The organism is Streptomyces sp. NPDC017056, from assembly GCF_044332485.1.
Classification (GTDB): Bacteria; Actinomycetota; Actinomycetes; order Streptomycetales; family Streptomycetaceae; genus Streptomyces.
Genome location: NZ_JBIRPD010000006.1, coordinates 331346 through 386367, shown reverse-complemented (window position 1 = coordinate 386367; position 55022 = coordinate 331346). Strand labels below are relative to the sequence as shown.

52 protein-coding genes, 2 tRNA genes and 1 riboswitch (1 of these 55 cut by a window edge) are annotated in these 55022 nt (G+C 72.9%); of the genes, 38 read left to right on the top strand and 16 right to left on the bottom strand.

Translation table 11 applies throughout. From position 1 onward, the window contains the following. The 4 genes from rph to rdgB all read left to right on the top strand — a co-directional run. Window positions 1–600: the 3' portion of a ribonuclease PH gene (gene rph, locus ACH4OW_RS14145; RefSeq protein ID WP_360123177.1), read on the top strand. 132 nt of this gene lie to the left of the window's left edge; only the last 600 of its 732 coding nucleotides appear in the window; its start codon lies beyond the left edge, outside the window; it ends in the stop codon at window positions 598–600. A gap of 167 nt (window positions 601–767) precedes the next feature. After that, window positions 768–932: an SCO1431 family membrane protein gene (locus ACH4OW_RS14140; RefSeq protein ID WP_360123174.1), complete on the top strand. Its 165-nt coding sequence runs from the start codon at window positions 768–770 to the stop codon at window positions 930–932. Window positions 933–1196: 264 nt separating this feature from the next. After that, a complete protein-coding gene (locus ACH4OW_RS14135; protein WP_398027613.1) occupies window positions 1197–1610 on the top strand; it encodes a hypothetical protein in 414 nt (137 codons plus the stop codon). A gap of 23 nt (window positions 1611–1633) precedes the next feature. Next, window positions 1634–2236: an RdgB/HAM1 family non-canonical purine NTP pyrophosphatase gene (gene rdgB, locus ACH4OW_RS14130; protein ID WP_360123168.1), complete on the top strand. Its 603-nt coding sequence runs from the start codon at window positions 1634–1636 to the stop codon at window positions 2234–2236. Window positions 2237–2300: 64 nt separating this feature from the next. On the opposite strand, the gene ACH4OW_RS14125 is transcribed toward rdgB, so the two are convergent. From ACH4OW_RS14125 to ACH4OW_RS14110, 4 genes are all read right to left on the bottom strand, one after another. Then, a tRNA-Leu gene (locus ACH4OW_RS14125) sits at window positions 2301–2378 on the bottom strand. A gap of 7 nt (window positions 2379–2385) precedes the next feature. Beyond that, complete coding sequence (locus ACH4OW_RS14120; RefSeq protein ID WP_398027611.1) at window positions 2386–3258, bottom strand: HNH endonuclease; 873 nt, start codon at window positions 3256–3258, stop codon at window positions 2386–2388. Next, window positions 3255–3767, bottom strand: coding sequence for an HNH endonuclease (locus tag ACH4OW_RS14115; protein ID WP_398027609.1), 513 nt, complete (start codon window positions 3765–3767; stop codon window positions 3255–3257). The genes ACH4OW_RS14120 and ACH4OW_RS14115 overlap by 4 nt, the downstream gene beginning before the upstream one ends. 293 nt (window positions 3768–4060) lie before the next feature. After that, a complete protein-coding gene (locus ACH4OW_RS14110; RefSeq protein WP_360123159.1) occupies window positions 4061–5599 on the bottom strand; it encodes an MFS transporter in 1539 nt (512 codons plus the stop codon). 515 nt (window positions 5600–6114) lie between these two features. On the opposite strand from ACH4OW_RS14110, the gene ACH4OW_RS14105 reads away from it, so the two are divergent. Together ACH4OW_RS14105 and ACH4OW_RS14100 are read left to right on the top strand one after the other, a co-directional pair. Beyond that, the gene (locus ACH4OW_RS14105; protein WP_360123156.1) at window positions 6115–6621 is read left to right on the top strand and encodes a hypothetical protein; all 507 of its coding nucleotides are present in this window, start codon (window positions 6115–6117) and stop codon (window positions 6619–6621) included. Continuing rightward, window positions 6621–7907, top strand: coding sequence for a sensor histidine kinase (locus ACH4OW_RS14100; RefSeq protein WP_398027606.1), 1287 nt, complete (start codon window positions 6621–6623; stop codon window positions 7905–7907). Before ACH4OW_RS14105 ends, ACH4OW_RS14100 begins: the two co-directional genes overlap by 1 nt. Before the next feature lie 64 nt (window positions 7908–7971). Here ACH4OW_RS14100 and bcp read toward each other — a convergent pair whose 3' ends face one another. Next, on the bottom strand, window positions 7972–8439 hold the full coding sequence (gene bcp / locus ACH4OW_RS14095) for a thioredoxin-dependent thiol peroxidase (protein WP_206502561.1): 468 nt from the start codon (window positions 8437–8439) through the stop codon (window positions 7972–7974). A gap of 212 nt (window positions 8440–8651) precedes the next feature. Between bcp and ACH4OW_RS14090 the strand changes: the two genes are divergently transcribed. From ACH4OW_RS14090 to ACH4OW_RS14080, 3 genes are all read left to right on the top strand, one after another. Beyond that, window positions 8652–8969, top strand: coding sequence for a DUF3618 domain-containing protein (locus ACH4OW_RS14090; protein WP_360123150.1), 318 nt, complete (start codon window positions 8652–8654; stop codon window positions 8967–8969). Window positions 8970–9075: 106 nt separating this feature from the next. Beyond that, window positions 9076–9378: a co-chaperone GroES gene (locus tag ACH4OW_RS14085; protein WP_176564603.1), complete on the top strand. Its 303-nt coding sequence runs from the start codon at window positions 9076–9078 to the stop codon at window positions 9376–9378. Window positions 9379–9464: 86 nt separating this feature from the next. After that, window positions 9465–9530: riboswitch (guanidine-III (ykkC-III) riboswitch) on the top strand. 34 nt (window positions 9531–9564) lie between these two features. Further along, window positions 9565–9885 carry a multidrug efflux SMR transporter gene (locus ACH4OW_RS14080; RefSeq protein WP_073761238.1) on the top strand — a complete coding sequence of 107 codons (321 nt, stop codon included), beginning with the start codon at window positions 9565–9567 and terminating at the stop codon, window positions 9883–9885. 128 nt (window positions 9886–10013) lie between these two features. Here the strand turns inward: ACH4OW_RS14080 and ACH4OW_RS14075 are convergent, their stop codons facing one another. Next, window positions 10014–12419: a transglycosylase domain-containing protein gene (locus tag ACH4OW_RS14075; protein ID WP_398027603.1), complete on the bottom strand. Its 2406-nt coding sequence runs from the start codon at window positions 12417–12419 to the stop codon at window positions 10014–10016. 364 nt (window positions 12420–12783) lie between these two features. On the opposite strand from ACH4OW_RS14075, the gene ACH4OW_RS14070 reads away from it, so the two are divergent. After that, window positions 12784–13491 (top strand): DUF1707 domain-containing protein, encoded by a 708-nt coding sequence (locus ACH4OW_RS14070; RefSeq protein ID WP_360123143.1) that lies wholly within the window; start codon window positions 12784–12786, stop codon window positions 13489–13491. Between the two features lie 39 nt (window positions 13492–13530). On the opposite strand, the gene ACH4OW_RS14065 is transcribed toward ACH4OW_RS14070, so the two are convergent. Further along, window positions 13531–14820, bottom strand: a complete 1290-nt coding sequence (locus ACH4OW_RS14065) for an SGNH/GDSL hydrolase family protein (RefSeq protein WP_398027601.1) — start codon at window positions 14818–14820, stop codon at window positions 13531–13533. Between the two features lie 260 nt (window positions 14821–15080). On the opposite strand from ACH4OW_RS14065, the gene ACH4OW_RS14060 reads away from it, so the two are divergent. From ACH4OW_RS14060 to ACH4OW_RS14045, 4 genes are read left to right on the top strand one after another with little or no spacing between them, the layout of a single operon-like run. Then, window positions 15081–16460 (top strand): DUF445 domain-containing protein, encoded by a 1380-nt coding sequence (locus ACH4OW_RS14060; RefSeq protein ID WP_398027599.1) that lies wholly within the window; start codon window positions 15081–15083, stop codon window positions 16458–16460. A gap of 57 nt (window positions 16461–16517) precedes the next feature. Next, entirely contained in the window at window positions 16518–17336 is an 819-nt protein-coding gene (locus ACH4OW_RS14055) for a class E sortase (protein ID WP_398027597.1), read from the top strand. A gap of 11 nt (window positions 17337–17347) precedes the next feature. Beyond that, complete coding sequence (locus ACH4OW_RS14050; RefSeq protein ID WP_360123131.1) at window positions 17348–17569, top strand: DUF3311 domain-containing protein; 222 nt, start codon at window positions 17348–17350, stop codon at window positions 17567–17569. Beyond that, the gene (locus ACH4OW_RS14045; RefSeq protein WP_398027595.1) at window positions 17566–19086 is read left to right on the top strand and encodes a sodium:solute symporter; all 1521 of its coding nucleotides are present in this window, start codon (window positions 17566–17568) and stop codon (window positions 19084–19086) included. The genes ACH4OW_RS14050 and ACH4OW_RS14045 overlap by 4 nt, the downstream gene beginning before the upstream one ends. Here ACH4OW_RS14045 and ACH4OW_RS14040 read toward each other — a convergent pair. The 3 genes from ACH4OW_RS14040 to ACH4OW_RS14030 all read right to left on the bottom strand — a co-directional run bounded on the left by ACH4OW_RS14040 (window position 19064) and on the right by ACH4OW_RS14030 (window position 22439). Further along, window positions 19064–20020 carry an SCO0930 family lipoprotein gene (locus tag ACH4OW_RS14040; protein WP_360123125.1) on the bottom strand — a complete coding sequence of 319 codons (957 nt, stop codon included), beginning with the start codon at window positions 20018–20020 and terminating at the stop codon, window positions 19064–19066. The two genes, ACH4OW_RS14045 and ACH4OW_RS14040, sit on opposite strands and share 23 nt — an antisense overlap. 149 nt (window positions 20021–20169) lie before the next feature. Then, window positions 20170–21732 (bottom strand): NADH-ubiquinone oxidoreductase-F iron-sulfur binding region domain-containing protein, encoded by a 1563-nt coding sequence (locus tag ACH4OW_RS14035; protein ID WP_398027593.1) that lies wholly within the window; start codon window positions 21730–21732, stop codon window positions 20170–20172. Then, window positions 21729–22439, bottom strand: coding sequence for a hypothetical protein (locus tag ACH4OW_RS14030; RefSeq protein WP_398027591.1), 711 nt, complete (start codon window positions 22437–22439; stop codon window positions 21729–21731). The genes ACH4OW_RS14035 and ACH4OW_RS14030 overlap by 4 nt, the downstream gene beginning before the upstream one ends. A 498-nt stretch (window positions 22440–22937) precedes the next feature. Between ACH4OW_RS14030 and ACH4OW_RS14025 the strand changes: the two genes are divergently transcribed. The 5 genes from ACH4OW_RS14025 (at window position 22938) to ACH4OW_RS14005 (ending at window position 28157) form a co-directional block, all read left to right on the top strand. Continuing rightward, window positions 22938–23939 (top strand): helix-turn-helix domain-containing protein, encoded by a 1002-nt coding sequence (locus ACH4OW_RS14025; protein ID WP_360123116.1) that lies wholly within the window; start codon window positions 22938–22940, stop codon window positions 23937–23939. Between the two features lie 115 nt (window positions 23940–24054). Continuing rightward, entirely contained in the window at window positions 24055–24360 is a 306-nt protein-coding gene (locus ACH4OW_RS14020; RefSeq protein ID WP_360123113.1) for a DUF6412 domain-containing protein, read from the top strand. 97 nt (window positions 24361–24457) lie between these two features. Continuing rightward, entirely contained in the window at window positions 24458–25219 is a 762-nt protein-coding gene (locus tag ACH4OW_RS14015) for a membrane protein insertase YidC (protein ID WP_360123111.1), read from the top strand. Window positions 25220–25356: 137 nt separating this feature from the next. Further along, a complete protein-coding gene (locus tag ACH4OW_RS14010) occupies window positions 25357–26214 on the top strand; it encodes a fumarylacetoacetate hydrolase family protein (RefSeq protein WP_398027588.1) in 858 nt (285 codons plus the stop codon). A 158-nt stretch (window positions 26215–26372) separates the two neighbouring features. Further along, a complete protein-coding gene (locus ACH4OW_RS14005) occupies window positions 26373–28157 on the top strand; it encodes a choice-of-anchor A family protein (RefSeq protein ID WP_398027586.1) in 1785 nt (594 codons plus the stop codon). Between the two features lie 43 nt (window positions 28158–28200). Here ACH4OW_RS14005 and ACH4OW_RS14000 read toward each other — a convergent pair whose 3' ends face one another. Next, window positions 28201–28737 carry a heme-degrading domain-containing protein gene (locus tag ACH4OW_RS14000; RefSeq protein ID WP_360123102.1) on the bottom strand — a complete coding sequence of 179 codons (537 nt, stop codon included), beginning with the start codon at window positions 28735–28737 and terminating at the stop codon, window positions 28201–28203. After that, entirely contained in the window at window positions 28734–29831 is a 1098-nt protein-coding gene (locus tag ACH4OW_RS13995; RefSeq protein ID WP_398027584.1) for a Gfo/Idh/MocA family oxidoreductase, read from the bottom strand. The genes ACH4OW_RS14000 and ACH4OW_RS13995 overlap by 4 nt, the downstream gene beginning before the upstream one ends. Window positions 29832–29887: 56 nt before the next feature. On the opposite strand from ACH4OW_RS13995, the gene ACH4OW_RS13990 reads away from it, so the two are divergent. The 13 genes from ACH4OW_RS13990 (at window position 29888) to ACH4OW_RS13930 (ending at window position 42287) form a co-directional block, all read left to right on the top strand. Beyond that, complete coding sequence (locus ACH4OW_RS13990) at window positions 29888–31111, top strand: ROK family protein (RefSeq protein ID WP_398027582.1); 1224 nt, start codon at window positions 29888–29890, stop codon at window positions 31109–31111. A 93-nt stretch (window positions 31112–31204) separates the two neighbouring features. Continuing rightward, the gene (locus ACH4OW_RS13985; protein ID WP_398027580.1) at window positions 31205–31513 is read left to right on the top strand and encodes a hypothetical protein; all 309 of its coding nucleotides are present in this window, start codon (window positions 31205–31207) and stop codon (window positions 31511–31513) included. Window positions 31514–31589: 76 nt separating this feature from the next. Further along, window positions 31590–32348 (top strand): GntR family transcriptional regulator, encoded by a 759-nt coding sequence (locus tag ACH4OW_RS13980; RefSeq protein ID WP_360123093.1) that lies wholly within the window; start codon window positions 31590–31592, stop codon window positions 32346–32348. Window positions 32349–32511: 163 nt separating this feature from the next. Continuing rightward, window positions 32512–33633, top strand: coding sequence for a TIGR03364 family FAD-dependent oxidoreductase (locus ACH4OW_RS13975; RefSeq protein WP_398027577.1), 1122 nt, complete (start codon window positions 32512–32514; stop codon window positions 33631–33633). Continuing rightward, window positions 33630–34379: a phosphonatase-like hydrolase gene (locus ACH4OW_RS13970; protein WP_360123087.1), complete on the top strand. Its 750-nt coding sequence runs from the start codon at window positions 33630–33632 to the stop codon at window positions 34377–34379. The genes ACH4OW_RS13975 and ACH4OW_RS13970 overlap by 4 nt, the downstream gene beginning before the upstream one ends. Continuing rightward, entirely contained in the window at window positions 34376–35503 is a 1128-nt protein-coding gene (locus ACH4OW_RS13965) for an ABC transporter ATP-binding protein (RefSeq protein WP_398027575.1), read from the top strand. The genes ACH4OW_RS13970 and ACH4OW_RS13965 overlap by 4 nt, the downstream gene beginning before the upstream one ends. Further along, window positions 35496–36431 carry a 2-aminoethylphosphonate ABC transporter permease subunit gene (locus tag ACH4OW_RS13960; protein ID WP_398027573.1) on the top strand — a complete coding sequence of 312 codons (936 nt, stop codon included), beginning with the start codon at window positions 35496–35498 and terminating at the stop codon, window positions 36429–36431. Before ACH4OW_RS13965 ends, ACH4OW_RS13960 begins: the two co-directional genes overlap by 8 nt. Next, window positions 36418–37215, top strand: a complete 798-nt coding sequence (locus ACH4OW_RS13955) for an ABC transporter permease (protein ID WP_398027571.1) — start codon at window positions 36418–36420, stop codon at window positions 37213–37215. Before ACH4OW_RS13960 ends, ACH4OW_RS13955 begins: the two co-directional genes overlap by 14 nt. Window positions 37216–37257: 42 nt before the next feature. Continuing rightward, window positions 37258–38316, top strand: coding sequence for a 2-aminoethylphosphonate ABC transporter substrate-binding protein (locus ACH4OW_RS13950; protein WP_398027569.1), 1059 nt, complete (start codon window positions 37258–37260; stop codon window positions 38314–38316). Window positions 38317–38529: 213 nt separating this feature from the next. Then, window positions 38530–39309 carry an HAD-IIA family hydrolase gene (locus ACH4OW_RS13945; protein ID WP_360123072.1) on the top strand — a complete coding sequence of 260 codons (780 nt, stop codon included), beginning with the start codon at window positions 38530–38532 and terminating at the stop codon, window positions 39307–39309. Between the two features lie 126 nt (window positions 39310–39435). Then, the gene (locus ACH4OW_RS13940; protein WP_398027567.1) at window positions 39436–40107 is read left to right on the top strand and encodes a hypothetical protein; all 672 of its coding nucleotides are present in this window, start codon (window positions 39436–39438) and stop codon (window positions 40105–40107) included. After that, a complete protein-coding gene (locus tag ACH4OW_RS13935; RefSeq protein ID WP_398027673.1) occupies window positions 40097–40810 on the top strand; it encodes a class F sortase in 714 nt (237 codons plus the stop codon). Before ACH4OW_RS13940 ends, ACH4OW_RS13935 begins: the two co-directional genes overlap by 11 nt. 409 nt (window positions 40811–41219) lie before the next feature. Then, the gene (locus ACH4OW_RS13930; protein ID WP_398027565.1) at window positions 41220–42287 is read left to right on the top strand and encodes a glycoside hydrolase family 6 protein; all 1068 of its coding nucleotides are present in this window, start codon (window positions 41220–41222) and stop codon (window positions 42285–42287) included. Window positions 42288–42385: 98 nt separating this feature from the next. Here ACH4OW_RS13930 and ACH4OW_RS13925 read toward each other — a convergent pair whose 3' ends face one another. From ACH4OW_RS13925 to ACH4OW_RS13910, 4 genes are all read right to left on the bottom strand, one after another. Then, window positions 42386–44359, bottom strand: a complete 1974-nt coding sequence (locus ACH4OW_RS13925) for a galactose oxidase-like domain-containing protein (protein ID WP_398027563.1) — start codon at window positions 44357–44359, stop codon at window positions 42386–42388. Beyond that, window positions 44356–46323 (bottom strand): glycosyltransferase family 2 protein, encoded by a 1968-nt coding sequence (locus tag ACH4OW_RS13920; RefSeq protein ID WP_398027561.1) that lies wholly within the window; start codon window positions 46321–46323, stop codon window positions 44356–44358. The genes ACH4OW_RS13925 and ACH4OW_RS13920 overlap by 4 nt, the downstream gene beginning before the upstream one ends. Window positions 46324–46675: 352 nt before the next feature. Then, window positions 46676–47356, bottom strand: coding sequence for a FadR/GntR family transcriptional regulator (locus ACH4OW_RS13915; RefSeq protein ID WP_398027559.1), 681 nt, complete (start codon window positions 47354–47356; stop codon window positions 46676–46678). 157 nt (window positions 47357–47513) lie between these two features. Further along, window positions 47514–47587 (bottom strand) — tRNA-Lys (locus tag ACH4OW_RS13910). Between the two features lie 330 nt (window positions 47588–47917). Between ACH4OW_RS13910 and ACH4OW_RS13905 the strand changes: the two genes are divergently transcribed. From ACH4OW_RS13905 to ACH4OW_RS13880, 6 genes are all read left to right on the top strand, one after another. After that, on the top strand, window positions 47918–49300 hold the full coding sequence (locus tag ACH4OW_RS13905; RefSeq protein WP_398027557.1) for a peptidoglycan-binding protein: 1383 nt from the start codon (window positions 47918–47920) through the stop codon (window positions 49298–49300). 11 nt (window positions 49301–49311) lie between these two features. Next, the gene (locus ACH4OW_RS13900; RefSeq protein ID WP_398027555.1) at window positions 49312–51087 is read left to right on the top strand and encodes an SPFH domain-containing protein; all 1776 of its coding nucleotides are present in this window, start codon (window positions 49312–49314) and stop codon (window positions 51085–51087) included. 22 nt (window positions 51088–51109) lie between these two features. Then, window positions 51110–52054: a C40 family peptidase gene (locus ACH4OW_RS13895; RefSeq protein ID WP_398027553.1), complete on the top strand. Its 945-nt coding sequence runs from the start codon at window positions 51110–51112 to the stop codon at window positions 52052–52054. Between the two features lie 61 nt (window positions 52055–52115). After that, window positions 52116–53234, top strand: coding sequence for a hypothetical protein (locus ACH4OW_RS13890; protein WP_398027551.1), 1119 nt, complete (start codon window positions 52116–52118; stop codon window positions 53232–53234). A 306-nt stretch (window positions 53235–53540) separates the two neighbouring features. Then, window positions 53541–54134 carry a lytic polysaccharide monooxygenase auxiliary activity family 9 protein gene (locus tag ACH4OW_RS13885; protein ID WP_360123043.1) on the top strand — a complete coding sequence of 198 codons (594 nt, stop codon included), beginning with the start codon at window positions 53541–53543 and terminating at the stop codon, window positions 54132–54134. A gap of 173 nt (window positions 54135–54307) precedes the next feature. Beyond that, the gene (locus ACH4OW_RS13880) at window positions 54308–54895 is read left to right on the top strand and encodes a lytic polysaccharide monooxygenase (protein WP_360123040.1); all 588 of its coding nucleotides are present in this window, start codon (window positions 54308–54310) and stop codon (window positions 54893–54895) included. Window positions 54896–55022 lie beyond the last annotated feature (127 nt).

Genomic DNA, 55022 nt, shown 5'->3' with positions numbered 1-55022 from the left:
ACCGAGGGCGTCCCGCGCTGGCGCAAGGGCAGCGGCGAAGGCTGGGTCACCGCCGAATACTCGATGCTGCCGCGCTCCACCAACACCCGCGGCGACCGCGAATCCGTCCGCGGCAAGATCGGCGGCCGTACGCACGAGATCTCCCGCCTCATCGGCCGCTCGCTGCGCGCCGTCATCGACTTCAAGGCCCTCGGCGAGAACACCGTCGTCCTGGACTGCGACGTCCTCCAGGCCGACGGCGGCACCCGCACCGCCGCCATCACCGGCGCCTACGTCGCCCTCGCCGACGCCATCTCCTGGGCCCAGGCCAAGAAGAGCATCAAGGCCGGCCGCCAGCCGCTGGTCGGCACCGTCTCCGCCGTCAGCGTCGGCATCGTCGGCGGCGTACCGATGCTCGACCTCTGCTACGAGGAGGATGTGCGCGCCGAGACCGACATGAACGTCGTCTGCACCGGCGACGGCCGCTTCGTCGAGGTCCAGGGCACCGCTGAGGCCGAGCCCTTCGCCCGCGACGAGCTCAACTCGCTCCTCGACCTCGCCGTCGCCGGCTGCGCGACCCTGGACGCCGCCCAGCGCGAGGCCCTCGCCCGCACGCTGTGACGTGCGCCGCGGCGCCCACCACCCGCCGCGGGAACCGTGCCGTGCCGGCCCCCGCAACGGCGGGCCGGCACGCCGCCTGCCGGGCCTGCCGGGCCTGCCCTGTGACCTTTCCCTCGTGGGATCTGCGTCTCTAGGAATACGGCAGCCGGCCGCGCACCGTGGAACCCATGTCCACTACCGCTGCCACGGCTGCCACAGCCGACGCACCCGTCACCGCCTTCCGGGCCCGCACCGGCGGCCCCAAGGACGACCGCAACCTGCTGGAACACCTCGCCGGCTGGACCTTCGTCGTCGTCCTGGCCATGCTGCTCACCCAGACCGGCCTGGTGTGACCCTCACGCCACCTGAGGCACGCCCCCCGAGGCACCCCGGCTGAGGCGCTCCGGCGCGCACCCACCCCACAACGCGTCCGGGATGCCTCCGGGGCGCCTCCGGAACGGCCCCCGGGCAACCAAATCCGCCCGCCCGGCGTTCTCCCTGGTACCGACGCACCGACGTACCGACGTACCGACGCACCGACGCACCGCCGCGAACCGGTGCGGCGTTCCGTACCGATGCACACCCGTGCACGGCACGCCCAGGGGAGGAACCGTTCCATGGCTCTACGCCGCAGCACCGCGCGCCGCCGCTCCACGACCACCACCGCCGTCGCCGTCCTGGCGGCAGCCGCCGTGGCCGTACCCCTCCTCACCGCCTGCGGAGCGGTCGACAAGGCCGTCGGCTGCGCCACGGCCGCCACGACGTTCGCCAACGACCTGTCCTCCCTCAAAGACGACCTGAGCAACGCCGCCGACAGCCCCCAGGACGCCGAGCGCGCCATCGACCGGCTGAACAAGGACCTCGGCAAGATCCAGAAAGCGACGGACGACCCCGAGGTCAAAAAGGCGCTCAGCGGCCTGACCGACGCCCTGGACAAGGCCGACGACGCCGTACGCGACGGCAAGACCCCCGACCTCACCGCGCTGCGGAACGCGGCCGGCGCACTCACCAGGACCTGCGCCCCCGGCTGACCCGGCCCGGGATAATCGGCCCCATGAACCGCCTGATCCTCGCCACCCGCAACGCCGGCAAAATCACCGAACTCCGCGCCATCCTGGCCGCCGCCGACCTCGACGTCGAACTCGTCGGCGCCGACGCCTACCCGGACGTCCCCGACGTCAAGGAAACCGGCGTCACCTTCGCCGAGAACGCCCTGCTCAAGGCCCACGCCCTCGCCCAGGCCACCGGCCACCCGGCCGTCGCCGACGACTCGGGCCTGTGCGTCGACGTCCTCGGCGGCGCGCCCGGCATCTTCTCCGCCCGCTGGTCGGGCCGGCACGGCGACGACCAGGCCAACCTCGACCTGCTCCTCGCCCAGCTCTCCGACATCGCCGACGGCCACCGCGCGGCCCACTTCGCCTGCGCCGCGGCCCTGGCCCTCCCCGACGGCACCGAACGCGTCGTCGAAGGCCGCCTCGAAGGCACCCTCCGCCACACCCCCGCCGGCACCGGCGGCTTCGGCTACGACCCGATCCTCCAGCCCCTCGGCGACACCCGCACCTGCGCCGAACTGACCGCCGACGAGAAGAACGCCATCAGCCACCGAGGCAAGGCGTTCCGGGGGCTGGTGCCGGTGGTACGGGAGCTGGTGGGCTGAGGGACTGTCCTGAAAATGACGAAGTGGCCGTCACCTTCCACGGAAGGTGACGGCCACTTCGTCATGGTGGGCCCGGTGGGACTCGAACCCACGACACACCGGACCTAAACCGGCGCCCTCTAGCCAGCTGGGGCACGGGCCCGCGGCGCCTACTGTACTGTGCCCGGCCGCGTGACCGTCAGGCGATCTTCGGTTCGGGCGGTACGCCGTCCGAACGTGCGCGTCTGGCTATGGCACGAAGGGCACAAATAGCGCAGATTGCCGATGCGGTCGTCGAGCCGGTCCCCGTTGATGTGGTCGATCTCCAGGACCAGCCGCTTGTCCTGCCACGTGTCGCCGAGGCCGCAGGCGCTGCACTGCCGCGGGACCGCCTTGTCGTCCAAGGCACGGCGCAGCAGCGACGTCTTCGTCCGGCGGGAGCCCGGTGCGCGGCGCCGGAGGATGTCGTCGGCAGGCCGGCGGGCAGGGGAGGGGCAGCCGCGGCCGTGGCCCTGTCCGGTGAAGTGCGCGGTCGACAGGCCGTAGGCCGTGAGGCTCCGGTCCAGGAGCCGCCGGGAGGCGGTGGTGACGGGGCGGCCGAGCAGCCGGAGCGTCGCGGCCCGGCTTTTCGAGCCGGCCACTGCAGCGGTGAGTTCGTCGCGGGGCAGCAGTTCCCCGCGGGCGCCGCGACCGGTGAGGTGGGCCGTGCTGATGCCGAACCGTGCCAGCTTCTTGCGGATGTGACTGTAGGCACTGTCGTACGGAGGGACGCCCAGGTGCTCCATGACCTCGCGCATGCTTCGCGCCCGTACGGCGGCCTCCTCCAGGCGCTCTTTGGCATACGTCTGCCTCGGTCGCCGAGGCAGTTCTTCCGGGGCGAAGTGCGCGGTGTCGATGCCGTAGTGCGCCAGGCGGCGGCGCAGGTAGCGAAGGGTGCCGCTGCCCAATGGCGTGCCCAGACGGCGGAGCATGTCCACCGGGCCGGTGGACATCGCGGCCGTACGGGCAAGCATGTCGTGGGTGTACCGTCGGCGGGCCGTCACGGCCGCTTCCTACGGGGCTCGCGCCGTTTGCGACCGCGGTAGGTGTCCGTGACGGCGTGGCAGTTGGGGCACAGGAGGCGGAGATTGGCCGGGCGGTTGTCCCACCACTCGCCGTTGCGGTGATCGACCTCCAGCCGCAGGGGCTTGCCATTCCACTCCGGGCCCGTGCCGCATACCGCGCACTGTTCCCGTACTCCCTGCCGCAGTAGCGCCCTGCGCAGCCGGTCGCCGGGCAGTCGGCCTTCGGACGGCACTCCCAGCACCAGCCGGTCGGCCAACGGACGTTGTGGTCGTCTGGGGCGCGCGGACGTGAAGTGGGACGTGTCCAGGCCGAGTCCGGCGATTCGACGGGCGATGTGGGCTTGATTGCCGCCCACGGGGTGGATGCCGAGTCGGCGTACGACCTCGGCGGTGCTGCGGGACAGAGCCACCGTTTCGCGAAGCGTCGTTTCGGAGTGGCGGACGGCCTTGGACGTGAAGTGAGAGGTGTCGATGCGCTCTTCGGCCATCCTGCGGCTGATGTGGCACCGGACGCTCCGTGTCGGAACGCTTCCGCAGTGGCGTGCGACTTCCTCGTACGACGTCGATGCGAGCGCAGCCTCGGCGAGCAACTCGCGCGTGTACTTCGTCCCCATGGTCCCTGCTGCCCCTCGTCATCGCTCTTCGAGCGTAAGTAGCACCCTCGAACTGCCCAACGCCCCCACCCCCACCCGGTTACGCCGAACAGCCCAAAAACCTCAAAAAACGACCGCGGCCCCCGCCCAACCAGGGCGAGGGCCGCGACGCGGAGTCCGGAGAGGGGTCAGAACCGCGGGTCCGGGGACTGGGACGTGACCATTTCCACGGCTTCTTCCTTGGTGGCCACCGCCGGCGGGGAGCCTTCCAGGGGCTGTTGGGCGGTTTCCTTCATGCAGGCGACGGCGATGACGCCGACCAGGGCCGCGCCCATCGCGTAGTAGGCGGGGATCATGTCGTTGCCGCCGAAGCCGTCCATGAGGGCGGTGATGACGAGGGGAGTCGTGCCGCCGAAGAGGGAGACCGCGAGGTTGTAGCCGATGGAGAGGGAGCCGTAGCGGACGCTGGTGGGGAAGAGGGCGGGCAGCGCCGCGGACATGGTGCCCAGGAGGCAGACCAGGGAGAGGCCGAGGATCAGCATGCCGGGGATGATCGCGGCCAGGCTGCCCTGCTTGACCAGCAGGAAGGCGGGGACGGAGAGGAGGAAGAAGCCCAGCATGCCGGTCATCAGGAGGGGCTTGCGGCCGTAGCGGTCGTTGAGCTTGCCGACGGAGCTGATGATGCACATCAGGACGACCATGGTGCCGATGACGATCAGCAGGCCGTGCGCCTCGTCGTAGTGGAGGGTGTCGGTCAGGTAGGTCGGCATGTAGGAGAGCAGCATGTAGTGGCAGATGTTGTATGCGCCGACGAGGGCGATACACAGGATCAGCATGGGCCACTGCTGCGAGAAGATCTCGCCGAGCTTCTTCTTGGGGGCGTTCTCCGAGAGGTGGGAGAAGTCGGCCTCGGTCTCGGTGACGGAGGTGTCGCCGTTGTGGGTCTGGGCCGCTTCGAGCTTCTGGAAGGCGGGGGTCTCGTCGAGCTTCATCCGGAGGTAGAGGCCGACGAGGCCGAGCGGTCCGGCGACCAGGAACGGGATGCGCCAGCCCCAGTCGTGCATGGTCTCGGAGCCGAGCCAGGTATTGAGGATCAGGACCAGGCCGGCGGCGCCGGTGTAGCCGGCGAGGGTGCCCATTTCGAGGAAGCTGCCGAAGAAGCCGCGCTTCTTGTCAGGCGCGTACTCGGCGATGAAGGTCGAGGCGCCGCCGTACTCGCCGCCGGTGGAGAAGCCCTGGATCATGCGGAAGACGATCAGCAGGATCGGGGCCCACAGGCCGATGCTGGCGTACGAGGGGATCAGGCCGATGCACAGGGTGCCGGCGGCCATCATGATCATGGTGAGGGCGAGGACCTTCTTGCGGCCGACGCGGTCGCCGAGGGGGCCGAAGAACGCGCCGCCGATGGGCCGTACGAGGAACGCGACGGCGAAGGTGGCGAAGGAGGACAGCAGGCTGGTGGTGTCGCTGCCGCCCGGGAAGAACACCTTTCCGATGGTGACCGCGAGGTAGCTGTAGATGCCGAAGTCGAACCATTCCATGGCGTTGCCGAGCGCGGCGGCCTTCACGGCGCGTTTGACGATGCGCTCGTCGGTCACCGTGATGTCGGTGCGCCGCAGCCGGGGGTTGCGGCGGCGGGCGACGGCCCGGAACAGGTTTCTGTGGCGTTTGAACGCCTCCGGGTCCCGGTCGGTCGGTGGTTCAACTTCGGTGCTGCCGGTCGGCACGAGTCGAGTCCTCTCGGTCGGTCAGCGCGCTCGATGCGCGGCAGGTGGGTCGCAGCGGTCGTCGGCGTCGTTGCGGTCGGTGCCCGTCGGCGGTCGGCGTGACGGCCGGCGGTCGGAGATCACAAAGGTGGTCGTACGACAGGAGCGCCTGCGCAGCAGAGCGCGGCTCAAACCACTCTGACCCCACAACGCGATGTACGTCACGTGACATGCGCCGTCCGGAGCAGCGGTTTCTCCCGGTTTCGGGGTGGTTTTCGCCAGGGGGGTGACGGCCGCTGTTACAGAACTGGTACAAAGCCGCGTGGTCACCGCAGCGTCCGGGCAATCAGCCCGTGTGGCGGGCGGGGGAGAGTTGTGGGTATCGAATCCGCCCTTATGCTCCGAACCGTTCGCTCTGCTGGGACCCCGTGCACCCGGTGCATCCGGTGCGCCTCGTTTCGCGCGCGCGTGACGTGTTCGGCTGTGGTGTCCCGTCCCGCGTCGGCACGGGGCCGCCGCCCCGGAAGGAGAAGTTCATGACCGACCGCGAAGGCTCCCGCCGGTTCGGCGGGCGCACCGCGCTGGCGGCCTTCGCCGCGGTCACCGCGCTCGCGGGCGGCGGCGTGTGGTTCAGCCAGGCGGCGGACCGCGCGTCGGCGGTGGACGCGGCGCCGAAGACGTCGGCGGTGCGGGACATGAAGTCCTCGGCGAAGGCGGTCGGCGGGCTGCCGGGGGTGCGCGACTGCGGCTTCGGCGAGCCGGAGATCAAGCCGAAGGTCATTACGCTGACGTGTGCCGACGCGGGCATGGTGGCGACCGGGATCACCTGGGAGCGGTACGGCGCGGCGGAGGCCGAGGGCGAGGGCGTGGTGCAGGTGGAGAAGGCTGCCGCGGGGGCGGGTGCGGACGCCGGGTTCCCGGCGACGTTCCGGCTGTACGGGGCCAGGACGGTGGACGGGGCGCGGGCTTTCACGGGGCTGGAGGTCACGTACGAGGGTTCGACGCCGCTCGGTGACTCGACGGAGATGTACAACCTCGCGTGATGGGCATCCGAGGCCGGATCGCCCTGGCCATTTCGAGTGTGACGGCGTTGGCGGTGGTGGTGCTCGGGTTCGCGGTGCACCACATCGCGGACGCGGAGCGGGAGCGCTCGGCGCGCGCCTACCAGGACGACCGGCTCAGTTCGGCGCTGCAGATCTACGAGCGGGACGGCACGCTGGCGCTGGGCGCCCAGCTGGACGACGCGACGCTGCCGGGTCCGCTGCGGGCCGCGGTGTTCGACGGGAAGTCCGGTACGTACCTGAGCCAGGGTGAGGATCCGCGGGTGTGGGCCGCCACCGGGGTGGGTGGTGGTTCGGGTGCCACCGGGCGGACGCTGTCGGTGTCGGCGGCGTACCCGGACGACGATCCGGCCCAGGTGGCGCTGGACCGTGCGCTGCTGGTCGCGGGGGTCGGCACGGTGGTGCTGATGGCGGTGGTGTCGTGGTTCGTGGCGCAGCGGCTGTCCCGGCGGCTGCGGCACAGTGCGGCCGCGGCGCGCCGGATCGCGGCGGGCGAGCCGCCGGACGCGGACGCGCTGGCGGCCGGCGGCCGGGACGAGGTGGCCGAGCTGGGGCGTTCGGTGCACCACATGGCGGCGTCGCTGGCGGCGCGGGTGGAGGCGGAGCGGAAGTTCACCGCCGATGTGGCGCACGAGCTGCGTACGCCGGTGGCGGGGCTGGTCGCGGCGTCCGAGTTGCTGCCGCACGAGCGGGCCGTCGAGCTGGTGCGGGACCGGGCGCAGACGATGCGCAGTCTGGTGGAGGACCTGCTGGAGGTGTCCCGGCTGGACGCGGGCGTGGAGTCCGCGCAGCTCGACGCGGTGGACCTGCCGTCGCTGGTGCGCGGCATCGTGGGGCGGGCGGAGCGGGTGCGCGGCATCACGGACGTCGAGGTCGTCGTGGCGGGTCCGGCGCGGGTGGTGGAGACCGACCGGCGCCGGGTGGAGCGGGTGCTGGTCAACCTGCTGGCGAACGCGGCCAAGCACGGCAGGCCGCCGGTGGAGGTACGGGTCGAGGGCACGCGGATCGTGGTGCGGGACCACGGGCCCGGGTATCCGCCGGAGCTGTGTGCGGAGGGGCCGCGGCGGTTCCGTACGGCGGCGCCGGAGCGCGGTACCGGGCACGGTCTGGGGCTGACGATCGCGGCCGGGCAGGCGGAGGTGCTGGGCGGCCGGCTGGTGTTCGGCGCCGCCGAGGGCGGTGGCGCCGAGGCGGTGCTGGAGCTGCCGGAGCCGCCGGTGGCGGAGCGGGGAGCGGCGGTGGGGGAAGGAGCGGTGGCGGCGCCGTAAGGCCGGGCCTGGCGCCGCCCCCCCCGGAGCGCCAGGCCCATACTGCCCAGGTCCTTACAGGTCCTTACAGCCCCAGATCCTTGATGATCTTGGCGACGTGGCCGGTGGCCTTCACGTTGTACAGCGCGCGCTCGACCTTGCCCTCCTCGTCGACGATCACGGTGGAGCGGATGACGCCGGTCACGACCTTGCCGTACAGCTTCTTCTCGCCGTACGCGCCGTACGCCTCCAGGACCTGCTTGTCGGGGTCGCCGAGGAGCGTGACCGACAGTTCCTCCTTCTCGCGGAACTTGGCGAGCTTCTCCGGCTTGTCGGGGGAGATGCCGATGACGTCGTAGCCGTGGCCGGCCAGGAAGTCGAGGTTGTCGGTGAAGTCGCACGCCTGCTTGGTGCAGCCGGGGGTGAGCGCGGCGGGGTAGAAGTAGACGATGACCTTGCGGCCCTTGTGGTCGGCGAGCGAGACCTGCTTGCCGTCCGCGTCGGGGAGGGTGAAGGCGGGTGCGGTGTCGCCGGGCTGCAGTCGCTCGCTCATGGTTCTCCTTGTGCGTGGGGTGGGCCGGCGCGCGCGGGCGGGCCGGCACGCGTGGGTCACGTACGGGGACGGGCGCGAGCGCGTCGCGCCCCGGATGTCGCTACGCCCGAGATTACTGAGCCGCCCGAAAAGGGGGTGCTGTGGGGCGCCGCGACCTGTGTGCTGACAGACTGTGCGCACGGAGACGGATCGAGACCCCCGGAGGCAGCGCGGTGTCGGAAGCCAGGACCCCTGCGCAGATCGAGCAGGACATCGCCCGCAGGCGGCAGGACCTCGCCGTGACGCTGGACGAGATCGGTGTCCGCCTGCACCCGAAGACGATCATCGGGGATGCGAAGGCGAAGACGGCGGCGGCCGTGGACCGGACGGCGGGGCGGGCGTACGTGGCCGCCAACCGGGCGGTCTCGGACATCCGCGCCCAGCTGGTGTCGGAGGACGGCGCGCCCCGCCTGGAGCGGGTGGTGCCGCTGGCGATGATCGGCGTGGCGGTCGTGGGCCTGCTCGTGGTGGGTTCCAAGCGGCGGCGTTAGCCGCGGGCTCTTGGCAGGGTGGGCGCCGGACGGCCGCGCGGGCAGGTACGGTCATGCCGTGAGCCCGAACAACGCCAAGGACACCCACGACAAGCTGCCCATCCGGATGCTGCACGACCGGGTGCTGGTACGTACCGATATCGCCGAGGGCGAGCGCCGCTCCAGCGGCGGCATCGTCATTCCCGCGACCGCGGCGGTCGGCCGCCGCCTGGCCTGGGCCGAGGTGGTCGCGGTGGGGCAGAACGTGCGGACCGTGGAGCCGGGCGACCGGGTGCTGTACGACCCGGAGGACCGGGCCGAGGTCGAGGTGCGCGGTGTCGCGTACGTACTGATGCGGGAGCGCGATCTGCACGCGGTGGCGGCGGAGCGCCTGGAGGGCGCCGAGGACGCGACGGGCCTGTACCTGTAGCCGGAGGGCGCCGCACGAGGCGGAACGGCCTCGGCGGCATGGACGTGGAAACGGGCGGTGACCGGGGTCACCGCCCGTTTTGCCTGCCTTTGCTAGAGTCGGAAGCATCCCGACGAGACGCGCCGTACCGGGTCACGACAAGACGACGCACCCCTGTAGAAGCTCGTTTTCCGCGGAGGTGCCGTCATGGCATGGATTCTGCTCGCCGTCGCCGGTCTGCTTGAGGTCGGCTGGTCGATCGGCATGAAGTTCACGGACGGTTTCACCCGGCTGTGGCCCAGCGTCTTCACCGGCGCGGGCATCGTCGCCAGCATGATGCTGCTCTCCTACGCCGCGCGGACGCTGCCGATCGGTACCGCGTACGGCGTATGGGTCGGCATCGGCGCGGCCGGCGCGGCGGTCGTCGGCATGCTGGTGCTGGGCGAGCCCGCCACCGCCGCCCGGATCTTCTTCATTTGCCTGTTGCTGGTGGCGGTGGTCGGCTTGAAGATGACGTCCGGCCACTGATCCGGCTGGGGGTCCGGGGGTCGTCCCCCGGGGGATGCGGCATCTGCCTGTTGCTGGTGGCGGTGGTGGGGCTCAAGATGACGTCCGGCCACTGATCCGGTCGCCGGAGGGTGGACCGCACCGTCCGGTCACGGGTTGGCGAAGTCCTCCCAGCCGCCGACGCCGCCCATGCCGCCCATCCCGCCGCCGATGCCGCCGCCCCGGCCTCCGCCGATGGCGCCCTCGGCGCCCCCGGTGGGCGGCTCGAAGGTGGGGAAGTCGTCGGTGGGGGCGGTCGTCGGCTGGGTGGTCGGGAACGGCGGGATGCTCGGCCGGCCGGTGGGCCGCGTCGTCGGGGTGGTCGGCGGGGCGCCGGTGGGGCCCGTGCTCGGGGTGCCGTCGGTCGGCGGCGCGCTGCCGGCGCCGGACGGCTCCCCGGACGTGGTCGGCTCCTCCGAAGGTGTCTCGCTCACGCCTTCCTCCATCTCCAGGTCGAAGTCCTTGGCCGGTTTTCCGTCCAGGGCCTCCGCCGTGTACTGCGCCCAGATCTCGGCGGGGAAGCCGCCGCCGTTGATGCGCGGCCGGCCGGCGGCGCCGTAGAGGGACTTCTGCGCCGCGGTGTCCGGGTCCTGGCCCAGTACGGCGACGACGGTGGCCAGGTCGGGCGTGTAGCCCGCGAACCAGGCGGCCTTGTCCTTCTCCGCGGTGCCGGTCTTGCCGGCCGCGGGCCGTCCGGCGGCGCGGGCCGCCGAGCCGGTGCCGCCGGGGCTCTCGATGACGCTGCGCAGGATCGAGGTGGTGGTGTCGGCGGCGTTGCGCGGCACCGCGGTCTTCGCGCCGCGGTCGGGGAGTTCGACGTTCTCGCCGCCCTTGGTGGCCTTGGTGACGAGGCTGTACGCCTGCTCCCTGCCGTGGTTGGCGAGGGTCGCGTACACCTGCGTCATGTCCAGCACGCTGGGGGTGGCGGTGCCGAGCGAGATCGCGCCCTGGGAGGAGTTCAGGCTCGGTGTGTCCTTGGGGACGCCGAGGGCTACGGCGGTGTCCTTGACCTTCTGCGTGCCGACGTCCATGCCCATCTGGGCGTAGACGGCGTTGACGGATTTGTCGGTGGCGGTGGACACCGTGATCGGGCCGTAGGAGCGGTTGTCCTCGTTCTCGGGGGCGAAGCGGGTGCCCTTGCCGTCGCTGACCACCTCGCGCTTGTTGGTGCCGTCGTAGACCGTGTTCGGGGTGATCCGGCGGCCGTCCTGGGTGGTGGCGTTGTTGGCGACGGCGGAGGCGAAGACGATCGGCTTGAAGATCGAGCCGACCTGGTAGTCGCGGCGGGTGGCGCTGTTGACGTACTGCTTGGCGTAGTCGATGCCGCCGTACATGGCCACGACGTTGCCGGTGGCGGGGTCGACGGAGGCGCCGCCGGCCCGTACGTAGCGGTCGGGTCCCGAGGTGCCGAGCTGGTCCATCAGCTTGTCGTCCACGGCCTTGACCAGGGCGTCCTGCCGCTTCTTGTCGATGGTGGTGGTGATGCGGTAGCCGCCGGCGGCCAGCGTTTGATCATCGATGATCTTGTTGTTGGTCAGGTAGTCCCGGACGGCTTCGACGAGGTAGCCGCGCTGGCCGGACAGGCCGGTGGGCGGCTTGGCCTTGCCGGGGGCGGGGAAGGTGAGCGCGGCCCGTTCGGACTGGCTGAGCCACTTCTTCGTGACCATGCCGTCGAGCACGTAGTTCCAGCGGTCGAGGGCGCGCTGCCGGTTCTCGGGGTGGGCGGCGACGTCGTAGGCGCTGGGGGCGTTGAGCAGGGTGGCGAGGTACGCGCCCTCGGCGGTGCTGAGCTGGTCGGAGTTCTTGCTGTAGTACGCCTGGGCCGCGGCCTGGATGCCGTAGGCGTTGCGTCCGTAGTAGCTGGTGTTGAGGTAGCCCTCCAGGATCTCGGACTTGCTGCGCTCGCGGTCCAGCTTGATCGAGATGAAGAACTCCTTGGCCTTGCGGGTGAGGGTCTGCTCCTGCCCGAGGTAGTAGTTCTTCACGTACTGCTGGGTGATGGTGGAGCCGGACTGCTTGCCCTTGCCGGTGACGGTGTTCCAGGCGGCGCGGAGCATGGCGACGGGGTCGACGGCGGACTCGGAGTAGAAGTCGCGGTCCTCGGCGGCGAGTACGGCTTCCTGGGTGGTCTTGGGCACCTGGGCCAGCGGTACGTTCTCGCGGTTGACCTTGCCGTCGCGGGCGATCTGGCTGCCGTCCGCGTACAGGTAGACGTTGCTCTGCGCCTGGGCGGCCCGGTTGGCGGCGGGGATCTCGACGAGGACGTACCCGGCGGCGAGGCCGCCCGCGATCAGCAGCAGGACCAGCAGGAAGCCGCCCACCACCATGCGCCAGGTGGGGATGACGCGGCGCCAGCCGGTGCGCTTGGGCCGGGACTTGCCGCCCTTTCCGCCGCCCGCGCCGGCTCCGGCGCCCGCCGGGCCGTCCTCGCCGGCGGAGGGGGGCGCCGCGGAGCGTGCGGCCCACCCCGGGACGCGGGGCCCGCCCTTGCCGTCCTGCTGCGGATCGTCGCTCATGTCTGTAAGGACTCCTCGGCCGCCGCCGACGGTTGTACCGCGGCGGATCGGTGACGTGTCGGGCGATTCGCGCCCAAAGCCGGAAAAGGAACTGTCGCCCGATACGAAACTCTCGCATCATGCCCTTCCGCCACGAGGGGCGGCACGCACCTGTGACCGCTCCGTGACCGGCCGAATGGGGCGTACGGCTCACTGGAACGGGCGATTGCGGACGGTGGCGACGGCCGTTCGACGGCCCGTGCCGTCCCGGCCCCGCCGCCGACCTGGCGGTCCGTCAGTCCGGCGGATGCGCGTCGGACTTCGAGAAGGTGATCTTCCGTTTCTCCGCGGACAGTACGCCACCGAGAAGGATTAATCTGTCCGTATGACTGACGAACTCCCGGATCTGCGCGCCTCGGACGCCGACCGCGACCGGGTCGCCGAGATCCTGCGCGACGCCCTCGCCGAGGGGCGGCTGGCGATGGAGGAGTTCGACGAGCGGCTGACGGCCGCGTACCAGGCCCGTACGGTCGGCGCGCTGCGGCCGCTGGTCGCGGACCTGCCGCAGCCGGGCCACGGCGGCGTGCCGGCGGCCCGTGCCCCGGGGCGGCCGGCGTGGCGGGAGCGGATCGGCGGCGAGCCCTCCTCCCGCCGGGCGTTCGCCGTCTGGAGCGGCTTCGTGCGCAAGGGCCGGTGGACGGTGCCGCGGATGTTCACCGCCGGGGTGTTCCAAGGCGGCGGGCAGCTCGACCTGCGGGACGCGAACTTCGAGGCGGGCGAGGTCACGCTGCGCTGCTTCGCCTTCATGGGCGGCATGGAGGTCGTCGTGCCGCCGGGCGTCGAGGTTCAGGTGACGGGCTGGGGCTTCATGGGCGGCTTCGAGCCCGACGACGGCGCCCTCGGCGAGCCGGGCGCCCCGCGGGTGAGGATCACCGGTTTCGCGATGATGGGCGGCGTCGGGTTCCGGCGCAAGGTGTCCAAGCTGGAGAAGCAGCGGCTGAAGGCGGAGCGGGCGCGGGAGCGGCAGGCGGAGCCGCCGGGCCGGGGGGACGACCGTGAGGTGCCGGAGCGGCGGCGCAAGGAGCTGGGGTGACGGCGCGGGCGTACGGATGAGGGCCGCCGGGCGGCCCCGTCACAGCGCCGCCCGCACCGCCCCCTTGAGCTGCCGCAGGTCGACCGCTTCGGCCATCGCCCGGTAGCCCGCGTCGCTCGGGTGGAGGTGGTCGCCCGAGTCGTGGACGGGCCGCAGCCGCCCCGGGGCGCCGGGGTCGCGCAGCGCCTCGTCGAAGTCCACGTACTGGTCGTAGACCTGCCCGGCACGGATCTTGGCGTTGAGCGCTGTACGTACGGTGTCGAGTTCCGGCTGGTAGGCGGGGTGGCCGCCGAACGGGGTGAGCGTGCTGCCGACGACGCGCAGCCCGCGCTCCCGCGCCTGGCGCACGATCTCCCGCATGCCCTCGGCCAGCTTTTCCGGGTCGAGTTGGCGCGGGGACTTGAACAGGTCGTTGAGGCCGATCTCGACGATCACGGCTTTCACGCCCGTACGGGACAGCGCGTCGCGCTCCAGGCGGGACAGTACGCCGGGCCCGTTGTTGGGGGAGTAGCGGCTGCCGTCGATCAGCAGGCGGTTGCCGCTGATGCCCTGGTTGAGGACGCCGTAGCGCGGCGCGCCCGGCTCGGTGCGCAGCCGCGCCGCGAGGAAGTCCGTCCAGCGGTGGTTGGCGCCCGCGGTGGAGGTGATGCCGTCGGTGAGGGAGTCGCCGATGGCGACGACGGTGCCCTCGGCGCGGGAGCTGCGGACGTCCACGCCGGTCAGGTAGCGCCAGTACGGGGTCTGCTCGGTGTAGGCGGCGCCGGTGGTGTCCCCGGCCCGGTCGCCGCGTGCCAGGTAGGAGTCCTGCCGGGCGTACGGGTGGTAGGTGGCGGGCCCGGACGGGGACGGGGAGTAGGTGGTGACCAGGAGGTCGGCGGCGGCCGGTACGTCGAGCGTGACGGGGTCGCTGCTGACCGTGCCGCCCGCGGGGACGGTGACGGCGGGGCGTCCGGAGAAGGCCAGCCGGCGCATGGTGCCGGCCGCCGCCGCGGCCTTGCCGGGGGCCGCGGCCAGGGCGAGGGTGGCGTGGCTGACGGGCAGCGGGCGGGTGCCGTAGAGGTTGGAGAGCTGGATGCGGGCGCTGGTACCGCCGATGCTGGTGTGTACGACGTTGCGTATCGACATGCCCGCGTAGCCGTCGAGGCTGCCGGGTTCGGCGGCGGTCGCGGCGGCCGACCACGTACCGACCCAGCGTCCTGCCGGGTGCGGGTCGCGTCCCGCCGGGTCCTGGGTGCCGTCGCCGCCGGAGCCGAGCCAGACGGCGGCCGAGACCAGCACCACCAGGGCCGCCAGGCCGGCGAGCAGGGTCGGGCCCACTCTTGAGGACATGCGGCACAGACTCCTGGGGGAGGCGGAGCGGCGTGCTCCGGGCGGGCACAGGGCAGCGTGTGATCAGCGGCGCCGTTGCGGTCCGATCGGTTCTCCCATGCTCGCACGCACGGCCGGGAAGCCGCCCGGCGCCCTGGTTTCCCGCAGGCGGGGAACTCGTGGTTCGTTGCCGGAGTAGGACACAGTTGAACGCACGGCCGGCATGAAGCAGGGCATATGCCTGTACGTACGACGCAGACGGGTTCGAGCGGGTGGAGCGGATGGAACGGACGAAAACGGACGTGGTTCCCGGCGCGGATACGGCCGCGGGGCCGGGCGGGGCACCGGCGGGCCCGCACGCGGGCACGGTCCCGGCGCACGGCCCGGTACCGCCCGGCGGCTTCCCCTACAGCCCCGCCGACGAGGAGAAGCGGCGCGGCGTACGGCGCATGAAGACCCTGGCGACCTGCCTGCTGCTGGGCGTGGCCCTGGTCTACGCCCTGGCCACCTGGGCTAAGGCGGCCGGTGCCGGCGGCTGGGCCGGGTACGTGGCGGCGGCGGCCGAGGCCGGCATGGTCGGCGCGCTGGCCGACTGGTTCGCGGTGACCGCCCTGTTCAAGCGCCCCCTGGGGCTGCCCATCCCGCACACCGCCATCATCCCGACGAAGAAGGACCAGCTGGGGGTGAGCCTCGGCGAGTTCGTCGGCGAGAACTTCCTGTCCGGCCAGGTCGTACGGCAGCGGCTGCGCAAGGTCGGCATCGGCCGCAGGCTCGGCGCCTGGCTCGCCGAGCCGAAGAACGCCGACCGGGTGACGGCGGAGCTGTCCACCGCGCTGCGCGGCGCGCTGACCGTGCTGCGCGACTCCGACGTGCAGGCGGTGGTCGGCGAGGCGATCACCCGGCGGGCCGACGCGCAGGAGGTGGCGCCGGGCCTGGGCAAGATGCTGGAGAAGGTGGTCGCGGACGGCGGGCACAAGCGGGTCGTGGACCTGGTCTGCGTACGGGCCCACGAGTGGCTGACCCTGCACGGCGACTCGGTGATGACGGCGGTCTCCGGTGGCGCGCCGGGCTGGACGCCGCGCTTCGTGGACCGCAAGGTCGGCGAGCGGGTCTACAAGGAGCTGCTGCGCTTCGTCACCGAGATGCGGGACATGCCCGAACACCCTGCGCGCGGCGCGGTGGACCGTTTCCTCAAGGACTTCGCCGGCGACCTCCAGGCCGACACCGACACCCGCGAGCGGGTGGAGCGCCTGAAGTCGGAGGTGCTGGGGCGCGGCGAGGTGCAGGACCTGATCGCCTCGGCGTGGGGCTCCGTGCGCGCGATGATCGTGTCGGCGGCGGAGGACGAGAACAGCGAGCTGCGGCTGCGGACCCGGGCGGCCCTGCTGTCGCTGGGGCAGCGGATGGCCGGTGACGGCCGGCTCCAGGGCAAGGTGGACGGCTGGCTGGAGGGCGCCGCGGTCTACGTCGTGACGACGTACCGCGACGAGATCACCTCGTTGATCACCGACACCGTCGCGAGCTGGGACGCCGAGCACACCTCGAAGAAGATCGAGGCGCACATCGGGCGCGACCTGCAGTTCATCCGGATCAACGGCACGGTCGTCGGCGCGCTCGCCGGGCTGTGCATCTACGCGGTGTCGCGGCTGCTCGGGGGATAGCGCGCGGGGCGGCGTCGCCTATGGAAGTCTCACGGCCCAGGCCCTACCGTGCACCGCGTGCGCGAGCGGATTCCGGTGGTGGTGCAGGGGCAGCGGCGACGGCGCCCGCCCGCCGTACGGGTGCTGTGGGCCGGCGCGGAGCTGGTGGTGACGCTCGGGGTGCTCGTCCTGCTGCTCGTCGTGCACCAGCTGTACTGGACCAACCGGCAGGCGCAGGCGAGCGCGCGGGACCAGGTGACCCGGCTGGAGCGGCAGTGGGACACGCGGCTCCCGCCGACCGCAGGGCCGTCTCCGGTCCCGCCGTCTCCCGGCCCCGCCACATCCCCGCCCGCGGAGCGGCACGGGACCCGCGCGCAGCAGGAGCCGCGCACGCAGCAGGGGCCCCGCGCGGCGCCGGAGGAGGTTCCGTCGCCGCGTCCGCGCCGGGACTCCGCTTACGCGGTCCTGCGCATCCCGCGCCTCGGCCTGACCGTGCCCGTAGCCGAGGGCACCAGCAGGCCCGCCGTCCTGAACAAGGGGTACGCGGGCCACTACGCGCACACCGCGCAACCCGGTGAGCAGGGGAACTTCGCGCTGGCCGGGCACCGCAACACGCACGGCGAACCGTTCCGCTCCCTGAACCGGCTGCGGCCCGGTGACACGGTGGAGGTGACGACCGCGGCCGTCCGCTACACGTACGCGGTCGACCGGACCCTGCCGCGCACCTCGCCCGCCGACGGCACGGTCACCGCCCCGGTCCCGTACAGCACCGCCCACCCGGCCTACCGCTACACCGAGCCGCGCGCCTACCTGACGCTGACGACCTGCGCGCCCGAGTACTCCTCCGCGTACCGGCTGGTGGTGTGGGGGCGGCTGACGGGCGCCGCGCCCCGATAGGCTCTCGCGCTGTGCTGAAACGTCCCACACTGCTGTGGCTCCTGGTGCCTCACGTGCTCTACCTCGGCGTGCTGCCGCTGGTGAACCGCGTGACGCCGACCGTGTTCGGGCTGCCCTTCCTCGTCTTCTGGATGCTGCTCGCGACCCTGCTGACGCCCGCCTCGGTGTGGCTGGCCTGGCGGGGCGACCGCAAGCGGGCCGCACGGCGGGCCGCGGAGCGGGGTGCGGCGTGAACGCGACGATCGCCACCTCCATCTTCGCCGCGTTCATGGTGCTGACGCTGGCCCTGGGCCTGCTGGCGGTCCGCGGCGGCGGGCGCGGCAAGGGCGGGCTCGCCGAGTGGTCGGTGGGCGGCCGCAGCCTCGGCACGGTCTTCATCTGGGTGCTGATGGCGGGCGAGAGCTACACCAGCTTCAGCTACCTGGGCGCGGCGGGCTGGGGCTACAACTTCGGCGCCCCGGTCCTCTACGTCCTCGCGTACATGTCCTGCGGCTACGCGGTCGGCTTCGTCGTCGGCCCGATGCTCTGGTCGTACGCGCGCCGGCACGGCCTGGTCGGCATCACGGACCTGGTGGCGCACCGCTACGGGCGGCGCTGGCTCGGCACCGCGGTGGCGGTCCTGGCCACCGTCTGCCTGCTGCCGTACATCCAGCTCCAGATCACCGGCATGGGCGTGGTCGTGACGACCATCTCCTACGGCGCGATCAGCCTGAACTGGGCGTACTTCATCGGCTTCGCGGTGACCACCCTCTTCGTCGTGGTCAGCGGCCTGCGCGGCAGCGCCTGGGTGTCCGTGCTCAAGGACATCCTGGTCATCGCGACGCTGGCGTTCCTCGCCGTGTACGTGCCGCTGCACTACTTCGACGGCTACGGGCCCTTCCTGGACCGGATCGTCGCCGAAAAGCCGCAGTGGCTGACCTTCCCCGGCCACAACTCGGGCGGCCTGGGCCAGGGCTGGTTCATCACCACCTCCCTCCTGAACTCGCTGACCGTCGTCATCTTCCCGACGACCGTCGCGGGCTACCTGGGCGCGCGCAGCGCCGACGCCCTGCGGCGCAACGCGGTGCTGCTGCCCTTCTACAACGTGCTGCTGTTCGTGCCGATGCTGCTGGGCATGGCGGCCTTGTTCGTCGTGCCGGGGCTGACCGGCGCCGACTCCAACCTGGCGCTGTTCAAGCTGGTGGTGGACTCGCTGCCGGCCTGGCTGGTGGGCGTCACGGGAGTCGCGGCGGCGCTCTCCTCCATCGTGCCGATGGCCGTGTTCATGCTGGTCATCGGCACGATGTGGGGGAGGAGCGTGCTGGGCGCGGTGCCCCGGCTGGCGAACCGCCAGAAGCTGTGGTCGCAGGTGGTCGTCGTCGTGGCGGGCGCGCTGGCGCTGCTGCTGACGTACACGGCGCCGAACACGCTCGTACGGCTGTCGCTCATCTCGTACGAGGGGATGGCGCAGCTCGTACCGATGATCCTGCTGGGGCTGGTGTGGCGGCGGCTGACGCTGTACGGGGCCGTCGGCGGCCTGGTCGCGGGTCTGGCGGTGGTCTGCGGGCTGGTCTTCACCGAGCACGACCCGGTGTGGGGCGTCAACGCGGGGATCGTGGGGCTCGCGGTGAACCTGGTGGTGGCGCTCGCGGTGACCTGGCTGGGGCCGCGGCCCGTGGACGACCGGCCGGACGCCGAGGTGCTGGCGTCGGACCTGGAACCGGAGGACGGCGCAGAGGCGGCCGGGGTCAGCCCGTCGCCGGCGAGGTGATCTTCTTGCCCTCCGGGGAGACGGCGAACCAGGTGCCCATCTTCCCCTGCCCGTTCACGTCCCCGGGCTGCTTGTCGCCGCTGAACGTGTAGACGGGCCAGCAGTCGACGGCGAGCTGCTTGGTGCCGTCGGGGCGGGTGACGGTGCTGATCAGCTTGGCGGGGACGCCCGCCAGCTTGCTCTTGTCGGCCGGGCCGACGGGTTTCCAGGTGTCCAGGCAGGTGTCGTTGCAGCCGAACTTCATCGGCCAGGCGCTGTCCTTGTTGAACCGGTAGACCGTGCGGCCCTGCTTGTCGACCAGCAGCTTGCCCAGCTTGGGCTGGTCGAAGACGGACACGTCGGCGGCCGGCCCCGCGGTGGCCTTCTTGCCGTCGGCGGCGAGCGCGTTCCAGGTGCCGCCGACGCCGTGGCCCTTGGTGTCGCCGGGCGCGGTGTCCTTCGCGTAGCGGTACGCGGGCCAGCCGCCGATGGTCAGCTGCTTGGTGCCGTCGGCGCGGGTGACCGAGCCGAGGGCGCTCGCGGCCATGCCGGAGGCGGCGGTGGCGTCCTCGGCGGGCACCGGGGGCCAGGTGGTCGCGCAGGCGCCGGCGCAGGCGGAGTTGGGCGGCTTGGCGGTGTCCTTGTCGAAGCGGTAGAGGGTCATGCCCTTGCTGTCGGTGACGACCGGGCCGAGGCCGGGGGACTGGCGCAGGGCGAGGGTCTCGGCGGGGGCGCCCGGCGCGGCGGGCTGGTTGCTGTCGCGCGCCGATCCGTAGGCGCCGCCCGATCCGTATCCGGACGCGTCGCCGCTGCCGGCCCGGACCTTGTCGTTCGCCACCGGCGCGGCGTTGGTGCTGTCGCCGGAGCCGCAGGCGGTGGTCAGTGCCATGACGGCGGCGGCCGTCACGGCCAGTGCCGCGTACCGTGCCGTGCCGGTGTCCGTGTGCTGGTTCATCGCTGACTCCTCGGGGGTTCCGGGTGTGTTGTCCGGTGTGTTCTCTGCGGGGGTACGAGGGGTGGGGCGCCGGTGTTCAGGCGGGGCGGAAGTTGTCATCGGAGGACAGAAACCGCGTCGAAGTGGCGTCCGTACCGCGGCCGTACGGGTCATCCGCCGTCCTGGACGCGCAGGGCGAGCGCCGGGCAGCGGCGCACCGCGAGCTGCGCGCGGCGGCGCATCCGGGCGGGCAGCGGCATGGCGGCGCGCTCCGGGTAGCCGTCGGGGCCCAGCCGGACGATGCCGGGCGCGAGGTCGGCGCACAGGCCGTGGCCCTGGCACAGCGTCCAGTCCACGAGCAGCCGCTGCTCGGGCGCGCGCGGCCGGGCGCCGCCGCCCGCGTGCCGCCCGCCGTCTTCCGGTGTGCTGCCGTCGCCGTACGCGTCCCCGGTCACCGGTAGCGCGCCGAGCACCGGCCGTCCGCAGCCGCCGCCGTGCGCATGGCCGGCGAACTCCTCGGGGAAGGCGGCCAGTGCCGAGGCGACGAAGCGCGCGGTGCCGTCGGGGTGGCTGCACGCACCGCGCCGTTCGACGGCCCGCATCCGGGCCCGTACGGCGTCCAGCGCGCGCTGCCCGCCACCGCCGACGGCCTGGCCGAGCGCGTCGGCGAGGGCGGGCAGGCCCAGGAAGCAGGGCCCGCACTGGCCGGCGGATTCGGCGGCCATCCACCGTGCGACGCGTACGGTCTCACCCGCCGGGCAGGTCCCCTCCGGCAGCGGCAGCACCGCGCCCGCCCCGAGCACCGCGTCGTAGGCGGCCAGGGAGTCGCGGGTGAGGAGGGCCGTACGGGCGGCGGATGCCGGCAGCCAGGTGCCGTGATAGCCGCCGATCAGCACGCCCTGGCCGGGGCCGAGCCCGCACAGTGCCAGGACGCGGGCGAGCGGCGCGCCGGTCGGCGCCTCCACGACCCGTTTGCCGCCCACGGTCAGCAGGATCGTGCCGGGCTCGGCCGGATCGCCCGTATTGCGGTAGCCCAGGGCGCCCATCCGCGCGGCGACGGCCAGCTGTGCGTACGTCTCGGTGTTGGACAGCAGGGTGGGCAGGCCGTTCAGGCCGCGCTCGCTGGAGCGGACCTTGCGGCCGGAGGGTAGTCCGGGGCCCCGGTTGAGGCCGTCGGTGAGCGCGGTGCCCTCGCCCGTGACGAAACGTTCTGCCAGCAACTCGGCGCGTACCGGCGTGGACAGCGGACCGCGTTCGGCGACGGCCCGGCGCACCGACCGGGCGACGTCGGCGCGCGTCACCCCGATCGCGACCTCCTCGGCCCCGAGCGCCCGCGCGGCCAGCAGCGCGCCGTCCAGCACGAGGTGCGGCGCGTACAGCAGCAACGCCGTGTCCTTGAGGCAACCGGGCTCGCCCTCGCTGCCGTTGACGACCACGGCGGCACGACCGTCCGCGCGGCGCTGCCCCGCCACGACGGCGCTCAGTTTGCGGGCGAAGGGGAACCCGGCGCCGCCGCGCCCACGCAGCCCGGTGTCCTCGGCCAGCGCGACCAGTTCGCTCGCGGACAGGTCGGGCGGGCTGCCGTGCCGGGTCAGGTGCGCCACCCGGTCCAGGCGCTCGGCCCCGTCCAGCCCGGCCAGCAGCCGGGGCGGCCCGAGCGCGGCCAGGGCGGGGACGGGAGCCTGCCCGACGGCGGGCAGGGGGACCGTGGAGGCCGGAGCGAGCAGCGTCATGAGCGCGCTCCGTGCGTGTGCCGGGCGGACCGGGCCGCCACCCGTGACGTACCGGCACCAGCCCCCGGCGGCCCGGCGCCGGGCCCCGCCGCCCGCCGCGGCGCCCGAAGCCGCAGGACGAGCACCGCGGCGACCCCGGCCACACACAGCACGTACCCGGCCGTCACCCAACCCGCCGCCGGCCGCCCGGACTTCAACCCGTGCACCAGCGCCGCACACCACGCCACGTACGCGCCCATGTGCAGCATCCGCCACCACCGCGACCCCCGGCGCGAGGTGAAAGCGCCGCGCACCGCGCCCGTCACGGCCGCCGCGAGGAAGAGATAACCGGCCAGCGTGCCGAGGCCGATGAGCAGCGGCCGTCCGTCGTCGGCGAGCGGCACCGCAGCGGCCGTGCCGCTCGTACGGGCGCGGGCCACCTTCACCCCGATGTGCAGGGCGAGGAAGCCGAGCCCGGCGACGCCGGTGCCGCGGTGCACGGCCTGGGCGACCAGCCGGTGGCCGGAGTGCAGCAGCAGCCGGTCGGTGGCGGCCAAACCCCACAGCACGGTGCCGGTGAGCGCGACCAGCGCGAGTACGCCGGCGCCGAAGTCCAGGAAGTCGAGCGCCCGTTGGGGCGCACCGGCCTGGGTGGCCACGGCCAGGAAGAGGAGTACGACCGCCGGCAGGGCGGGGCGCAGGGCGGTCCGCAAGCGGGACGCGGGCATGGGGCCTCCTTGAGGAGGGAGCGGGGGAGGGGTGGGGCGTGGGCGCGAAGGCGCCGCGGGGCAAAGGGCGCCGCGGCGAATTGCCCACCGCGGGCACGGGTTTCGGCATGGGCACCGGTTTCGGCATGGACGCCGGAATCGGCGGGCGGGCCGCCGGGGTCGCCGGGGCCTTTTGCCACCGCCTTATGCGCCGCGCCCCGCCGGGGCACGCAAAGGTGTGTGCCAAACGCCGGTGATCGGGGTGCCCAGCAGCATCACCGAACGCCCGCGGACCGTCCTGCGGTTTATCGCGCTGTGACAAATTCCTGCACCGCCATCGAAGTTACGCAAGGTAACTCCGGATGGTGCCCCTCCAAGCACGACTCCCGCCCGGGGCACTCCGCACGGCGCTTCCGGGCAGCAGGGCCTTACCCCCCTCCGCATCACGCCAGGAACGAGGTAGCGATGTGTGATCTCCTGAACCGCATCTGGTCACGCCCCCGTGGTGAATGGACCCGCGTGCTGAGAAAGGAACTCCCGGCGCTCGCCGAGAAGGTGACCGAGGAGCTGCGGAGCGGGATTCCCGCCTTTTCCGCGCTGCTCGCGGAAATGGGCGCCGAAGAGTCCCGCCGGGCCGTGGAACAGGCCATGCTGGTGGCGCTCGGCTACCAGGAAACCACGGAACGCATGCCGCGGCCCAAGGACCTCGTCGTCACCCCGCTGCCGGTGGCACCCGCCCGCCGCGAGCTGTTCGCCGCCCTCGCCGGAATCAAGGACGTCTCCGACGTCGCCCTCGCCGAGGTGGCCCGCTGCGCCGGCTGGCCCGTACCGCGACTCGTCCAGGCCGTCGCCCTCGCCTCGTCCGCCGAAGCGCCCCAGCTGGCCGCCGCCCTCGGCGACGCCCTGACCGGGACGGTGGACGGCGACACCTGCCTCTTCGTCCCCGACCCCACGACGCAGACCCGCGCCCGCCTGGAGGCCGCGCTCAAGGGCCGGGCCGCGGCGGTCGGCCACGCCGTACCGGCCGGCGACACCGCCTCCTCACTGCGCTGGGCACGCGCCCTGCTCGCGCTGTCCCCCGGCCGCGGCGGACCCGACGCGCGCCCGGCCTTCGTCGACGACCACCTCTCCGCACTGCTCCTCCTCCAGGACGAATCCCTGGCCCACGCCCTGTCCTCGCGCTGGCTGAGCCCGCTCGACGACCTGACGCCCCGGCAGAGCGAACGCCTGGAGGTCACCCTGCTGGCCTGGCTGGAGGGCGGCGGCGCACCCGAAGCGGCCAAGGTGCTCCAGGTGCACCCGCAGACGGTGCGCTACCGCCTGCGGCAGATCGAGAAGCTCTTCGGGCCCGCGCTGCGCGACCCGCGTACCCGCTTCGAGCTGGAGATGGCGCTGCGCAGCCGCCGACTGATGGCCCACGTACGCCGTTACCGCTCACGGGCCGGCCGCCGGGCGCGGGCCGTCGCCTCCACCATCCGCCCGCTCGGCGTGGCCAGGGAGGCCCGGGTCAACGGGCTGTGACGGCCCCTCGAACGCGGCGGCCCCGGGCTCCCCTCCGGGGCTGCCGCCCCGCGCGGCGGCGCTGCCGTTACCCTGGGGCGGACGACACCGGAGGTACCGGGGGAGGAGTGAGCACATGCAGCGCTGCGCCGACGCCTGGCGGCTGTATGTGGGCGCGCTCTTCTTCCTGCTCTCCGGGTTCGCGCTCGCCCAGAGCGGCCTGACCTCGACGCTCGCCGCCGCCGCGACCACCGCCGCCGTACTGCTGCTGTGCCGCGCCTTCCTGGCCGCCGCGCTCGCCAGGCCCGAACCGCCGGGCCGCGTCCGTACCGCCATCCGCGACCGGGAGCGCCGCACGGCCTTCCTGCCGCAGCGCGATCCCGACGCCGCGGGCCGCCCGCGGCCCCGGGCACCCGGCCGTCCCCTCCCGACGGCCGCGTAGGCACCCGCCTCTCGCACGGGGCGTGGGCCACTGCCCGCGCGGCTCGTCACGCCGACTTCCGTATCCCGGCACGACGAGACCCGCGGAGGGCTCACCCATGTCCGTTTTCTCCACCCTGGGCGGCGCGCTGTCCCAGGCCGCCGACCTCATCGAACCGCTCTTCGGCGCCTCGGCGACGGCCGCCGCGATCATCCTCTTCACCCTGTGCGTACGCGCCGCGCTGCACCCGCTCGCCCGCGCTGCCGCCCGTGGCGAAAAGGCCCGCGCCGCACACGCGCCGCGCCTGGCCGAGCTGCGGCGCAAGCACGGGAAGGACCCGGAGCGGCTGCGCGAGGCCACGGCCGCGCTCTACGCCGAGTCCGGGTCCTCGCCCCTGGCCGGCTGCCTGCCGGCCCTCCTGCAACTCCCGGTCTTCTTCGTCATGTACCACCTGTTCACCAGCGACGGCAGCGGCCTGCTCGGACACACGCTGCTGGGCGCGCCGCTCGGCGGGCACTGGACGCAGGCCCTCGCGGACGGCGGCGCGTTCGGGCCGCACGGACTGGTGTACTGCGCGCTGTTCGCCCTGGTCGCGGCCGTCGCCACCTGGAACTACCGGCGGGCGCGTACGGCGATGGCCCCAAATCTCGCGGCGGGCGCGGCGCCGGCTCCCGACGGCGGTGCGGTGCCCGGCCTCGCCGGCATGGCGAAGGTCATGCCGCTGCTGTCCTTCGGGACGCTGGCCAGCGTCGCGGTGCTGCCGCTGGCGGCCGCGCTCTACCTGGTGACGACCACGACGTGGACGGCGTGCGAGCGGGCGCTGCTGCACGCCGGGAGCCCGGCCGAAGGGGCCGCGAGCCCGGTCCGTACCGCCGGGTAACGGTCCAGTACGTGAACCGGGTCTTGCGGAGTGGACGCCGTTCTTGGACGATCGTCCGAATCGCTCGATGGCCGTCCCCATCGGCCGGCCCGGGAGAGCCCTCCCGGACCGACCCTTCGACCACGGGAGTTGTACCGATGAAGCTGCTGCGTGTCGGTCCGGTGGGGGCGGAACGCCCGGCGCTGCTCGACGAGGACGGCACCCTGCGGGACCTGTCGTCGCTGGTCACGGACATCGATGGGGCGCTGCTCGCGGACGGCCCGGCCCTCGACGCGGTACGCGCGGCGGCCGCCGCCGGCGGGCTGCCGCGCCTCGATCCCGCCGGGCTGCGCACCGGCCCGCCCGTCGCCCGGATCGGCAAGGTCGTGTGCATCGGGCTGAACTACCACGACCACGCGCGCGAGACCGGCGCCGCCGTGCCGGCCGAGCCGATCGTCTTCCTGAAAGCGGCCGACACGGTCGTCGGCCCCGACGACACGGTGCTGGTGCCGCGCGGCAGCGTGAAGACCGACTGGGAGGTCGAACTGGCCGTGGTCATCGGCCGTACCGCGCGCTACCTGGAGACCGACGACGAGGCCCGCGCCGCCATCGCCGGGTACGCGATCGCCCACGACGTATCCGAACGGGAGTTCCAGATCGAGCGCGGCGGCCAGTGGGACAAGGGCAAGAACTGCGAGACGTTCAACCCGCTGGGCCCCTGGCTGGTGACGGCGGACGAGATACCCGACCCGCAGGCCCTGGGCGTACGGCTGTGGGTCAACGGGACGCTGCGGCAGGACGGCACGACCGCCGAGCAGATCTTCCCGGTGGCCGAAGTGATCCGCTACCTGAGCCGGTTCATGACGCTGTACCCGGGCGACGTCGTCAACACCGGCACCCCGGCGGGCGTGGCGATGGGGCACCCGGAACCGAAGCCGTACCTGTGCGCCGGTGACGTGGTGGAGCTGGAGATCGACGGGCTGGGGCGGCAGCGGCAGGAGCTGAAGGGGGCCTGACCCGTACGGACTGACGGCACATCAGGCCGGGTGCCGCTGCGGCGGTCCACGGTCCGCGGTCCGCGGTCGGCGGTCGGTTGTCCGCTGACCAGGGGGTCTTGCCGGGCGGGTGCGCGGGCCGCCCGGCTGCCCGGCCGGTCCGCGCACATAGTGCGTATATGCCTGCAAAAAAGACAAAACGGTCCCATGTGGTGGCCGCCGCCGCGCTCGGAGCCGTCGCCGCACTGCTCCTCGGGCTCTTCGCGGCGTTCGGCTTCGCGGCCCCACTGCCCGGCGGACTCGGCCCCTGCCTGGGAAGCCAGTGCCCGTCCTCGTACGACGATCCGAACAACGGGCCGGTCGCGGGGCGGGACGAGAACCTCAACGTCTTCGTCGGCGGTGACTTCCGCGTCGGCGGATCGGCCGCCGAGGCCGAAGGGAAGGTCGCCACGCTCGGCAGCTTCGAGATGAACAAGACCGGCGGGTCCAGCGTCTACAACGTGGGCATCGCCGTGGGCTCCCGGGTCACGCCGCCCAACGGCTCCGACTTCCTGACCGTGGGCGGTGACGTCACCATCGCGCCCGGACAGCGGCTGCTCGCCGAGGAAGGCAGCACGCACGGCGTCGTCGCCTACGAAGGCAGGCTCAGCGGCACGGTGATCCCCCAGGCGGACCAGCGGCCCGGCGCCGCCGACCCGTACCGCGGGCTGGTCCCCGCGCTCACGGCGAGCAGCCAGTGCTACGCCCGCACCGGCGCCGGGCCGCGGCCCGCGACCGGCACGGCGGTCAACCAGGGCTACACGACGGTCTTCACCGGCGACGGCACGTCCGCCCTCCAGGTGTTCAACGTCGACTTCGACCTGGTGGGCCGCAACGGCGGAGCCCAGGGCATCACCTTCGCGGGAATCCCGGCCGGCGCCACGGTCCTGGTCAACATGGTCGGCGACGCCCGCACGATCAACTCGTACATCGGCCACGACCTCCAGCCGCCCGGCATCCGCGAACGGCTGCTGTGGAACTTCCCGGACGCGAACACCGTGGAGTTCAAGGGCAGCGCGCAGTTCCAGGGGAGCGTGCTGGTCGGCAAGCAGGGCAGTACGACGACGGTGTCCATGCCGGGCATGAACGGCAGGCTCTTCACCGTGGGTTCGCTGCACCACACCTCGACCTCCGGCGCGGAGATCCACAACTACCCGTTCAACGGGGACCTGCCGGACTGCGGCGGACCGACCCCGTCACCGACTCCGACTCCGACACCCACGCCCACGCCCACGCCCACGCCCACGGAACCGTCCCCGTCGCCGACCGAACCGTCACCGACGCCGACCGACGAGCCCACGCCCAGCCCAACGGAGCCGTCGCCCACGCCGACGGACGAGCCGTCGCCGTCACCGACCGATGAGCCGTCGCCCAGCCCCACCGAGCCGTCGCCCACGCCCACGGACGAGCCGTCGCCCACGCCGACCGAGCCGAGCCCGTCTCCCACGGAGCCGACTCCGACGCCGAGCCCGACGGAACCGAGCCCGAGCCCGACGGAGCCGACGCCGATCCCGACCCCGACGGAGCCGACACCGACTCCGACGCCCACCGAGCCGAGCCCGTCACCCACGGACCCGACCCCGGCCCCCACCGATCCCCTCCCGACCCCCACCGAGCCGGAGCCCACTCCCACGGAGCCGACCGCACCCCCCACGGACCCGACCCCGGCCCCCACGGAGCCGACCGTCACCCCAACGGAACCCACCCCGTCCCCGACCCCGTCCCCCACGGACTCCTCCGGCACTCCCGTGCCGAGTCATGTGCCGAGTCACGTGCCCAGTCCCGGGCCGACGGATGGCGGGGATCAGCTGGCGCACAGCGGCAGTGCCTTCCAGGACCCGCTGTTCATCGGGGCGGCAGCGGCCGCCGTCGTCAGCGGTGTGGTGCTCGTACTGATCATCCGTACGCGCCGCCGCTCCGACTGACCCGGCTGATCCGGCTGATCCGGCTGACCCGGCTGATCCGGAGTCAGCCCGCCGCCCGCTGCTCGATGTAGCGCCCCAGGGCGTCGGCCACCAACGCGTGGTCGTCGCCCTGGGGGAGGCCGGAGACCGTGACCGTGCCGACGACTCCCGTACCGCGCAGCCGTACGGGGAAGGCGCCGCCGTGCGCGGCGTAGCGGTCCGGGTCGAGGCGGGACGATTCTTCGAAGGTGCGGCCCTTCGCGCGGAAGCGGGCGCCGACCAGGTACGAGGACTCCGCGTACCGTTCGACGACGCGGCGCTTGCGCTCGATCCACGCGTCGTTGTCCGCGGACGTGCCGGGCAGCGCGCAGTGGAACAGCTGCTGCGCGCCGCGCCGGATGTCCACCGTCACGGCCGCGCCGCGCTCGCGTGCCAGGTCCGTCAGCAGGCAGCCGAGCCGCCAGGCGTCGTCGTTGCCGAAGCTGTCCAGCACCAGGCGCCGCTCCTGTTCCTCCAGTTCGCGAACCTGGTGGCGGGCCGCCTCGCGCTCGTCGCCGCCGTTCAGCACGCCGACGCCGCCCGTACCGTTCATGCCGTTCATGCCGACTCCTCGATCCGAACCGTGCGGCCCTCGGCCGCCGATGTCTTGGCCGCTTCCAGGACGCGCAGCGTGGCCGCGGCCTCGGCCGCGCTCACCGGCGGGCGGCCTCCGGTGCGCAGTGCCTCGGCGACGGCCGCGTAGTACGCGGGGTAGTCGCCGGGCAGTGTCGGTACGGGTTCGCCGCCGCCGGTCTGCGGGGATTCCCCGGCGCCGATCCGGCCCCACGCCTCCTGTGGTTCCGTGCCCCAGCCGGCCCGGTCGTCGCCGGGCCGCCGGCCGTCGCGCAGCGCCGCCTCCTGCGGGTCCAGGCCGTACTTCACGTAGCCCGCCCGGCTGCCCAGCACGCGGAACCGCGGGCCGAGCTGCGCGGTGGTGGCACTCACCCACAGGTGTGAGCGGACGCCGTTGGCGTGCGTGAGGGCGAGGAACGTGTCGTCGTCGGCCTCGGCGCCCGGACGGCGTACGTCGGACTCGGCGTAGACCTGGGTGACCGGCCCGAAGAGGGCGATCGCCTGGTCGGCGACGTGGCTGCCGAGGTCGTACAGCAGGCCGCCGATCTCCGCGGGGTCGCCGGACTCGCGCCAGCCGCCTTTGGGTTTCGGCCGCCAGCGTTCGAAGCGCGACTCGAAGCGCTGGACGTCGCCGAGCGCGCCCTCGGCGACGAGCTTGCGCACCGTGCGGAAGTCGTTGTCCCAGCGGCGGTTCTGGAAGACGGAGAGCAGCAGGCCGCGGTCGTCCGCGAGGGCGGCCAGCCGGTCGGCCTCGGCGGCCGTCGCGGCGAGCGGCTTGTCGACGACCACCGGCAGTCCGGCTTCCAGCGCGGCGGCGGCGAGCGGGACGTGGGTCTTGTTGGGGGACGCGATGACGATCAGGTCCAGCTCGCCGGCGCGGTCCAGGACGTCGTCGGGGGTGGCGACGGTACGGACGCGGGGGTGTTCGGCGCGGGCCTGGGCCTGCCGGTCCGGGCTGCTGGTGGAGACGGTGTCCAGCACCAGGCCGTCGGTGGCGGCGATCAGGGGGGCGTGGAAGACCGAGCCGGCCAGGCCGTAGCCGATGAGGCCGACGCGGAGGGGTGTGCCGGTGGAGTCGTTCATGCGTCCCACTTAAGCAACGCTGTTGCCAAAGTGCAAGCAATGCGGACAATGGACGGGTGACCAGCAACGACCCCGACGAACGTGTCGCCGCCCCGGCCGCCGTGCCGCCCGGCGGCGGAGCCGGCCTGCCCGCCTTGCGGGGCCACAACACCGCGCTGGTGCTGGGCCTGCTGCGCGCGGCGGGTCCGTCGGGCGTCAGCCGGCTGGAGCTCGCCGCGCACACCGGGCTGACCCCGCAGGCCGTCAGCAAGATCACCGCCCGGCTGCGGGGCGAGGGGCTGGCGGCCGAGGCGGGCCGGCGCGCCTCCACCGGCGGCAAGCCGCGTACGGTCCTGCGCCTGGTGCCCGAGGCCCGCTACGCGATCGGGCTGCACCTGGACCGCGACGAGCTGACCGTGGTGCTCGCCGACCTCGCGGGCGCGACCGTCGCCGAACGGACCGCGCCGCTGGACTTCGGCGCGGGCGCGCGTGCGGTGCTCGACACGGTGGCCGCGCAGCTCGCGGCGCTGCCGGACGAGGCCCGCTCGCCGCGTGTGCTGGGGCTCGGCGCCGCCTGCCCGGGGCCGCTGGACCACGAGGCCGGGGTGCTGCGGCGGGTCACCGGCTTCCCGGACTGGGACGGCTTCCCGCTGGGCGAGGCGCTCGCCCACCGGCTCGGCCTGCCCGTCGTCCTCGACAAGGACACCAACGCCGCGGCGCTCGGCTTGGCGCAGCGGGAGCCCGGCGGTGGTGGCTCCTTCGGCTACCTGCACCTGGGTACGGGGCTGGGCGCGGGGCTGGTGCTCGGCGGCGCGCTGTACCGGGGGGCCAGGACCGGCGCGGGCGAGTTCGGCCACCAGGTGCTGCAACTGGACGGCCCGCGCTGCGAGTGCGGCAAGCGCGGCTGCGTCGAGGCCCTGTGCCTGGACAGCGCGGAGCGCGGCAGGCCCGCCGAGGCGGCGCGCATCCTCGGGGTCGGCGCGGCCAATCTGGTGGAACTGCTCGACGTCGACCGGGTGCTGCTCGGCGGCCGCGCGGTGTTGGCGAACCCCGGCGTCTACGTACGCGGCGTGGCCGACGTCCTGGCCGAACAGGCCCGTACGCGCGGGGACGGCAGTGCGCCCGCGGTCCCCGTGGCGCTGGCCGCGGGGGGAGCGCGGGCGGTGGCGGACGGCGCGGCGCAGCTCGTCCTGACGCCGCTGTTCGGGGCGGCCGGCTCGCCGTTCGGCGGCGGAACTGCGCTGAACGCGCGGCATTCGGGCGATCGGGAGCCGCCGCCGGTGGCGTCGGTGCCGTGGTGAAGGCCGCACGTGGCAGGGTCCGGAACCGACCGGTCATACGAGCGGCCTGGCGTGGTCCGCGCCGCCTGAGCTGATCGAGCAGGAGCGTCCGTCATGCCCGTCTGTCCGCCCCGCGCACTGGTGCGCGCCACCGTCTCGGCCGCGCTGCTGGCCGCCGTCTCCCTGGCGTGCCCGGCCGCGGCCGCCACCGAGGGCGCCGGGCAGGGGGCGGGGGAGCGGGTGGCGGCGGCCCCGTTCCCCTCGGCGGGCGAGGCGGCCCGCGCGCCCGCCCGTCCCGACCACCCGCCCCATCTCGCGGACACCGGTTCGGCGTCCGTGAGCCGCGTGGGGGCCGCCGCCCTGGTGTTCCTGTCCGCCGGCGCGCTCCTCGTGACGGCGGCCCGCCGCTTCCGCCGCCGCTGACCCGCCTCCGCCGCCGCTGAGAGCCGGTGTCGTAGCCCGCCGACCCGCGCGGTGCCGGGGGTGCGAGGATCGCCCGGTGGACTACCCGAACGGCCAGGAACCTGGCGCACCGATCCGCTCCGGCATTCCCGAACACGGGCGCATCCCCAAGTACTACGCGGCGAAGGTCCAGTTGACGGCCCTGCTCGCCGAACTGGGCGAAGGGCAGGCCCTGCCCACCGAACGCGACCTGGCCCTGCGCTTCGAGGTCTCGCGGGAGACCCTGCGTCAGGCGCTGCGCGAACTCCACCTGGAGGGGCGGCTGCGGCGCCTCGGGCGCGGCACCGTCGTCGCGGGGCCGAAGCTGGAGCAGCCGCTGTCGCTGGCGAGTTACACCGAGGGCGTACGGAAGCAGGGCCGGCGCCCCGGCCGTCACCTGGTCGGGCTGGACCGGTTCCCGGCGCCGGAGAAGCTGGCCGGCGAACTGGGGCTGCGCGCGGGCGACGAGGTCTGGCACATGGAGCGGGTGCTGCTCGCGGACGACGAGCGGGTCGGGCTGGAGAGCACGTACGTCGCCGTGGCGCGGGTGCCGCGCCTCGACGCCGACTTCGAGCCCGACTCGTCCTTCTACGCCTATCTCCACGACCGGCTGGGCATCGGTTTCGGCGACGCGGACGAGCGGCTGGAGACCGTACTGGCCACTCCGCGCGAGGCGTTGCTGATCGGCACTCCGGGCGCGCTGCCGATGCTGTTGATCCACCGGTTGTCCCGGGACACCCGCGGTCTGCCTTTGGAGCGCGTGCGTTCGCTCTTCCGCGGTGACCGGTTCTCCTTCACCACCCACCTGGGCGGCTGACGGCGGCACCCGTCTGGGCGGCTGACGGCGGCGCGGGACGGCGGCACCACCCCGCGCGATGTCACGAACAGATAACGGGTCTAGGCCAAGTTTGCGCCCGCGTTCACCGCGACGTCGTCTCGCGGACCGCCGGGGTCCACTCGTGCCGACGAGCGTTCCCGGCATGCGAGTCATAGTTGTCGGAGCCGGCGTGCTGGGAACCCTGCACGCCTGGCAAGCGGTCGCGCGCGGCCACGAAGTCGTGCACATCGAACGGGAGGCCGAGGCCCGCGGCGCCTCGGTCCGTAATTTCGGGCTGGTCTGGGTCGGCGGCCGGGCCGGCGGTACGGAGCTGGCCACCGCGCTGCGGGCCCGCGAGCTGTGGGAGGGCATCGGCGAGCGGGTGCCCGGCCTGGGCTTCCGGCCCAACGGCTCCCTCACCGTCGTACGCAACGAGGCCGAGCGCGCCGTCGCCGAAGCCGCCACCCGCCGCCCGGACGCCGCCTCCCGCGGCTACGAGCTGCTCGGCGCGGACGAGGTCCGGGCCCTCAACCCCGCCCTGCGCGGCGACCTCCTCGGCGCGCTGTGGTGCGAGCGGGACGCGGCCGTCGAACCCCGCACCGCACAGCGCGCGCTGCGCGAAGCGCTGACCGCGTCCGGCCGGTACACCTTCCTCGGCGGGCACGAGGTGCGTGACGTGGCCGGCGAGCGGGCCGTACGCGACGACCACGGCGACCTCCACGAGGGCGACGCCGTCGTGCTGTGCACCGGCGCGTGGCTCGGCGGCCTGGTCCGCGAGCTGGTGCCCGACCTGCCGGTACGCCGCGTCCGGCTGCAAATGATGCAGACCGCGCCGCTCGGCGAGGCGCTGACCACCTCCGTCGCCGACGCCGACAGCTTCCGCTACTACCCGGCGTACGCGGGCGGCGCGCTCGACGAACTGGCCGCCGCGCAGCCGCAGCCGCCCGTCGCCGCCGAGCACCGGATGCAGCTGCTGATGGTGCAGCGTGCCGACGGCGGCCTGACGATCGGCGACACCCACGAGTACGCGACGCCCTTCGGCTTCGACGTCGTCGAGGACCCGTACGAGCACCTGACCGGGGTCGTCGAGTCGCTGCTCGGCCGCCCGCTGCCGGCCGTGCGCCGCCGCTGGGCCGGGGTGTACGCGCAGTGCACCGACGCCTCCCGCGTCGTGCACCGGCAGCGGGTGCGCGACGGCGTCTGGCTGGTCACCGGGCCCGGCGGGCGCGGCATGACCTGCTCCCCCGCGCTGGCCGAGGACACCGCGAACGAGCTGGGCTGGTGAGGACGTTGACCGAGACGTACGACGGGACCGGCCCGGTGTCACTGGTGGTGCTCGACATGGCGGGCACGACGGTGGCCGACGACGGCCTGGTCGAGCAGGCGTTCGGCGCCGCGGCCGGGCGGCTCGGCGTCGTGCCGGGCAGCGCGGACCACGCGGAGAAACTGGCGTACGTCCGCGCCACGATGGGCGAGTCGAAGATCTCCGTCTTCCGGCACCTGTTCGGCGACGAGGAACGGGCGCGGCGCGCCAACGCCGCCTTCGAGGAGGCGTACGCGGAATCGGTCGACGCCGGGCGGATCGCGCCCGTGCCCGGTGCCCGGGCGGCCGTCGAGGCCCTCCAGGCGGCGGGCCGCACGGTCGTGCTGACCACCGGGTTCGCGCGGGTCACCCAGGACGCGATCCTGGACGCGCTCGGCTGGCGGGACCTGGTGGGCCTGACCCTGTGCCCGGCCGACGCGGGCGGGCGCGGACGGCCGTACCCGGACCTGGTGCTGACCGCGCTGCTGCGCACCGGCGCTGCCGACTCCGTGCGGCAGGTCGCGGTGGCCGGGGACACCTCGTACGACATGCTCTCCGGCCGCCGGGCGGGCGCCTCGGTCGTGGCGGGCGTGCTGACCGGCGCCCACGACGCCGCGGCGCTGCGCGGCGCGGGCGCCACCCACGTGCTCGGCTCGGTGGCGGAACTGCCCGCCCTGCTCGACGGCCGGACCGGCGGGGCCGGACCGGCGGCGGAGCGCCCCTCGTGAGCGCCCCCGCAGAAACGTCCCACGGCGCGCCCGCGCCCGCCGCGGCCGCCCCCTCCGGCATCCGCTTCGACGACGTCTCCGTCGCGTACGGCGGGAACGTCGTCCTGGACTCCTTCGACCTGACCGTCGAACCGGGCGAGGTGATGGCCCTGCTCGGGCCGTCGGGTTCGGGCAAGACCACCGCGCTGCGGGCGGTCGCCGGATTCGTACGGCCGTGTGCGGGCCGGGTGCTGATCGGCGGCCGGGACGTGACCGGGCTGCCCCCGCACCGGCGCGGCATCGGCATGGTCGTCCAGCAGTACGCGCTCTTCCCGCACCTGCGCGTCGAAGACAACGTCGCCTTCGGTCTCAAGGCGCGGCGCGGGCGCACCGCGTCGCGGGCCGAGACCGCCGCGCGGGTCGCGGAGGCGCTGGAGATGACCGGCATGGCCGCGTACGCCAGGCGCTACCCGCGCGAGCTGTCCGGCGGCCAGCAGCAGCGGGTCGCCATCGCGCGCGCCCTGGCCATCCGCCCCGGCGTGCTGCTCCTGGACGAGCCGCTGTCCGCCCTCGACGCCCGGCTGCGCTCCGGCATGCTCGCCGAACTGGCGCGGCTGCACCGGGAACTGCCCGACGTGTCGATCCTGTACGTCACCCACGACCAGGTCGAGGCGCTGACGCTGGCGGACCGCATCGCCGTCATGGACCGGGCCCGGCTGCGCGACTGCGGCACCCCGCAGGACCTCTACCGGCGCCCGCGCACCGAGTTCACCGCCTCCTTCGTCGGCAACGCCAACCTGCTGCCGGTCACGGCGGGGCCGGGCGGCACGGCGGACTTCGCCGGTACGCGGCTGTCCGTCACGTCCCCCGACGGCGCGGCGGCCGGTGCGACCGCGACGCTGTGCGTGCGCCCGCACCTCGTCGGCCTCGGCGAGGGCCCCAACGCGCTGCGCGGCCGCGTCACCGAGGTGCAGTGGCGCGGCGCGACTCACCGGGTGTACGCGGACGTGGCCGGGCACCGCGTCATGGCCGACGTGCGCGAGCTGCGTACGACCCCCGTGCCGGGCGCCGAGGTGGTGCTCCACTTCGCCGCCGAGGACGCGGTGCTGCTACCGGCCGGGGCGGGGAGCGCCGCCGATGAGTAGGCCGGGAACCCTTCCGCTGCCGCGGAGCGCGGGAAGCCGGGGCGCGGGAAGCCGGGGCGCGCGTAGCGCACCGGCCCTCTGGGTCCTGCCCCCGCTCGCCGCCCTCGCGCTCGTCTTCCTCTACCCGCTGGCCCTGGTCGTCCGGCAGTCCTTCACGGGCGAGGAGGGCGGCCCGCCGTCCACCGCCCCGTACGCGCAGGTCTTCGCCGAGGCGTCCTTCCGGGACGCGCTCGGGAACACCGTCCTGATCGCCGTCGGCGCCACCGCCGGCTGCCTGCTGCTCGGCTTCGTCCTCGCCCTGGTGATCGCGTTCGTACCGTTTCCCGGCAGCAGGGCGCTGAGCCGCTTCGTCGACGTCTTCCTCGCCTTCCCGTCCTTCCTGATCACTCTCGCGCTGCTGTTCCTCTACGGCACCGCCGGCCTGGCCAACGGGGTGTGGACGGACGCCACCGGCGCGGCGAGCGGGCCCTTCGACTTCCTGCACACCCCCTGGGGCGTGCTGCTCGCCGAGATCACGTACTTCACGCCCTTCGTGATGCGGCCGCTGCTCGCCGCCTTCTCCCAGGTGGAGACCGGACAGGTGGAGGCGGCGGCCTCGCTCGGCGCCCGGCCGGCCCGGATCGTGCGGCAGGTGATCCTGCCCGAGGCGCTGCCGTCGCTGGCGGCGGGCGGCGCGCTGGTGCTGGTGCTGACCCTGAACGAGTTCGGGATCGTGCTGTTCACCGGCGCCAAGGACGTCGTCACCCTGCCGGTGCTCGTCTACACGAAGGCCATCTTGGACGGTGACTACACCGGGGCCTGCGTCGTCGCCGTCGTCAACATCGTCCTGTCCGTGGCCCTCTACGCCCTGTACCGGGCCGTGGCCGCCCGCGCGGGCGGGGCCCGCACGCCGACCGCGGGAGGTGCGGGCCACCGTGCTCGTGCATAGCAAAGGCGCCCGCCGCGCCGTCTGGACCCTGTTCTTCGTCCTCTTCCTGCCGGTGTTCGCGCTGCCGTTCCTCGTCGTCCTCGCCGCGTCCTTCGCGAGCAACTGGAGCGGTGCGCTGCCGTCCGGGCCGACCCTGGCGCACTACCGGGACATCGCGCACGGCGACCCGCTGGAGGCGCTGGTCACCAGCCTGCTCACGGCCGTCGCGGCGAGCCTGTCCGCGCTCGCCGCCGGGACCTGGGCCGCGCTGGCCGCCCAACGGCTGGGGCCGCGCGCCCGCCGCGTCCTGGACGGCCTGTTCATGCTGCCGGTCGCGGTGCCGTCCGTCGTCGTGGGCCTGTCGCTGCTGGTCGCCTTCTCGCAGCCGCCACTGCTGCTGAACGGCACCCCGCAGATCGTGGTCGTCGCGCACACGGTCCTGGTCACCGCCTTCGCGTACCAGTCCGTGACGGCCGCGCTGGCCCGTCTGGACCCGGCGTACGAGCAGAGCGCCGCCAGCCTCGGCGCGCGCCCCGCGTACGTCCTGTGGCGCGTCAAACTGCCCCTCCTGCTGCCGTCCCTGACGGCCGCCGCCGGCCTGTGCTTCGCGCTATCCATGGGCGAGTTGAGCGCCACGATGATGATCTACCCGCCGGACTGGATGCCGCTGCCGGTGGAGATCTTCGCCACCACCGACCGGGGCTCCCTGTTCGCCGGCGCCGCGCTCGCGGTGGCGCTGATGGCCGCCACGCTGCTGGTGCTGCTGGCCGTCTCCCGCATCCGCACCAAAGCCTCGTACCGCTGACGGGCCCCAGGCCCCACCCACTTCAAGGAGTGACACCACGTCATGCGCAGCCCCCTCAAGCCGACCGCCGCCGTCTGCGGCACCCTGGTCCTCGGCGCCGCCCTGAGCGGCTGCGGCGGCGTGTCCCGCGCCGACACCAAGGAAATCACCGTCTACAGTGCCGACGGCCTCCGCGGCGAGAAGGGCGACGGCTTCTACGACCGGGTCTTCGCGGACTACGAGAAGAAGACCGGCGTCAAGGTCAACCTCGTGGAGAGCGGGTCCGGCGCCGCCGTACAGCGGCTGGCGCGCGAGAAGGCCAACACCAAGGCGGACATCGTCGTCACCCTGCCGCCGTTCATCCAGCAGGCCGACGGCAAGGGCCTGCTGGACACCTACCGCCCCAAGGGTGAGGAACGCGTCGCCGCCGCGAACAAGGACCCGAACGGCAAGTGGACCGCCGTCGTCAACAACTACTTCTGCTTCATCTACAACAAGCAGCAGCTCAAGCAGCCGCCGCGCACCTGGCAGGACCTGACGGACGCCCGCTTCAAGAACAAGCTCCAGTACTCCACGCCGGGTGTCGCAGGTGACGGCACCGCCGTCGTCGTCAAGGCGCTGCACGACTTCGGCGGCCAGGGCCCGGCCATGGAGTTCCTCAAGAAGCTCCAGGCCAACAACGTCGGCCCGGCCTCCTCCACCGGACAGCTCGCCCCCAAGACCGACAAGGGCGAACTCCTCGTCGCCAACGGCGACGTGCAGATGAACTACGCCAACACCAAGTCCATGCCGAACCAGGGCATCTTCTTCCCCGCCGCCGGGCCCGGCGCCAAGCCGTCCACGTTCGCGCTGCCGTACGCGGCCGGCCTGGTCAAGAACGCCCCGCACGCGGCCCAGGCCAAGAAATTCCTGGACCACCTGCTGTCCCCGGAGGTCCAGAAGCAGGTCTCCGCGGTCGGCGGCGGGTTCGCGGCCCGTACGGACATCACGCCCACCGACCGCAACGCCGCCGAACTCGCCAAGATCATGGACGGCGTCGAGATCTTCCGGCCGGACTGGAACGACATCGACAAGAACCTGTCCGCCTACATCGACGCCTGGAAAGCCGCGACGGGCAGCTGACCGCCGCACCCGCCGCGGGCGCGACCCCGGGTTCCGACCTCGGGTTCCGGGCGTCCGGCGGGGCCGAGATCGCGGTGGCTGACTTAGGCTGGGGGCGTCGGCCATACGTACGAGACGCAGGTCACCGCTGTGGTGTGCGGCGCGTACGGGACCCGCGACGGCGCGGGCGCGGCCGGCGAACCCCTGGCAGACACGCACGGCGGGAGACCGGCAGTGGCAGAGCGCAAGCCGATCGAGTCATGGCTGACCGACATGGACGGGGTGCTGATGCACGAGGGCATCCCCGTGCCCGGTGCCGACGCCTTCATCAAGCGCCTGCGCGAATCGGGCAAGCCCTTCCTCGTGCTGACCAACAACTCCATCTACACCCCGCGCGACCTGCACGCCCGGCTGAACCGCATCGGCCTGGACGTGCCCTGGGAGTCCATCTGGACCTCCGCGCTGGCCACCGCCCAGTTCCTCGACGAGCAACGGCCGTCCGGCACCGCGTACGTCATCGGCGAGGCCGGCCTGACCACCGCCCTGCACGACATCGGCTACGTGCTCACCGACCACGAACCCGACTACGTCGTGCTCGGCGAGACCCGCACCTACAGCTTCGAGGCGCTCACCAAGGCCATCAGGCTCATCAACGACGGTGCCCGCTTCATAGCCACCAACCCGGACGAGACCGGCCCCTCGGCGCAGGGCGCGCTGCCCGCTACCGGCTCGGTCGCCGCGCTGATCACCAAGGCGACGGGCGTGGAGCCGTACTTCGTCGGCAAGCCCAACCCGCTGATGATGCGGCACGGCCTGAACGTCATCGGCGCGCACAGCGAGACCTCCGCGATGATCGGCGACCGGATGGACACCGACGTGCTGGCCGGGCTGGAAGCCGGCATGGAGACGTTCCTGGTGCTGACCGGGCTCACCGCCAAGGGCGACATCGAACGGCACCCGTTCCGGCCCTCGCGGGTCGTGGACTCCATCGCCGACCTGGTCGACCTGGTGTAGACCGGCCGCTCCCGGGGGCGGCGGCCCCGTACGGGCGGCCGCTCACCCGGACGGCCCAGTCCCGGGCCCCAGCGGATGCGGGAGCGCGCCGCCGGGCGGACCTTCGGAAGTGTTCGGAGGTTCACCATGCGCACACCGGCATTCACACTCTGTGCCGCTCTCGCGGTGGCGGCGCTGACCCCGGCACCCGCGTCGGCCGCCGACCGGGCCCCGGGCACCGCACCCGGGGCGGTCGCGGTCACCCCCTCGGCCGTCGCACCGGGCACCGAGGCGGCTCTCCAGGTCACCGGCTGCGCGGGCCGCACGGGCCGCGCCACCTCCGAGGTCTTCGTCGACGCGGTACCGCTCGGACGGGTCGCCGCGGGGCTGGTGGGCGACGCGCGGGTGCGCTCCTCCGCTGAGCCCGGCGCGTACGCCGTCGCCGTCCACTGCGACGGCGAGGACGCGCGGGCCACGGGCACGATCGAGGTCACCTCCGCGTCCCCCGCACCCCCCGAGGACGCCGGCACCGCCGCGTACGCCCACCCGGCCCAGGACGCCGCCACGCCGCCCGCCTCGCCCACCGCCCCGGTACGGGCCGGAGGCGGCGGTACGGCGAAGACGGCCGCGCGCCACGTGGCCGCGGCACCCCCGAAGGCGCTGCGGACCACGCTCGTACGGACGGCGGCGAGCCGCGAAGGCGACGGCGCGTACGCCGTGGGACTCGTGCTGGCAGGGGGCGCGGTCCTCGCACTCACCGGACAGCTGCTGCGCATGCGGCGGCGGCGAAAGGGATCGGGCGATGGCGATGCCGGCTGAGGACCACCCGGTGGCGGACCGCCGCCCCCCGCACGGCCACTGCCACCGCCGGATGGCCACCGGCGTGGTCTGGGCCGCACTGCTGCTGGCGCTGTGGCTCTGGGGCCGCGGCCTGACGGACGGCAGCGGCCTGGCGCAGCCGCCGACGACCGGCGACGTCGCGGCCGTCGGCCGCCCGCTCGGAGCCGAACTGCCCCCGGCGCACGACCCGCTGGCCACCTCCCCGGACGGCCGCCCCACCCGGATCGACATCCCCTCACTGGGCGTACGGGCCCGGGTTGTCGAGAGCGGGCTGGACGCGAGCGGCGCGGTCTCCACGCCCTCATACCGCACCCCCGGCCTCGTCGGCTGGTACGCGAAAGGGCCGCAACCGGGAGCGGCGGGCGCCGCCGTGCTGGCCGGACACGTGGACACGAACAGCGGGCGCGCGGTCTTCCACCGGCTCGGCAGCATGAAGACGGGGCAGCGGGTGGACGTCCGCAGGGCGGACGGCAGCACCGCGCGGTTCACCGTCGAGGACGTCAAGATCTACGACAGCGCGAACTTCGTACCGGAGAAGGTCTACGGCGGCCATGTGCCGGGCCGCGCCGAACTGCGCCTGATCACCTGCGCCGGCACGTTCGACGCCGAGCGGGAAAGCTACACCGCCAACGTCGTCGTCCACGGCTACCTCACGAAGACGACGCCCGCGGCGGCGAGTTGAACGCAGGGGTGAATCCGCTCCTTCGGAGCTTCCGGATCCCTCGAACCGATCCCGGTCGGCGGCCCGCTCCCCCTGAACCGCCGACCGGCCGGTCCTCGACCGCCGGGATGTCAGGACTGCGGGAGTTGCCCTGTCGCCGGCGGGAGGTGCGCGACGCCCGTACGCGGGCGTGTGCACGGCCCGGCCGGGGGCTGGGGCCAGGTGACTAACCGAAAGCTCACACTGGAATTCACTGTAGAACGACTGCGCGGCGCCGCCTAGGGGGAGTTGGAGACGGACCGGCCGCGCCGGCCGCTTTTCACCCGTCCGGCGGTGGCGTAACAGGTTGTCCACAGGCCGGCCTGCCGTTGGAAGGCGTGTGCCAGGATGGATTCGACCGGTCTTGTCCCGTGCTCCGAGGGGGGAGTGGATGTACGGCAATGTTCGGGGATCCGGGGGAGGCCCCCCGGGTGAGCCTCGCGCCGGCCGCCGGCGCGGCGCGTTCGGCACGGCATCGGCGTTGGGGGCGCTGTTGCTGCTGTCCGGGTGCTTCTCTTCGTCCGACGGCGGCGAGGGCGACGGGAAGGCCGCGTCCAAGCCGAGCCAGCAGCCCAAGTCCACGGTGCCGTACTGGGTCAACCCGGACGGCAAGGCGGCCCGGCAGGCCGCCGCCTACGCCAAGGACGGCAAGTCCGCCGAAGCCGACCTGATCCGCAAGATAGCCGAGCAGCCGGTGGCCGAGTGGATAGGCGTGGAGGACCCGCAGGGGGAGGCCCGCGGCTTCACGGAGGCGGCGGCCAAGACCGACCGCGAGGCGCTGCTCGTGCTCTACAACATCCCGCACCGCGACTGCGGCAGCTATTCCCAGGGCGGCGCCGCGGACGGCAACGCCTACCGCGCCTGGCTCGACGGCGTCATCAAGGGCATCGGCGACCGCGCGACGACGGTCGTGCTGGAGCCCGACGCGCTGCCGCACATCGTGGACACGTGCACCCCGGAGCAGTTCCACGAGGAGCGGTACGCCCTGCTGACGGAGGCCGTCGGCAAACTCAAGGCGCTCCCGCACACCAAGGTCTACCTGGACGCGGGAAACCCGCACTGGATCAAGGACCCGGGCCGCATGGTGGAGCCCCTCAAGCGCGCCGGCATCGACAAGGCCGACGGCTTCGCGCTCAACACCTCCAACTACCAGACCACCGAGGAGAACAAGAAGTACGGCAAGCAGCTCTCCGCGATGGTCGGCGGCAAGCACTTCGTCGTCGACACCAGCCGCAACGGCAACGGACCGGCCCCCGGCGGCGACGACCCGGAGAACTGGTGCAACCCGCGCGGCCGCGCCCTGGGCGCGACTCCGACCACACGAACCGGCGACCCGCTCGTGGACGCTTACCTGTGGATAAAGCGCCCCGGCGAATCGGACGGCACCTGCAAGGGCGGCCCCAAGGCCGGCGAATGGTGGCCCAGTTACGCCCTGGAGCTGGCCCGCAATGCGAAGTAGGCACGGGAAGTAGGCGCGGGAAGCGGCACGGAGGGGCGAGCTGACGCGTAGGGGCGCTCCGGCCGACCGCCGGAGCGCCGCCCTTCTCCGTCACCGGCTCAGTTCAGCCCCAGTCCCGCCAGCTCCGCCTCGGAAGCCGTCGGTACCTTGATCCAGACCGCCTTGGACGGGGTGCCCTGGTCGTCCACGGCGTTGAGCATGTACCAGCCGGGCGGCACCAGCGTGGGGTCCTTCGGGAGGGTGATCGTCACGCCGTCCTTGGTCTTCGTGAAGTCCAGTGCGATGGACCGCTGTTCGATGTTGGTGACATGCGTGAACGAGCCTGGCCTGATCAGCCGCATCTTCTTGACGGACGAGGCGTGCTTGGTCCCGTACGTGGCCGTGCCGCCCAGCTTCACCGTCTTGGGCCCGGGGTCGGAGATCTCCGGCCGCGAGTCACGGTAGAGGTACGGCGGCGTCCAGATGTCGATCTGCTGCTGGAAGACGCCGGGCTTCGTGTTGTCCTTGTCGGCGAAGAGCGAGTCGGAGCCGAACGTCATCACCCGGCCGTCCGGCAGCAGCAGCGCGCCGGAGTGGTAGTTGCGCCCCACCAGCGGATCGGCCACCGGACGCGAGGAGTTGGCCTTCGGGTCGTACAGCTCGGCCTGGAGGACGTTGCTGTCGCCGCGCCCCCGGTAGTCGCCGGACCCGTTGGTGGTGAGCACCGTGTCGTCGGGCAGGATCACGCTGCTCGGGTAGCGCGCCTTCGCGTACAGTGGCGGGCCGTCCTTGAAGCGCGGCTGAGCGGCGTGCAGGTCCACCAGCCGTGTCTTGTCGGTGGCCTTCGGGTCCTCGCCGACCCCGCCGCCGCCCAGCACCATGTACCGCTGGTCCTGCGCGGGCGGCAGCAGTACGGACATCGAGGTCTCCAGCACGTCCGGGTCGCTCATCCCCGGGATGACCTGGAACTTGTTGGTCTTGAGGTCCCAGATGCCGGGCGTACGGCCGATGTTGTCGGGTCCGTACCCGGCATTGGAACCGGTGTAGAGGAGCCGTCCCTTGTCGGTGAGGAAGAGCGCCGGGTAAGTCGGGAAGAAGCGCTGCTTGGGCAGGTAGGTCCACTTCTTCGTCTTCGGGTCGTAGATCTCCTGCTTGCCCGGGACGACCTGGCCGATCTCGTCCAGCCCCGAGGTGGACAGCACCTTGCCGTCCTCCAGGCCGGTCAGCGTCGGGTACCAGCGGGCCTCGTTCATCGGGTCGACGGGGATGTAGCGCTCGGCCACCGGGTCGAACTCGAACGAGTCCTTGATCCCTTGGAAGTCCTTCTTGTCGAAGGAGAGTTTCTGCGCGATGCCGTAGAAGTTGCGGGCGTCGGCGCCGGTCAGGCCGTGGATGCGGTAGTTGTCCTGGGCGCCGGTGGAGTACTCGCGGCCCTCCTTGAGCGCCTCCACGTAGACCCGGGCCTCGCTGTGGGTGACCGTGACCTTCCCGGTCCTCGGGTCCGCGGTCTTCTTCGCGCGCGGGACCACGACCGGGTCCTTGGAGGTGAAGGTCTTGCCGTTCTGCTTGCCGGTGAACAGCGTCCCGGCCGGGAACGTCTTCGGCGCGTCCGGGTTCTCGTTGTAGACGATCATCAGCCCGCCGGCCTTCTTCACGTCGCCGCCGAGCTTCTCGTAGCGCTGGGTGCCGCCGGCCACCAGCAGCTTGCCGTCCGGCAGCTGGGTGTGGCCCGCGCAGAAGAGGTCCTTCGGGGTGGGGATGTTCTTGAAGGTGTTCTTCACCGGGTCCCACAGGACCGTGCGGAACGACTTGGCCGCGAAGTTCTTGGCGTTGTTCCCCGAACCGGCGACCAGCAGCACCTTGCCGGTGTGCAGCAGCGCCGCGTGGATCGTATTGATCTTGTACTCGGGCGGCACGTCCACCACGTCCCAGTGGCCGTTCGCGGCCTTGTACTCCGGCTTGTTGATCTTGTACTGGTGGTACTGCTCCGAGGCGAAGTTGAACAGGGCGGGGCCGTTCATCCCGGCCAGCGCCAGCACCACCGCCGCGCCTATCGCGACGCGCCGGGTGCGACGGCTCGGACGGTACTTCATGTGTGGCGTCCCCCAAGTGCGATCTGCTCGGTCTGGTCGGTGGCGGTACGGTGCTCCGGCTCACCGGGGGCATCGCGCCCCGCGGAGGCCGCCCACCCGGGCCGGCGCTGCGGATGCGGCGCCGGCTGCGCTCCGCCGTCGGACGGGGGAGTGCCGTCGCCGTCCCGCCCCTGCCGGCGCTTCTCCTGCCGCATGCCCCAGCGCCACGCGAAGATCGGCGCCGCGGTGACCAGCAGCGCCAGCGTCGCCCACGTGATCATCGCCGGGTGGCTGTGGCCGAAGCAGAACGAGGCGCCCAGCGAGCCCCCGAAGACCAGGATGAAGAACAGGTGCACGCGGAACGTGCCGAAGAGGGTGTCCGGGCTGGAGGAGTCGCCCTTCGGCGTGACCACGAACTTGCTCTTGCGGCGCAGCGCGGCGTCGAACAGCGAGCGTGCGTAGATCGGCGCCGAGAGCGCGGACATCACCATGCCGGCCACACCGCCGGAGCCCTCCGGTTCGTGCGGCGAGACGTTGTGCCGGCGGTTCCACACGTACAGCCCGATCTGGAGCGCCGAGGCGTTGCCGTACAGCATCATCCACACCGACGGGTCGATCTGCACGCCCGAGGCGCCCAGGCCCAGGAAGAGCGCGCAACTCAGGGCCGCCAGAATCCAGTTCATGGCGGACATCGGGTAGAAGATGACCATCATGGTGTAGTTGAAGAACCTGCCCGGCGGCAGCGTGAAGGGCGCCTTCCAGAACTGCTTGAGGATGGTCTCGTACGTGCCACGCGACCAGCGCAGTTGCTGGGTGAAGAAGTCCGTCCAGGCGGTGGGGCCCTCGCCGACCGCGAGGACGTCGGGCGTGTAGACCGAGCGCCACTTTTTGCCCGTGTCCGGGTTGCGGTGCCGGTGCATCTCGAACCCGGTCGCCATGTCCTCGGTGATCGAGTCGTACAGGCCGCCGATCTGCTGGAGGGCCTTGATGCGGACGGCGTTCGAGGTGCCGACGAACATCGGGGCGCCGTAGCGGTTGCCCGCTCGTTGGATCAGCGCGTGGAAGAGGAACTGCTGCGACTCCGCCGCCTTGGTGACGAACGTGTCGTAATTGCCGTACACCTGCGGGCCGATGACGAATCCGACGTCCGGGTCGCGGAAGAAGCCGAGCATCCGCTCCAGGTAGTTGGGCAGCGGTACGTGGTCGGTGTCGACGGAGGCGAAGTAGTCGTAGGCGTCACCGTGCGCCTGGAGCCAGGCGTTGTAGTTGCCGTGCTTGGTCTTGGCGCGGTGCGGGCCCTTCTTCTGGTTCCACTGCGGGATGCCCTTGCGGGTGAAGTGGTGCACCCCGAGGCGCTCGCAGACCGCCTTGACGTCCGGGTCGTCGCCCTCGTCGAGGAGCCAGACGTGCAGCAGGCCGCGGTGGCGGATCTTGACGGCGGCCTCCAGCGTCTTGGTCACCATCTCCAGCGGCTCTTTGCCGGGCACGAACGAGGTGAGGAAGGCGACGCGGGTGCCGTGCTCCGGGACGACCGGGATGGGGTCGCGGGCCACCAGGGTGGCGTGGGCGTTGGAGAGCACGTTCATGCAGCGGAAGAACTCGATCAGGCCGATCGAGACCAGCATGACGATGTCCAGTGCCGGCAGGAAGTCGTAGGCGGGGTGGTCGCGGTCGGTCCAGTGGGCCGGTTGCATCAGCCAGGCGAGCAGGCCGAGCGAGAGCAGGGGGGCGGCGCCGAGCAGGAGCGCCGCGCGTATTCGGTGCGGCTCGTCCGCCAGCAGGCTGCGGTAGCGCACCTTGTAGGGCCGGTCGGGGTCCGGCTGGGTCAGCGGCCCGGCCAGCCGGCTGTAGTGCTCGTAGTCGTAGCGTGGCAGCGGTTTGCGCGCCTGCCTGCGCTGCCGGTGCTGGCGCGGCACGCGCAGGCGCGTCGTCGCGGACGGGTCGTACTGGTGCTCCTGCCGGGCGCCGGTAGGCGGCGACGTCATGAGTCCATCCCCCCGGCACGCATGCTGGCTGCGTGCCCGTCTTCTCATGGCCCGAGCCTTGGGTCCCCCTCGACCGACCCGGGCGCAAATGGTGTCGGCCGCCTACGTCGTTGGACGTGTGACGGCCGTCTTCCGGTTGCGTGATTCCCGCCCCGACTTCCGTCTTGTGCGGCGCGGCCCCACTCCCACATTCATCGCAACCGGTGTGTCGCTCAACTTGAGCGTGCACAGGCTCAGTTGGGCTCCAGTATCTCGTCAGGGTCCCGAATCTCATATCTTGATCGCAAGGGTTAAACGAGGTGTTTACCGGACATGCGAGTGCATTGATGGACGGGTTAGGTCGCAGTGGGTCTTATTTGGACCCTGAACTGCTCAGCCGCTGACGGATGTTGTCGAAATGGTGGCGTACGGCCTGTTCGGCGCGCAGCGCGTCGCCGTCCCGGACCGCCGCGAGGATTTCCCCGTGCTGCCGGTGGGTGACGCGGGGGTCGGCCGGCAGCCCTGCCAGGTCCGTACGGACGCGGTGGAAGGCGTCCCAGAACGCGTCCAGCACCTCGCTCAGCAAGCGGTTGCCCAGCCCCCGGTAGAGCGCGGCGTGAAAGGCCCGGTCGGTGTCGGCCCGCACGGCGCCCGCCGCGGCCTCCTCGTCCATCCGTGCCACCAGCTCGTCGAGCTCCGCGAGGTCCGCCGCCGGCACCCGGCCCGCCAGCCGCGCGATCAGGCCGGTCTCCACCGCCTCGCGCAGCTCCAGCAGCTGGAGCAGGCTGTCCTCGCCGCGGTAGTGGCCGGCCACCGTGCGAAAGGCCAGCCCCTCGGTCATCGGGGCCATCGACATCGGCCCGACGTACGTGCCGAAGCCGTGCCGGATCTCCACGATGCCCATTGCCTGCAGCGCCTTGAGGGCCTCGCGGACGGAGTTCCGGCTGACCCCGAGCAGCTCCATCAGGTCCGTCTCGGTGGGCAGCGGGTCCCCGGGGGCCAGCCGCCGGTCGATGATGAGCTTCTTGATCCGCTCCTGGTTGTCGCGCGCCATTGTGCGACTGTGCACCCCGGTCACCGTTTTGACCAGCGATGCACCGGCGGGGCGCCCGGAAAGCGGCGGGGGAGTGCCGGAAAACACCGGGTGCCGCCCCGGCCCGCCCGGAAAAGCACCGAGGCCCCTCGCAGCTGCGAGGGGCCTCGGTGTGACGTGCGCCGCCAGGGACTCGAACCCCGGACCCGCTGATTAAGAGTCAGCTGCTCTAACCAACTGAGCTAGCGGCGCGCGCTGACGTAGATAACTTTACACGAACTCCAGGGGTGCTTCTGACCACCTGTGCGGCCGTCCTCACCCGCCGAATGTGTGACCTCGATCACCGAGCCGGCGGCGGGCCGGCGGGCTTTTCCGACGCGGCCGAATCCCTGGGCCACCGGGGCGAAAGTCCCGCGATCTCGGGACCTTCGCCGGAGCGCCTGCCCGATTTGGTCTGTGAGTATCGTTTCGTAGTGCATGATCATCAGTTACCCCGTCAGCATGCGGTATCTCCTACCAGTTGAGAAGCTGTGGCAGGTGCGAAGGCGAATGAGAACGGAACGGGCCTGGAGGGGAACTGGAATGGCAGTGCCGGGATTCGTGGAATTCGACCCCGCGGGCATCTGCTCCTGCGGCGGCTGCGTCCAGGAGCGGCGCGCACTCCGGCACGCCCGGGCCGTCCGTGACGGCGGTCACCCCGGCGCCCGCGGCACCCGCCGGGCGCTGGTCCTCGTCGCGACCGCCGGAACCGTCCTGAGCAGCGGCGTTTCCACGGCGGGGCAGGCCGTGGCGCTCGGCGGTTGGGCCGGTACGGGCCAGGCCGGCGGCCCCGGGCGGGCCTCCGCTCTCCCCGCGGCACCCCCTGGCCCCGGCCTCCTGCGGGCCCTGAGGACCGGCCCGCCCGTGCCGCCCCCCGCCGCGGCGTCCGAAGAAACCCCGCAAGGGCCGGTCAGCGGGCTGTACGGGGGCGCCGGCAGCGCGCGGGGCGTCGTCGCGGCCGCCGCCGTCCGTCCCCTCACCCGGGCGCAGATCATCGAGCGGGCCCAGCGCTGGGTCGCCGCCCGGGTTCCGTACAACATGAACCGCTACTGGTCGGACGGCTACCGCCAGGACTGCTCCGGATTCATCTCGATGGCCTGGAACCTCGGCCGGAACCAGTGGACCGGAAGCCTCGCCCAGTTCGGAATCCGTATACCGAAGAGCGAACTGCGGCCCGGCGACATGCTGCTGTTCCACAACGCGGCGAATCCGGGCGCGGGCTCCCACGTCACCCTCTTCGGCGGCTGGACGGATTCCTCCCGTACGCGCTACATCGCATACGAGCAGACCCGGCCGCACGCGGTGAAACGGCCGACTCCGTACGCCTATTGGCGCAATTCCGGAAGGTACGTCGCCTTTCGCTACCGCGGTCTGGCCGACGGCGGGAATTCGGACGGCGGTACGGGCGGTGACACGTCGGTGTTTCCCGGGGCCGGGCTTTTCGGGCCCGGCGCGGACAACGCGTACGTCACCCGGCTGGGCCGGATGCTGGTGGCCCGTGGCGGGGGAGGTTTCTACGCGTCGGGTCCCGGCCCGCGCTGGAGCGAGGCGGACCGCCGGGCCACCGAGGCGTTCCAGCGGGCGCAGGGCTGGCGCGGTGCGGAGGCGGACGGCATTCCGGGCCCGTCGACCTGGTCGTACCTGGTCAACGGGGTGGGCCGGGACATCGGCGAGGCCGCGGGTGGCGTCGCGGTCTTCCCTGGCACGGGGTATTTCCGGCCCGGCCAGTCCAACGGCTATGTCACCGGGCTGGGAAAGCAGCTGGTGAGAAAAGGTTTCGGCAAGTACTACACCTCCGGCCCCGGACCCCGGTGGACGGAGGCGGACCGCCGCAATGTCGAGGCGTTCCAGCGGGCCCAGGGCTGGACCGGCCCGGACGCCGACGGCTACCCCGGCCCCGAGACATGGCGGCGACTCTTCCGATGACGGAGCGCACGATGGCAACGAAGACCGAGACAGCGGACAACGACCCCGGAACGGCAAAAAACGGGGCAGGAGGTGGCGCGGCAGCGGACACCGGGGCAGCGGACACCGGGGCGGGGGACGTTGCGGCGACGGGTACGGGCGCCGGCCCCGAGCAGGCGGGCGGCGGGCCGGTGGGGGACGCGGTGGAGGAGGGGGAAGCGCGCGGCGAACCGGCACGGACGGAGCCGGAAGCGGAACCCGAGCCCGAACCGGAACCGGCCCCCGAGCAGGTGCAGGAGGCGAAGACCGGCCGCCCGGCCCCGGCCGCCGATGCTGACCCGGCCTCAGGTCCGGCCTTCGGCCCCGAGCCTGATCCGGCCTCAGCGACCGAACCGGAACCGCCCGCCCGGCCCTCCCTCTGGTCGGCGCGTTCCCGCACCATCGGGCACGGCGCCGGCATCCGCATGGACCTGCTCTTCCGTGCCGAACCGGAAGCGGACGAGGCGGCCTCCACCCGGACCGGCGGGGAGCTGGACTTCGCCAAGGGCCCGCGCCGCCCGAACGGCGGCGAGCCGGCCACGCCCCCGGCGGACGCCGCGTTCAACGAGGCGGACACCACCGAACAGCCGCGGATCACCGCCCCGCTGCTGCCCCCGGAAGCCCGGCTCACCCCCGCCGACGCCGCCGTGGCCGGCATCGCGGCGGCGACCGACCTGCTGGACACCGCGGAGCGCGCCGCACTCGACGGCGCCCTCGGCGTGGTCGACGCGGGCAGCCGGGCCCGTACGGAGGGCGCGGCGGCCGGCCGGCACGCGGGCCGCGCCGCGGACGCCACCGCGGCCGGCCGGTCCGCGCTCCTGCGCGAGCTGTCGCGTTCCGCCGCGCGCCGGGCCCCCGACGAGGAGGACGGCCTGGCCGAACGGCGCGGCCGGTCCCTGTCCGGCTGGCTGGCCCTGTTCCTCGGCCTGCTGGCGATCGCCTGCTCGGTGGCGTTCCTGTGGTGGCGGGGCATGCTGCCCGCCCCGGTCGTACGGACCCTGGGCCTGCCGATCGCCGTCCGGCCCTCCCCGCACCCGTGGGAGTGGGCCGTGGCCGGGCTCGGCGGCCTGGCCGCGCTGTACGCCTTCGGCGGGCTTTCCCGCGGCCGGGTCGGCAGCGCCTGGGTGCTCAGCCTCTTCGGGCGCTACCGCGGCAGCGTGCGCCGCACCGGCCTGGTGTGGATCAGCCCCCTGGTGCTGCGCCGCCGGGTGGACGTACGGCTGCGGCACTGGCGCAGCGAGGCGATGCCGGCGGTCGACGCGCAGGGCATCCAGCTGCGGGTCGTCGTGCTCGTGGTGTGGCGGGTCAGGGACACCGCGCGGGCGCTGTTCGCGGTCCAGGACCACACCGCCTACCTGCGCGAACAGGTCGAGTCCGCGATGGCACGGGTGCTCTCGCAGCTCCCGGCCGACGCGTACTACGAGGAGGCGCCGACCCTGCGCGACGCGGAGGCGGTCGGCGAGGCGCTGACCCGGGCCCTGTCGGCGGACTGCCGCCCGGTCGGCATCGAGGTCTTCTCCGCCCAGCCGACCCGGATCGAGTACGCGCCCGAGGTGGCGGCGGCGATGCAGCGCCGCCAGATCGCGGCGATCGACGCCAAGCACCGCGACAGCGTGCTGACCTCGGTCGTGGACGCGGTCGACGACACCGTGCAGCGGCTGACCAGCAGAGGACTGGTGGAGCTCGACGACTACGAACGCAAGGCCCTGGTCAAGGACCTGACCGTGGCCTTCTACACCGCGCGCGGCAGCGCCGCCGCCAAGAGCTGACACAGCGGAAAGGCAGGCAGAGATGCGGACACCGGAATTCGTCGAAGTAATACCGGCCGACTGCGGATGCGCGTTCTGCGCCGGTGCCGCGGTCGAGTCGGCCCCGCGCAACGGCGGCAGCCGGGCGCGGTGCACGGTACGGGGCGCGGTCGCGGCGGCCGTGGGCGCGGTCACGCTCGTCGGCGCGGCGGCGGGCACGGCGGACGCCGAGCCGGCACCGGCCAGAGCGGGCTGGGACGGCGCGAAGTACTGGTACCGGGACGCCACCGGCTGGTGGCGCTGGACCAGCCAGTACGCCACGTACCGGCGGCACGCGGGCGGAGCGGGCGGTGGCAGGACCGGCGCGTCCGCCGGGCCCTCCTCCGCCGGCCAGGCCACGCGCGGCCACAACCCCGCCCCCACCTTCCGGGGCAGGTCCGGCTGGGACGCCACGGACCGGGTGTACTGGTACCGGCAGGGCGGCAGCTGGTGGTGGACCAGCCGCCGGGACCGCTACGAGGCCCGTACCGGCATGTCGGGAGGAACGGGCGGCGGCACACCCGGGCGTATCGGTTCCGCTGCCGGTTCGGCGGGCGGCGGGAGCGGCACGGGCACCCCCCTCCGCTACGGCACCGAGGCCGCCGTCCAGTGGGCGATGGCCCAGCTCGGCAAGCCCTACGCGTGGGGCGGCAACGGCCCGTACGCCTTCGACTGCTCGGGGCTGGTCCAGCAGGCGTACCAGCGCGCCGGCATCTCGCTGCCGCGCGTCGCCGGCGCCCAGTACCGGGCCGCGACGCCGGTCACCCGCTCCCAGCTGCGCCGCGGCGACCTGGTCTTCTGGTCGTCCAACGGCGCCTCCTCCGGCATCCACCACGTGGCGATCTACCTCGGCGGCGGCCGTTACCTGGAGGCGCCGCGGTCCGGCCGGGCGGTCCGGGTCTCGTCGTTCGCCGCCTACCGCCCCACCTTGTACGCGCGCGTCGGCTGACCCGGACGGCTTCCCGCGGCCGCCCCCCGAACCGGCTCCCCCCACGGAAAGGTTGCTCGTCATGCAGTCGTCAGGTCAGCGCACCCCCGGGCTGCGGCTGACGGCCACGACCGGAGCGGAGATATCCGCCGACACCACTCTGGCCGCCGTACCCGAACCGGCGCACGACCCGAGGGCCCACGGCTTCCTGCCCGAGCGGCCACCCGTGCGGACCATGGCCGGCACCTGGTCCCGGCTGACCGTGCTGGCCGGCGCGGCCGTCGCCGCGCCCGACCGGGAGACCGCCTGCGACCTGGTCGCCCGCGCGGCGCGGGACGGCGTGCTGGCGGCGCTGCGGCAGCGGGTCTCGCGGCTGTCGCCGCGCAACGCCGACGCGGCGGCGATGCGGGTGGCGGTGACCGTCGCGGCCTGCGGCTGGACCGGTATCGACCCGGTTGCGCCCGCCGCCCGGCGCACCGCCGACGCGGCCTTCCTCGACCTGTGGTCGGCGATCGCGCACCGCGTCGACCGCCAGGAGGTCGTCGGACTGTCCACCCTGGCCCTGCTGAACTGGGCCCCCGAACGCAAGCCGCGCCGCCACCTGCCGATAGACCAGCTCGCCCGTACGGAGGCGCTCGTGCCCGTCGTGCGGTGGTCGCCGCAGGGGCAGCCGCTCGGCCGGCTGGACCGGCTGATGCTGGCCACCACCCGGTTGGAGGCACACGGCGTCTGGCTGTTCCGGCTGGCCGGGACGCTCGCCGGGTGCGATCCCGCCGACGCGTCCACCGGAACGGCGCTGCGCCGCCTGACCCGTGTCCTGCACGCGCTGCGCGCCCAGCTCCAGTCCGAGGCGGCGGTGCTGCGGGCCGCGCCCGCACCGGCGCGGGAGTGCGCGGTGCTCGCCGCGCTCGCCGCGCAGGGAGTGCTGGAACCGCCGGTGCTCCAGGCCGCGACCGCGGTGCTCATGGGCGCGCGCCGGTCAGGGGACGGCAGACCGCGGCAGTCGCTCCGCCATCTGCCGGCCCGGGACCGCGCCTGGCTGTGCGTGATGGACCGGCAGTGCGCGCCCGTACGCACCCTCGCGCACCGCGGCGGCCCGGATGCCGCCGCCTACCGCGAGGCGCTGGAAACGCTGATCGCGCTGCGGCGCGCGTACACGGGCCTGGTGTGCTGCGCGCGCGCCCGGACGGGGGACCGCTGACCGTCGCGGCGTGATCGGGGGACGAATTCCGGGCCGGGGCGGTCCGCCGGTCCGTGGCGTGAAAGAGCCGCGCGACCGGGGGGTTGTCGGCTGGTTTACGTGCAGGTCATGGCGTGAAAGGGCGGTAAGCGGAGGGGACTTGCCGGCCGGCTGTTGCGCGGGCGGTACGGCACCGGCAACCGGCTGTCCCCCTGTTATTGGTCTGGACATGCTCATGCACCGTCACTAGTCTGCCGTTTGGTCTAGACCGCACAGCACGCAAGTCAGCAGCTCACGGAACACCCCCTCGTTCTTCAGGAGCAAAGCATGCGCAAAAAGCTCAGCGCTGCCGTGGTCGGTCTCGGCATCGCCGGAGTGTCCTTGTTCGCCACCGGCAGCGCCTCCAGCCATGGCTACAGCGACGCACCCCCCAGTCGCCAGGCCCTCTGCGCCAAGGGCACCGTCAAGAACTGCGGCGCGATCCAGTACGAGCCGCAGAGCGTCGAGGGCCCCAAGGGCTTCCCGGCCGCCGGCCCCGCCGACGGCAAGATATGTTCCGGCGGCAACAGCGGGTTCAAGGAGCTGGACGACCCGCGCGGCGGCCAGTGGCCCGCCACCAACCTCAAGGGCGGCCAGGGCTACACCTTCCAGTGGCGGCTGACCGCACGCCACGCCACCACGGACTTCCGCTACTACATCACCAAGGACAGCTACAACCCGAGCAAGCCGCTGACCAGGGCGGACCTCGAACCTGAGCCGTTCGTCACGGTGCCGATGGGCGGCCGCCAGCCGGCCGCGACCGTGCAGCACCAGGGCACCGTGCCCACCCAGAAGACCGGTCACCACATCATCCTGGGCGTCTGGAACATCGCCGACACCGGCAACGCGTTCTACGCCTGCTCCGACGTCAACCTCTCGTAACCCGGCGCCGGAGCCACCGGGCCTCCCCGCCCCTTCCTCCGGGGAGGCCCCCTCCGCCCCGATCCCACGCGCCACCCCTAGGCAGCCCGAACCGGCGGGAATATTCTGCTGGTTGGTCTGGACCGCAGTGCACTCGGCTCGCAGGAAACCCCCTCATCCTTCGGGAGCGAAGCATGCGTAAACGGATCAGCGCGGCCGTCATCGGCCTGGGGATCGTCGGCGCGACCGTCCTGTCGACGAGCAGCGCCGGCAGCCACGGCTACACGGACACCCCCATCAGCAGACAGAAGCTGTGCGCCAACGGCACGGTGAAGAACTGCGGCGCCATCCAGTGGGAGCCGCAGAGCGTCGAGGGCCCCAAGGGCTTCCCCGCCCGCGGCCCCGCCGACGGAAAGATCTGCTCCGGCGGCAACAGCCGCTTCGCGGAGCTGGACGACCCGCGCGGCGGCCAGTGGCCGGCGACCAAGGTGAGCGCGGGGTCGTACACGTTCGGCTGGCGGTTCACCGCCTCGCACGCCACCACGGACTTCCGCTACTACATCACCAAGGACGGATGGGACCCCAGCCGCCCGCTGACCAGGGCGGACCTGGAGCCGGCGCCGTTCCTCACGGTCCCGTACAACGGGCAGCGGCCGCCGTACACGTACACCCACCAGGGCACGCTGCCCAGCGGGAAGACCGGCCGGCACCTGATCGTCGCCGTGTGGACGATCGCCGACACCGGTAACGCCTTCTACGCCTGCTCGGACGTCCAGTTCTGACCGGACGGGCACGGAAAACACGAGTGGGCCTCTCGGAGCTGTGCTCCGAGAGGCCCACACTCAGGTGCGCCGCCCGGGCCGCGAACCCCCGCCCCCCGGATTTAGAGTCACCGGGTCTGAACAACAC

Excerpts from the sequence above, each read along its gene's own strand:
- rdgB (WP_360123168.1), top strand. The coding sequence starts at position 1,634 with ATGAACCGCCTGATCCTCGCCACCCGCAACGCCGGCAAAATCACCGAA.
- ACH4OW_RS13895 (WP_398027553.1), top strand. The coding sequence starts at position 51,110 with ATGCGGACACCGGAATTCGTCGAAGTAATACCGGCCGACTGCGGATGC.
- bcp (WP_206502561.1), bottom strand. The coding sequence starts at position 8,439 with ATGAGCGAGCGACTGCAGCCCGGCGACACCGCACCCGCCTTCACCCTC.
- ACH4OW_RS14080 (WP_073761238.1), top strand. The coding sequence starts at position 9,565 with ATGGCATGGATTCTGCTCGCCGTCGCCGGTCTGCTTGAGGTCGGCTGG.
- ACH4OW_RS13930 (WP_398027565.1), top strand. The coding sequence starts at position 41,220 with ATGTACGGCAATGTTCGGGGATCCGGGGGAGGCCCCCCGGGTGAGCCT.
- ACH4OW_RS14035 (WP_398027593.1), bottom strand. The coding sequence starts at position 21,732 with ATGACGCTGCTCGCTCCGGCCTCCACGGTCCCCCTGCCCGCCGTCGGG.
- ACH4OW_RS13960 (WP_398027573.1), top strand. The coding sequence starts at position 35,496 with ATGAGTAGGCCGGGAACCCTTCCGCTGCCGCGGAGCGCGGGAAGCCGG.
- ACH4OW_RS13915 (WP_398027559.1), bottom strand. The coding sequence starts at position 47,356 with ATGGCGCGCGACAACCAGGAGCGGATCAAGAAGCTCATCATCGACCGG.
- ACH4OW_RS14000 (WP_360123102.1), bottom strand. The coding sequence starts at position 28,737 with ATGAACGGCATGAACGGTACGGGCGGCGTCGGCGTGCTGAACGGCGGC.
- ACH4OW_RS13880 (WP_360123040.1), top strand. The coding sequence starts at position 54,308 with ATGCGTAAACGGATCAGCGCGGCCGTCATCGGCCTGGGGATCGTCGGC.
- ACH4OW_RS13975 (WP_398027577.1), top strand. The coding sequence starts at position 32,512 with ATGCGAGTCATAGTTGTCGGAGCCGGCGTGCTGGGAACCCTGCACGCC.
- ACH4OW_RS14030 (WP_398027591.1), bottom strand. The coding sequence starts at position 22,439 with ATGCCCGCGTCCCGCTTGCGGACCGCCCTGCGCCCCGCCCTGCCGGCG.
- ACH4OW_RS14005 (WP_398027586.1), top strand. The coding sequence starts at position 26,373 with ATGCCTGCAAAAAAGACAAAACGGTCCCATGTGGTGGCCGCCGCCGCG.
- ACH4OW_RS14075 (WP_398027603.1), bottom strand. The coding sequence starts at position 12,419 with ATGAGCGACGATCCGCAGCAGGACGGCAAGGGCGGGCCCCGCGTCCCG.
- ACH4OW_RS13940 (WP_398027567.1), top strand. The coding sequence starts at position 39,436 with ATGCGCACACCGGCATTCACACTCTGTGCCGCTCTCGCGGTGGCGGCG.
- ACH4OW_RS14040 (WP_360123125.1), bottom strand. The coding sequence starts at position 20,020 with ATGAACCAGCACACGGACACCGGCACGGCACGGTACGCGGCACTGGCC.
- ACH4OW_RS13985 (WP_398027580.1), top strand. The coding sequence starts at position 31,205 with ATGCCCGTCTGTCCGCCCCGCGCACTGGTGCGCGCCACCGTCTCGGCC.
- ACH4OW_RS14105 (WP_360123156.1), top strand. The coding sequence starts at position 6,115 with ATGACCGACCGCGAAGGCTCCCGCCGGTTCGGCGGGCGCACCGCGCTG.
- ACH4OW_RS13885 (WP_360123043.1), top strand. The coding sequence starts at position 53,541 with ATGCGCAAAAAGCTCAGCGCTGCCGTGGTCGGTCTCGGCATCGCCGGA.
- ACH4OW_RS14085 (WP_176564603.1), top strand. The coding sequence starts at position 9,076 with ATGCTGCACGACCGGGTGCTGGTACGTACCGATATCGCCGAGGGCGAG.
- ACH4OW_RS13920 (WP_398027561.1), bottom strand. The coding sequence starts at position 46,323 with ATGACGTCGCCGCCTACCGGCGCCCGGCAGGAGCACCAGTACGACCCG.
- ACH4OW_RS14010 (WP_398027588.1), top strand. The coding sequence starts at position 25,357 with ATGAAGCTGCTGCGTGTCGGTCCGGTGGGGGCGGAACGCCCGGCGCTG.
- ACH4OW_RS14140 (WP_360123174.1), top strand. The coding sequence starts at position 768 with ATGTCCACTACCGCTGCCACGGCTGCCACAGCCGACGCACCCGTCACC.
- ACH4OW_RS14020 (WP_360123113.1), top strand. The coding sequence starts at position 24,055 with ATGCAGCGCTGCGCCGACGCCTGGCGGCTGTATGTGGGCGCGCTCTTC.
- ACH4OW_RS13925 (WP_398027563.1), bottom strand. The coding sequence starts at position 44,359 with ATGAAGTACCGTCCGAGCCGTCGCACCCGGCGCGTCGCGATAGGCGCG.
- ACH4OW_RS13890 (WP_398027551.1), top strand. The coding sequence starts at position 52,116 with ATGCAGTCGTCAGGTCAGCGCACCCCCGGGCTGCGGCTGACGGCCACG.
- ACH4OW_RS14015 (WP_360123111.1), top strand. The coding sequence starts at position 24,458 with ATGTCCGTTTTCTCCACCCTGGGCGGCGCGCTGTCCCAGGCCGCCGAC.
- ACH4OW_RS14065 (WP_398027601.1), bottom strand. The coding sequence starts at position 14,820 with ATGTCCTCAAGAGTGGGCCCGACCCTGCTCGCCGGCCTGGCGGCCCTG.
- ACH4OW_RS13935 (WP_398027673.1), top strand. The coding sequence starts at position 40,097 with ATGCCGGCTGAGGACCACCCGGTGGCGGACCGCCGCCCCCCGCACGGC.
- ACH4OW_RS13950 (WP_398027569.1), top strand. The coding sequence starts at position 37,258 with ATGCGCAGCCCCCTCAAGCCGACCGCCGCCGTCTGCGGCACCCTGGTC.
- ACH4OW_RS13900 (WP_398027555.1), top strand. The coding sequence starts at position 49,312 with ATGGCAACGAAGACCGAGACAGCGGACAACGACCCCGGAACGGCAAAA.
- ACH4OW_RS14135 (WP_398027613.1), top strand. The coding sequence starts at position 1,197 with ATGGCTCTACGCCGCAGCACCGCGCGCCGCCGCTCCACGACCACCACC.
- ACH4OW_RS13905 (WP_398027557.1), top strand. The coding sequence starts at position 47,918 with ATGGCAGTGCCGGGATTCGTGGAATTCGACCCCGCGGGCATCTGCTCC.
- ACH4OW_RS14100 (WP_398027606.1), top strand. The coding sequence starts at position 6,621 with ATGGGCATCCGAGGCCGGATCGCCCTGGCCATTTCGAGTGTGACGGCG.
- ACH4OW_RS14070 (WP_360123143.1), top strand. The coding sequence starts at position 12,784 with ATGACTGACGAACTCCCGGATCTGCGCGCCTCGGACGCCGACCGCGAC.
- ACH4OW_RS14060 (WP_398027599.1), top strand. The coding sequence starts at position 15,081 with ATGGAACGGACGAAAACGGACGTGGTTCCCGGCGCGGATACGGCCGCG.
- ACH4OW_RS14115 (WP_398027609.1), bottom strand. The coding sequence starts at position 3,767 with ATGGCCGAAGAGCGCATCGACACCTCTCACTTCACGTCCAAGGCCGTC.
- ACH4OW_RS13995 (WP_398027584.1), bottom strand. The coding sequence starts at position 29,831 with ATGAACGACTCCACCGGCACACCCCTCCGCGTCGGCCTCATCGGCTAC.